General features: G+C 37.6%; 38 protein-coding genes, 2 tRNA genes and 1 pseudogene (1 of these 41 running past the window's edge). 12 read left to right on the top strand and 29 right to left on the bottom strand.

Features of this window, described 5'->3' with window-relative positions; all coding sequences use genetic code 11:
- Positions 1 to 260: 260 nt before the first annotated feature.
- The 11 genes and pseudogenes from PVV66_RS03165 to PVV66_RS03115 all read right to left on the bottom strand — a co-directional run bounded on the left by PVV66_RS03165 (position 261) and on the right by PVV66_RS03115 (position 13,574).
- Positions 261 to 1,623: pseudogene (locus PVV66_RS03165) on the bottom strand (MFS transporter).
- Between the two features lie 637 nt (positions 1,624 to 2,260).
- Positions 2,261 to 3,436: an MFS transporter gene (locus PVV66_RS03160; protein WP_273718887.1), complete on the bottom strand. Its 1,176-nt coding sequence runs from the start codon at positions 3,434 to 3,436 to the stop codon at positions 2,261 to 2,263.
- Positions 3,437 to 4,515: 1,079 nt separating this feature from the next.
- Positions 4,516 to 5,124: a hypothetical protein gene (locus PVV66_RS03155; RefSeq protein ID WP_273718886.1), complete on the bottom strand. Its 609-nt coding sequence runs from the start codon at positions 5,122 to 5,124 to the stop codon at positions 4,516 to 4,518.
- Positions 5,125 to 5,131: 7 nt separating this feature from the next.
- Positions 5,132 to 5,533, bottom strand: a complete 402-nt coding sequence (locus PVV66_RS03150) for a hypothetical protein (RefSeq protein WP_273718885.1) — start codon at positions 5,531 to 5,533, stop codon at positions 5,132 to 5,134.
- Positions 5,521 to 6,699, bottom strand: a complete 1,179-nt coding sequence (locus tag PVV66_RS03145) for an MFS transporter (protein WP_273718884.1) — start codon at positions 6,697 to 6,699, stop codon at positions 5,521 to 5,523. The genes PVV66_RS03150 and PVV66_RS03145 overlap by 13 nt, the downstream gene beginning before the upstream one ends.
- 837 nt (positions 6,700 to 7,536) lie before the next feature.
- Positions 7,537 to 8,790, bottom strand: coding sequence for a DUF2087 domain-containing protein (locus tag PVV66_RS03140; protein ID WP_273718883.1), 1,254 nt, complete (start codon positions 8,788 to 8,790; stop codon positions 7,537 to 7,539).
- A 13-nt stretch (positions 8,791 to 8,803) separates the two neighbouring features.
- The gene (locus PVV66_RS03135; RefSeq protein WP_273718892.1) at positions 8,804 to 9,475 is read right to left on the bottom strand and encodes a hypothetical protein; all 672 of its coding nucleotides are present in this window, start codon (positions 9,473 to 9,475) and stop codon (positions 8,804 to 8,806) included.
- Positions 9,476 to 9,668: 193 nt separating this feature from the next.
- A complete protein-coding gene (locus PVV66_RS03130) occupies positions 9,669 to 10,862 on the bottom strand; it encodes an MFS transporter (protein WP_273718882.1) in 1,194 nt (397 codons plus the stop codon).
- Positions 10,859 to 12,049, bottom strand: coding sequence for a hypothetical protein (locus tag PVV66_RS03125; protein ID WP_273718881.1), 1,191 nt, complete (start codon positions 12,047 to 12,049; stop codon positions 10,859 to 10,861). The genes PVV66_RS03130 and PVV66_RS03125 overlap by 4 nt, the downstream gene beginning before the upstream one ends.
- Positions 12,050 to 12,113: 64 nt before the next feature.
- Positions 12,114 to 12,263: a hypothetical protein gene (locus PVV66_RS03120; RefSeq protein ID WP_273718880.1), complete on the bottom strand. Its 150-nt coding sequence runs from the start codon at positions 12,261 to 12,263 to the stop codon at positions 12,114 to 12,116.
- 222 nt (positions 12,264 to 12,485) lie between these two features.
- A complete protein-coding gene (locus PVV66_RS03115; RefSeq protein ID WP_273718879.1) occupies positions 12,486 to 13,574 on the bottom strand; it encodes a TIGR04086 family membrane protein in 1,089 nt (362 codons plus the stop codon).
- A gap of 1,039 nt (positions 13,575 to 14,613) precedes the next feature.
- Here PVV66_RS03115 and PVV66_RS03110 point away from each other — a divergent pair.
- The 4 genes from PVV66_RS03110 (at position 14,614) to PVV66_RS03095 (ending at position 18,951) form a co-directional block, all read left to right on the top strand.
- Complete coding sequence (locus tag PVV66_RS03110; RefSeq protein ID WP_273718878.1) at positions 14,614 to 15,810, top strand: multidrug effflux MFS transporter; 1,197 nt, start codon at positions 14,614 to 14,616, stop codon at positions 15,808 to 15,810.
- A gap of 263 nt (positions 15,811 to 16,073) precedes the next feature.
- Positions 16,074 to 16,805 (top strand): alpha/beta fold hydrolase, encoded by a 732-nt coding sequence (locus tag PVV66_RS03105; RefSeq protein ID WP_273718877.1) that lies wholly within the window; start codon positions 16,074 to 16,076, stop codon positions 16,803 to 16,805.
- 237 nt (positions 16,806 to 17,042) lie between these two features.
- Positions 17,043 to 17,270 carry a hypothetical protein gene (locus PVV66_RS03100; protein ID WP_273718876.1) on the top strand — a complete coding sequence of 76 codons (228 nt, stop codon included), beginning with the start codon at positions 17,043 to 17,045 and terminating at the stop codon, positions 17,268 to 17,270.
- An 874-nt stretch (positions 17,271 to 18,144) separates the two neighbouring features.
- A complete protein-coding gene (locus tag PVV66_RS03095) occupies positions 18,145 to 18,951 on the top strand; it encodes an N-acetylmuramoyl-L-alanine amidase (protein WP_273718875.1) in 807 nt (268 codons plus the stop codon).
- 1,309 nt (positions 18,952 to 20,260) lie between these two features.
- Here PVV66_RS03095 and PVV66_RS03090 read toward each other — a convergent pair.
- Complete coding sequence (locus PVV66_RS03090) at positions 20,261 to 21,475, bottom strand: porin (protein ID WP_273718874.1); 1,215 nt, start codon at positions 21,473 to 21,475, stop codon at positions 20,261 to 20,263.
- Positions 21,476 to 21,789: 314 nt separating this feature from the next.
- On the opposite strand from PVV66_RS03090, the gene PVV66_RS03085 reads away from it, so the two are divergent.
- Positions 21,790 to 21,880: transfer RNA gene (locus PVV66_RS03085), tRNA-Ser, on the top strand.
- Positions 21,881 to 23,493: 1,613 nt separating this feature from the next.
- Here the strand turns inward: PVV66_RS03085 and PVV66_RS03080 are convergent.
- Entirely contained in the window at positions 23,494 to 24,711 is a 1,218-nt protein-coding gene (locus PVV66_RS03080) for an MFS transporter (RefSeq protein WP_273718873.1), read from the bottom strand.
- A 1,625-nt stretch (positions 24,712 to 26,336) separates the two neighbouring features.
- On the opposite strand from PVV66_RS03080, the gene PVV66_RS03075 reads away from it, so the two are divergent.
- Both PVV66_RS03075 and PVV66_RS03070 read left to right on the top strand, forming a co-directional pair.
- On the top strand, positions 26,337 to 26,927 hold the full coding sequence (locus PVV66_RS03075; protein ID WP_273718872.1) for a hypothetical protein: 591 nt from the start codon (positions 26,337 to 26,339) through the stop codon (positions 26,925 to 26,927).
- Positions 26,928 to 27,625: 698 nt separating this feature from the next.
- The gene (locus tag PVV66_RS03070; protein ID WP_273718871.1) at positions 27,626 to 27,814 is read left to right on the top strand and encodes a hypothetical protein; all 189 of its coding nucleotides are present in this window, start codon (positions 27,626 to 27,628) and stop codon (positions 27,812 to 27,814) included.
- A 982-nt stretch (positions 27,815 to 28,796) separates the two neighbouring features.
- Here PVV66_RS03070 and PVV66_RS03065 read toward each other — a convergent pair.
- The 8 genes from PVV66_RS03065 to rpmH all read right to left on the bottom strand — a co-directional run bounded on the left by PVV66_RS03065 (position 28,797) and on the right by rpmH (position 35,542).
- Positions 28,797 to 28,881: transfer RNA gene (locus PVV66_RS03065), tRNA-Leu, on the bottom strand.
- Positions 28,882 to 28,998: 117 nt separating this feature from the next.
- Complete coding sequence (locus PVV66_RS03060) at positions 28,999 to 29,619, bottom strand: 2,3-bisphosphoglycerate-dependent phosphoglycerate mutase (protein ID WP_273718870.1); 621 nt, start codon at positions 29,617 to 29,619, stop codon at positions 28,999 to 29,001.
- A 34-nt stretch (positions 29,620 to 29,653) separates the two neighbouring features.
- A complete protein-coding gene (gene dapB / locus PVV66_RS03055; RefSeq protein WP_273718869.1) occupies positions 29,654 to 30,460 on the bottom strand; it encodes a 4-hydroxy-tetrahydrodipicolinate reductase in 807 nt (268 codons plus the stop codon).
- A gap of 1,128 nt (positions 30,461 to 31,588) precedes the next feature.
- On the bottom strand, positions 31,589 to 32,281 hold the full coding sequence (locus PVV66_RS03050; RefSeq protein WP_100129369.1) for a glutathione S-transferase family protein: 693 nt from the start codon (positions 32,279 to 32,281) through the stop codon (positions 31,589 to 31,591).
- A 139-nt stretch (positions 32,282 to 32,420) separates the two neighbouring features.
- Positions 32,421 to 33,065 carry a ribosome biogenesis GTP-binding protein YihA/YsxC gene (gene yihA / locus PVV66_RS03045; protein WP_273718868.1) on the bottom strand — a complete coding sequence of 215 codons (645 nt, stop codon included), beginning with the start codon at positions 33,063 to 33,065 and terminating at the stop codon, positions 32,421 to 32,423.
- A complete protein-coding gene (gene yidC / locus PVV66_RS03040) occupies positions 33,062 to 34,906 on the bottom strand; it encodes a membrane protein insertase YidC (protein WP_273718867.1) in 1,845 nt (614 codons plus the stop codon). The genes yihA and yidC overlap by 4 nt, the downstream gene beginning before the upstream one ends.
- Positions 34,896 to 35,288: a ribonuclease P protein component gene (gene rnpA, locus PVV66_RS03035; RefSeq protein WP_273718866.1), complete on the bottom strand. Its 393-nt coding sequence runs from the start codon at positions 35,286 to 35,288 to the stop codon at positions 34,896 to 34,898. The genes yidC and rnpA overlap by 11 nt, the downstream gene beginning before the upstream one ends.
- 119 nt (positions 35,289 to 35,407) lie before the next feature.
- Positions 35,408 to 35,542, bottom strand: coding sequence for a 50S ribosomal protein L34 (rpmH, locus tag PVV66_RS03030; RefSeq protein WP_005864709.1), 135 nt, complete (start codon positions 35,540 to 35,542; stop codon positions 35,408 to 35,410).
- Positions 35,543 to 36,132: 590 nt separating this feature from the next.
- Between rpmH and PVV66_RS03025 the strand changes: the two genes are divergently transcribed.
- Complete coding sequence (locus PVV66_RS03025) at positions 36,133 to 37,194, top strand: Mrp/NBP35 family ATP-binding protein (RefSeq protein WP_273718865.1); 1,062 nt, start codon at positions 36,133 to 36,135, stop codon at positions 37,192 to 37,194.
- An 845-nt stretch (positions 37,195 to 38,039) separates the two neighbouring features.
- Here the strand turns inward: PVV66_RS03025 and PVV66_RS03020 are convergent.
- The 7 genes from PVV66_RS03020 to PVV66_RS02990 all read right to left on the bottom strand — a co-directional run bounded on the left by PVV66_RS03020 (position 38,040) and on the right by PVV66_RS02990 (position 44,198).
- On the bottom strand, positions 38,040 to 38,831 hold the full coding sequence (locus PVV66_RS03020) for a pyrroline-5-carboxylate reductase (protein ID WP_273718864.1): 792 nt from the start codon (positions 38,829 to 38,831) through the stop codon (positions 38,040 to 38,042).
- A gap of 55 nt (positions 38,832 to 38,886) precedes the next feature.
- On the bottom strand, positions 38,887 to 39,132 hold the full coding sequence (locus PVV66_RS03015) for a hypothetical protein (protein ID WP_144753644.1): 246 nt from the start codon (positions 39,130 to 39,132) through the stop codon (positions 38,887 to 38,889).
- A gap of 102 nt (positions 39,133 to 39,234) precedes the next feature.
- A complete protein-coding gene (locus tag PVV66_RS03010; protein ID WP_275064839.1) occupies positions 39,235 to 39,615 on the bottom strand; it encodes a YraN family protein in 381 nt (126 codons plus the stop codon).
- A 4-nt stretch (positions 39,616 to 39,619) separates the two neighbouring features.
- Complete coding sequence (gene rsmI, locus PVV66_RS03005; RefSeq protein ID WP_273718863.1) at positions 39,620 to 40,510, bottom strand: 16S rRNA (cytidine(1402)-2'-O)-methyltransferase; 891 nt, start codon at positions 40,508 to 40,510, stop codon at positions 39,620 to 39,622.
- A 293-nt stretch (positions 40,511 to 40,803) separates the two neighbouring features.
- Positions 40,804 to 42,465 carry an electron transfer flavoprotein-ubiquinone oxidoreductase gene (locus PVV66_RS03000; RefSeq protein ID WP_273718862.1) on the bottom strand — a complete coding sequence of 554 codons (1,662 nt, stop codon included), beginning with the start codon at positions 42,463 to 42,465 and terminating at the stop codon, positions 40,804 to 40,806.
- Positions 42,466 to 42,468: 3 nt separating this feature from the next.
- Positions 42,469 to 43,389: an electron transfer flavoprotein subunit alpha/FixB family protein gene (locus tag PVV66_RS02995; RefSeq protein ID WP_273718861.1), complete on the bottom strand. Its 921-nt coding sequence runs from the start codon at positions 43,387 to 43,389 to the stop codon at positions 42,469 to 42,471.
- 62 nt (positions 43,390 to 43,451) lie between these two features.
- Positions 43,452 to 44,198: an electron transfer flavoprotein subunit beta/FixA family protein gene (locus PVV66_RS02990; protein ID WP_273718860.1), complete on the bottom strand. Its 747-nt coding sequence runs from the start codon at positions 44,196 to 44,198 to the stop codon at positions 43,452 to 43,454.
- 463 nt (positions 44,199 to 44,661) lie between these two features.
- Here PVV66_RS02990 and PVV66_RS02985 point away from each other — a divergent pair, with 463 nt between their 5' ends.
- From PVV66_RS02985 to PVV66_RS02975, 3 genes are all read left to right on the top strand, one after another.
- Complete coding sequence (locus PVV66_RS02985; protein WP_273718859.1) at positions 44,662 to 45,537, top strand: hypothetical protein; 876 nt, start codon at positions 44,662 to 44,664, stop codon at positions 45,535 to 45,537.
- 181 nt (positions 45,538 to 45,718) lie between these two features.
- Positions 45,719 to 46,645: a sulfite exporter TauE/SafE family protein gene (locus tag PVV66_RS02980; RefSeq protein ID WP_273718858.1), complete on the top strand. Its 927-nt coding sequence runs from the start codon at positions 45,719 to 45,721 to the stop codon at positions 46,643 to 46,645.
- A 2-nt stretch (positions 46,646 to 46,647) separates the two neighbouring features.
- Positions 46,648 to 47,457 carry a TIGR02186 family protein gene (locus tag PVV66_RS02975; protein ID WP_273718857.1) on the top strand — a complete coding sequence of 270 codons (810 nt, stop codon included), beginning with the start codon at positions 46,648 to 46,650 and terminating at the stop codon, positions 47,455 to 47,457.
- A gap of 23 nt (positions 47,458 to 47,480) precedes the next feature.
- Here the strand turns inward: PVV66_RS02975 and PVV66_RS02970 are convergent, their stop codons facing one another.
- Complete coding sequence (locus PVV66_RS02970; protein ID WP_012232219.1) at positions 47,481 to 47,762, bottom strand: DUF6460 domain-containing protein; 282 nt, start codon at positions 47,760 to 47,762, stop codon at positions 47,481 to 47,483.
- 1,134 nt (positions 47,763 to 48,896) lie between these two features.
- Between PVV66_RS02970 and PVV66_RS02965 the strand changes: the two genes are divergently transcribed.
- Positions 48,897 to 49,089, top strand: the beginning of a protein-coding gene (locus PVV66_RS02965; RefSeq protein ID WP_273718856.1) for an ABC transporter substrate-binding protein. The gene runs 1,433 nt beyond the window's last position; 193 of the gene's 1,626 nt are visible here — the first part of the coding sequence; the start codon lies at positions 48,897 to 48,899; its stop codon lies beyond the right edge, outside the window.

Here is a 49,089-nt window from a genome sequence, read left to right as displayed (position 1 = left end):
TATTTTAAAAAACGCTAAAATCCCATATTATAATAGGTTTTTAGAAATCTCTAAATCCCACAAAAAAACATAACATGACAAACAGCACAAGTGTTGGAGGGGCGCAATGTTAGAGTGTAAAGAGCCTGTTAGCTTAACATTCTTTTTTAAAATGATGAAGGCTGGAGTAGAGGGGCCAGTATATTGGTATTTTTCCACCATAACAAATGTTCTATAATCTTGTCACCATTGCAAATGTTATGGTGTTCAAACAAAGGATCTCATAGATTTGCGCTCTTTTCTTTGCGTGATAAGAAGAGTGCTAGGCAAAACAGTAAAAATGCAGCGATAGAAAATAGGAAGAATATGAAATATGTTTGGTTGAGGGAGAAGTATCCTTTTGTCAGTGTATGGAGCAAATAGCCAGCAAATACACCGCCCAAAGCACCACCTATTTGCTGTAATATGCGTGTGATCACCGCCGTATCTTTAACGTATAAACTGTTGACATATTGTATGGGGGCGGACAGACATACAATGGTGGTGATGCCAAGCCCTATACCCCTTAGTAAGAATCCCAGCCCATCCATGCTTATCGTATAGCCAAAGCATAATATACCAAAGCTTGATATCAGCAAACCAATTCCGATCATAAAAAAAGGGCGATTTTTCTTTCCATTTCTGGTAAATAAATTTCCTGCCGATCCATGCTCCCACGCCTTGTAGAGCAAGGAGGGCACCGATGAGGAGAAGGCTCTTTTCATGGGGCTCTTCCGCGAGTGCTAAGGGGAAATAAACAAGAAAGCTATAAAAAAGAAAGGAAGCAATAAGCCCCATGATCATGAGCAATGTGTAACGTACATTTGTAAATCCACTAAAGATGATTAATTTGTTTTTTGCTTTCTGATTAGAAACAATGAACAATATGAGAGAGATTACTGCTATCAGTGCTATGATAGAGAGGATGTTGTTGTTATTGATGTTTCTAGCTTCTGTGAGGTAAAAAAACGAAATAAGGGATAGGGAAAAGGTTAAAAATGCCAGTAAGTTAAATTTTGTTTTTTCTGTTTCGTTGGTTTTTAAATGTTTTGCTCCAATGGTGAGAGCCAAGAGAATAAGGGGAATATTGATAAAAAATAACAACCGCCAGGATACATACTGAGCAATTGAAGCGCCCACCAGTGGACCAAAGGCTGGAGCAAAAACCGTTGGTACGGCTATGGTTCCCATGGCTTGGCGCACCCGTGTCTGTCCAAATTGTAAGGCGATAATAGTTTGGCTTAGGGGCAATAAGAGACCTGTTCCAAAACCTTGAATGATACGGGCAGAGATAATGGTTTGAAAATTATAGCTTAATCCTACTCCCAATGATCCAAGCATAAAAATGCAGTTTGCAAGCAGCCAAGTTTTTTTGATTCCTATTCTCCCTTGCATAAAAGCGGCCATCAAAAGTCCGGGCACGGTGGCGAGAAAATAGGAGGTTACAATCCATTGTATATTATTTTCTCCCGCTGAAAAATAATGCGCAAGTCTGGGGAGGATGACATTAACAATGCTTCCATCGAGCAAGGGCAGTATACTGGAAATAATGACGGTATAAATGACATACTTTTCTGATTTGCTATAGGAATCTCTCTTTTGCATTCTTATGCCCCCTGCGGATGTTCTTTAAAATATTGACTCCCCATAAATCATAGGTTTTGAGAATGAACCCCTGTTTGTGAGGACTGTGATATCGGGGTGAATGTGATTGGAAGCGCTGATGATTTACCCAATGCTCCTCTCTCAATATTCTCCTTGCGTATCCCTCTTTCCCTCCCAAATGCAACTATTGTTTAAGCTGATCTTGGTGAGTTTAGCGAGGAGTCTGTTTGCTGTCAATTCTCTCTGCATGGGAGAAAAACAGATGTCTGCTCTGCTCCAAAGGTCAAATGGTTTGTCGTTTTTATTCAGTTTTACGAGCCTGTTTACATTCTGAGGTGAAATTATTGGGATTTACAAAAATATCAGGATTACCGGTCGCTGTTCGAAGTATGCAAAAAAACAGAAAATTAGCCGTCAACGAGAATCTCACCAACTCTATCGTTTGATTGGGGGGGGGACGGTATAAGCTTGAACAAGAGAAGTAAGGTGTAGTATTTCTGAGGTTGCATCACAAGAAATAAACACTTTGTTCTTTTAAATTTTTGAGTTTTTATACATAGTAACAATTGTATAAATGGCTTTAAGCAGTTTATAAGAAAAGTTATATCAAAGAGGCTTAATCAAAGAGAGCATTTTTTCAGGTTTGCTTTTTTTCCTTTTTCATGAAGAGCAGGAGAGAGAGAAGAGCAGCACTGAAAGAGGCAATACTCAACATTTGCCAAGCGGATAAACCAAAAACAGCTTTGTTGTATAAGAGAGAACCGAAGTAACTTCCTGCCATTCCTCCAAAAGCACTTGACAAACTCATGATGCCAAAAGCACTAGCAATAAGGCGTTCATCTATATTTGTGGCATCATAATCGAGGCGTATGCGCATGATGATTTCAGAAAAGGTAAAAAGGATGATTGCTAAGAAGAGGCACAGATAAGAATGATCAAGAGTGTGGAGAATAAAGAATGAGAGCCCAAAAAATACAAAAGATAATATTATAGGCATTTTAGAATTTTTCCTACAAGACCATCTTGAGATAGGTATTTGGAAAAAGATAACAATAAGGGCATTGAGGAGAAAAATGTATGAGGGGGCACTTCTCCCAAAAGTTTGGTCACCAAACAGAGGGATCGTGACTTCGAGTTGTATGTAGAGAAAGGTAAATAAAAACGTAAAAAATGTTACACGAAGCATCATCTTGTTGGTAAGCAGTTTTTGAAAATCAGAAAAATTTATTTTACTGAGTGTGCTGGTACCCGGACTTTCTTTTAATGTGCAGTTGAGAAGAAATAATAAAACAAAAATAAACCCAACGAGGCTAAATAATAGATGAGGATGAATTTTTAAAATGAGCATTCCAAGTAATGGGCCAATGGCTGTCCCTATGTTGGCAAAAATCGCTCTGGTGGCTAAAATATCAACTTTGTCAGCTGTCGAGACGTTTTTTACTAAAAAAGATTTTGCAGCAGGAAAATACATACTGCTTCCTAGTCCGATAAAGATGCAGGAGAGGAGCAGGATATAAAAATTATGCGTAAAACCAATGGTAAGATAACCTGGAATCCGCATTGCTAAACCCAAAAGCATGGTTTTTTTGATATGCACATAATCGGAAAGTATTCCTCCTAAAAGGGAGCCTGCTCTTTGGCACCAAAAAGCTGTTCCCATGATGCTACCTACTTCTATTGCACTGAGGGAATTCAATTTGCTTAAGTAGATCGCCAAAAAAGGAACGACCATAAAGACTCCAACATTGCTCAAAAGAGTGGTGATGAGAACAAGGTGTACGCTTGCCTTGAAACTGAGAATTTTACGTAACATTTAATTTTTCCACCACAATATTTATTTTATTTGCTTTAGAGGGTGTTTTTAATAACGCTGTTTTTGCAGCTATACCAATGGTAAATAAAATCCTGATACAGAGGTTGGTCCCATGAGGCTGAGAATTTTGTTCCTGTAAGATGTGAGGTGAGAGGGGGGCGTGTACTGTATATTTCTAAGTGTATATGCTTAAATGTTCCTGTTGTTTTGGCAGTGAGAAATTTTGACCTCTGTATTTTTTGAGTGCCTATTCTTTGCTAAAGCGTACAGATGGCTTTTCCCTTTTTGGAGATGCACATTCTAAAAATCCTTGGGAGATATTTTAAAAGGGAGATATTTTAAAAGCTTAGCAAAGTGCTTTACCAATTTGTCCTCTTGGCTCGCCTTGGATTTCTTTTAACAACTGCAAACCATACGTTTTGGATCCAATTCCATATGGCTCTTTAAGAAGGACAGGGTAGGAGAGGTCATGTTCTGCTTGGAAAGCGTCACGTTTAATAACAGTTGCTTGTCCTTTTATTGAGATCTTTTTCCAAAAAGATTTTTCTTAGCTGTGTTTTGTCTCTACAGATATTATTTGCATAAGCATTTGGGGTTTTACATTTAAAAGAGCAGAGACTTTGTTGACATTGGCTGCCCACGTATCTGTAAGGTTGATAATTTCCGCATGATTAAATGTATCGCATTCAATAGCAGTAAGATATTTGCTTTTTATATACCTCAGTTCATGAAAATACATCTCTTTATTGAGGGTAAGGAGATGTCATTGAATATCGAAATCTTCTTCTTCGATAAACCTAGCCAAATGTTAATGCTTTAACAAAGAAAAAATCCATTCTTTATTTTATCTTAATGAGAATTATTTTGTAAAAAAAGTTTCAAATACTGTTTATTTTTTATTCCATTCGAAATGCAACCATGGAAATGCACGTTGTACGCGTGCTAAGAAGAAAAAACTATGAAGGAAAGAACAATGAACTATAAGGATTTATCTGTGAAGCTATAATCTTAACTTATTTAATTTCCACTAAATCATCATTAGGGACTATAGGGTATTCAGATGTTTGGACAAAGAGATTTTATTTAGGGGATTTTATTTTTGCAGAGCTTGAAGATTGAATAAATTGAGCTTTACTCATAAAGCAAACATGGAAAAATTGAGATTTATTGATTATATCTTTTATCAGATAAGAGGATGAGAGTGATGATAAAAGGGCGTTTCTTTCAAAATTATAACGTGAATCAATAAACAATAAAACGCCAACACCATTTTCGCATTGATTGACTATAATGAGCTGAATATCCATAGCCGAAATATCGCTGCCTAGAAGATTCAAGGTCTTTGTGAAATCGTGTACAGAAATTGAAGTTCCCATGATATTATAAAAAGATGGTGTTCTTCCTTTGAGGTGTAAGTTATGTCCACGGTAACCACAGTTACATGATTGATGATAGACAATATGAACAACGTCACCTGTGGCGTGTTCAAGTAATGGTACATCATTAGGATAAAAAACGGATACGATTAATTCATCATTTTCAGGATTTGATTTTATTTGAATGTGATCATAAAGATGATAGATGTCACCTCCAAGTCCAGAACACTGGAATCCTATTGGACCAGTTTCTTGAGTGGTAAAGCTAAGAGGTTTTACCCTTAAGTCAGGGATTATATCTTTTATTTTCAAAAAAAATTCACCTTGAAAGGCTTCTTTCAAAATAGAATAGGTTTTTTAGAGATTTAAATTTTTGTTTCCGAGATATCGTAATAAGTTTATCCGCAAAACTTGGCAGGAAAATGATGGTGTCGATAGAAAATTCTTCGATAGCTGAGCTCAAAGTTTCAAGATCAATCATAGAGGCAAATGGATAATATGGTACTTTGAGAAGGCGACAAATTTCATGGGTAAATAAAAATCCCCCCCATAATCCTCCAGCTGTGAGACAATTTGCAACGGCGTTTACAGAGCAATCTTTAAAGACAGTTTCGAGCTTCTTTGCCGCAGAGTGTGTTACAAACTCATAATTGAGCCATTTATGGCGAAGTGTTTTGGGCACCCTTGTTGTGCCCCCAGTAGCAAAAATTATATGTGACATTGAAGTTCCTTATTTTTTTTAGTTTGCATGAGGCAAAGGCAAGAAGCAAAGGCGGAGACACCAACAATCATGCAAAAGGTGAAAGCGATATGCTGGTTGAAATGGCTGATGATCCATCCACTTGTCCATGAGCCGGCGGCTTGGCCAATATTTGAAACAACAAGAATATAACTAAAAAGAACACTGGAAGAGACGGATGCAGTTTTTTTCCCTGCTTGATAGTATATCTCTGGAATTATGACAGATTCATAGACACTGTAGGAAATTAACGCAGTCACAGCGGTAAAGACACTACCCATGAGGAAAAATGCAGCGAAAGTTCCCATAAGCCATAATAGGTAGAAAGTTGATTTATCAGAAAGGCTAAGATGTTTATTGATTATTCCCTGGCAGATACAAATGCTGATGCCAACAATTGAAAAGAAAATCCCACTATAAGGAGCGAGATTACTGTCAAATTTATTGAGGAGTGTTGTGGTGGTGATGAAAATTCCCATGAGGAATGTACAAAGAAAAGCCGTGACCAGCAAATAAGCAATAGAACGATTATGGATTATTGTTTTTAAAGAAGAAAGAAAAGGCTTCTTTGTTTTTTTATCCTTTTCAAGAGATAATGTTTTATGGGGGTAGTGATAAACAATTTGAATGGATAAAACACAAAGATACAAACCAATGAGTGCAAAAAAAGCCATGAGAAAAGCTGATGCGTTGTATTTTATGGCACTCATTGCAACGAGAGGGGCTATAACGACGGCAGCGTTTTGAAAAAAAGAATAGAGAGTTAATGCGCGTTTAAGAGTACTTCCATTGAGATGTTCTGATAAAATTTCTCTCAAAAATGGCTTTGAAATTGCTTTCGAAAAAGCCATTAAGGTAAAAAAGATCAACCATGCAGAAGGTGTAAGCGATAAGATAACGTACAGAAAAGCTATACTCCTTAAAATAAAGGCGGTAGCCATTAAAAGTTTACGCGAAAATCTTTCTAATAAACCCGTTGTGGTTACCATGAGAATGCTTTCAAGGATTACTGATCCAGCGAGATACAATGCAATATTGGCAGCAGTTATGAGAGAAGAGTTTCCAATCAGAGGCAGTACAAAGAAAAAGGAAGATTCAGAAAGAAAAACGGCGCTATAAATGAAACAAGTTATTTTATTTTTGCCCATGGAATTTCCATAGAAGTGTCGTTAAATGATCAAATACATTTTGTTGTATCTTTTTAGGGAGTTTTATGAGCTCTGTTTTTGCTGTACACATTTCGTTGAAATCGTATCCTTCCTGATTTACAAGCCAGTCCACTGCAAGAATATTGTTTTTTCTACGATATTTTTAGAAAGAGTAATCATTTTAGGATAGAATTTTTCCTTACCATAGGTGCTTATAAAAGTTTCTTTTGTCAGAATCGTATTTTTGCTGCCATGTGCAGCATTTCTAATAGTGTCGTTTCCTTGAGGTATGCGGAATTTCATAAAAACTAATTTTCTTGATAGGAATGAAATATGACAGAAGGGGGATCGAGAAAAATAGTGTTTAACTTTAACGCAAGCTGATCAAATAATATACATTTCGCACACGTTTGTGCGGTTGCATATTATACACCAAATCTCTCTACGGAAGACTTTATGGCATCATTTCATACTGGGGGACGTTGTAGCCTCAGATAGGAACATGACATAAAATCAAAAATTTTCCCTGATTGAGCAACAACATTGCGCCCTGATGTTCGCGCAACAATTGGGAAGAGCATTGAGATCTTGATCCCATATCTGCTTCTGATGATTTTGACTGTTCCTAATTTTCTTTGATCATCACTTAATACTCCACGTTTTTGTTTTTTCCCATTGCATTTCTTATGAGGAGTGTGCTCTCATCTTCATAGATTGTCAACATATGAATGAGATGAATGATTTTGTAAGTTTTTCATGAAATTATATTTTTTTAGTGGAAGGTTATGCATTTGCTTGAAGTATAGAAGAAAGACGATTGCATTAATTAATCTTCATTCAATTCTCTTTTGAGAGCATGCGCTGATATTTTCCCCCATGGCGTTGTAAAAATCCTCTCTCAACGAGGGTGCGTCGTAATCTGGCAAAATCTACAGTAAAGAGATTGCATATCTTGGAAACTTCTGTTTCACTATAGATTTTTTCCTTCTGAAAGGCTTCACCAATTTTTGATAGCATCTCTTCTGTTTCTAAATGGCGGTTGCTTAAATTTTCCCTGTTCCGCTCATTTTTACTTTCGAGCATTTTCCACGGTGTCTCTTCCGTTTGAAATCCTGCAGTTGTATTTTGAATAAGACCAAGATTCAAAAGACGATTGATCGATTTGTGAATAGTTTTGGCATCACAATCGACAGTTTTTAGGATATCAGAAAGATTTTTTGCACCAAGGATAATAGCAGCGTAAACAGCGCGCAGTGCTGGTGAAGTCATGGCAGAAATCAGTGAATTGGTCGTGTTGCGTTTGTGAAGTGTTTCTTGTCCCATGGGCAAAAGATCATTGCGAAGGGGCAGTTCATTGATCTCGATGAGTTCTGCTTGGAGCGATTGTGAGCGTACAATTTGCTCAGTAGGGGTGCGTTTGCGAATAATCCCCAGACCATTTTGGCGATATTTGTGATTTTCGGGAAGGGTTAAAGCTTCATAGGAGCCATCAAGGCGGTAGAGAATTTCTTCCCACAAAGGGGTTCTAACGCATCTAACCCGTTGAGCGCCATTAAGAGCAACGGTTGTTGTCATGGTTGGTTCATGCAAACAGAGATAACCACCAGCGGTGATGTGTTCCCAAAGGGTTATAACAAATCGTACATCATCTGCGGGCGTTCCAGCATCAAGCCAAGCAAAATCTATTGGTCCCCAAGATTTGAGAGTGCTTTCATCGAGAGAGAAGAAATTCTCATTCATAAATGTTACCATGTTTTTTTCAATACGCTCGTCTTGGAGTAGTTTTTGCCATGCTTCTTCGGCTGATTGGCCTTCTGCTGAAAAATCATCAATGGTGATAAGTCGAGGTTCGTAATTTTCAGGAATCCCTGAAGGATCAAGTAAAGCTGTACGTTCTTCCCAAGTGGAGGATTCTAAAAGTTTTTTATCTTGTTGCCATGCTTGTTTTGCTTTTTGCAGTGCTTTAGCAATCAAGCGCGTACTATCCCCCGCACCGATTTCAATGACTGTGCGTGGTCTTGCCATTTGAATGAGCGTGTAAAGAAGCTCAATACTGTTTTCTGTTCCCATACCGGGTCTTATCAGAGGCATCTTTTGATCCTTATCATTTTACCAAGCGTAGCATTCCTGCTTTGATGAAAAATGTTGTTGTTTGTTCTATGGGGTGTTGAAGATGTATTTCTGTTGTGGCTTTTTGTAAGAGAGGTTTGGTTTTTTCATTCAGCCGGATTGTGCGTCCATTAAGTTGATTAATGGCAAGGGACCCAAGAGAAGAATTGACAATACGACATGTTGACTCTCGTAAAAGCGCTGTTGCATGATCTTTTGAAAAGGCTTGTTGATCTGTTTGAATGAGACCGTGTCGTAGCAGTGATATCAAAAGATTGTCTGCGTCAAAAAGGCAACCATTGAGTTTGATTTCTTTCAAGGATTGGACAGAACAGCCCTCATGAAGCGCTGTAAAGGTTTCTACATCAAATCCACCAAAAGCTCTGCTTTTGATGGAAACAACGGTGATAGGTTGAAGTTGGCGTTTGCCAATGAGTGCCGGTTTATTTTTTATTATCTGTACATCTTTTTCCCATTGAACGTGTGCTAGGGAGTCTAATTTGCGTGGGTAAACGGTAAAAGAATTGATTGCTATGGGTGGTGTGGTTTTTTGTAAGGCAAGGGTGTGGATGTTTTCATTCAAATCATGTTGCAGGGTTTCTGCTAATTGCCATACATAACCGCCTGTTCCATGGTAAAAATTTAAGCCTATAGGATCTTGTTGCATGATGTTATCGGTTTTTTTTTGCTTTAAAATATCAAGTTTTGGCAATGATTGTTCGCTCCTCCACACGGGAGTGGTTTATTAAAATTATATTGGTTGTTATAAAGACGCATCGGAGATACAACGATTTGATCGGATGATAATTGTCATGTCATTTCTAGGGCATGTTTTTTAAGAGACAAGGTGGTAAAGTTTGTTAAGCATTCTCCCATTCCTTTTTTTGTACGGCACCGTTCACAATAAAACCTAATATGCCTGTGATCATGGTGGTAATGCCGATGATAAGGAGTGTGCTTTGGGTGTGGTGCACTTTTACAAAACCGGCTCCTAGAAAGCCAAGGCATACGGATGTCTGTATGATGAAGATATAGGCAGGCATTTGACTGTTTCGTTGTTCTTTGGGGATGGCTTTCATCATAAAACTTGCCATTAAGGCATTTTGCACACCATTGGCACTCCCAAGGATGAAAAATGATAGCATCATCAGCCATGTGAAGTTTGTTAAGGAAAAACAGAAAATTGCAAAGCCAATGGTTGCGGCAGCTAGTGATGCTCCAGCGGCATTGCCAAAATGGTGGAAAAGATTGGAGAAGCAGAGTGGACCAACCACTAAGCCTAGGCTTAGCATACTTGTGATCACCCCATAGGTTTCAGCACTTAAGTTCAGCTCGGTGCGGATGCGGACAATCGATAAGACGTTGAGGGCAGAGGTGAGGATAATCGTGATGATGAGGGGCGCAAGAGCATAGACGACATCTTTTTTGCGCAAGAGACCCGCTAAATCTAGTCCTTTTTTGGTTTGCTGCGATGTATCTGTCTTTTGTGTATGAATTTTTAAACTTTTAAAACAGAAGAGAGTGATAAATGTGGCAAAAAGAACCATGATTGATAATGCAAAGAGTCCTTTTTGTCCGTTTGATATTCCATACAATACACCTCCTAGCAGTGGTCCGGCAATATAGCCAAGATTACGCACTGTTTGGATAATGCGATTGATACGGTCTAATTGCTGTTCATTTTTTGCGAAGTCAGGTACCGCAACAAGAATAGCAGACCAAAAGATTGAACCAGCACAACCTAGTGCGAAAGAAAGGGCAATATAAAGCCAAAACTGGTTGGCGATTGCAGCTGTGGCTATGAAAAGCGCTTCAAACAATAAAACAACAGTGACTGTGTGTACTGGTTGGAAGTGATGCAAAAGACGTGGTGCAATGGGTCCGGCACAAATTCCTCCTATAAGCCCTGCAAAAAGCAGCATTGAAATGGAGGCTGTACTTTCTGCTAAGTGTAAAGCAAAAGTGACTTGAGCCGTTTCATCGGCAAAGCTGCTAAGAGACAAAACGAACAAAAGTCCCATATGGGCGAAAATTATAGATTTTTTCTTTGTCACAATGCCCCCCAAGATGCTAAAGCTTTTACGGCTTTTAAAATTTCCTCCTGCGCATATCTGTAGGATTTATCATTTAATTTTGCTAGATCTAATTTTTTTCCGGATGAAAGTTGGGAAAGGAAGCTCTCTAAATGAGAGCTATACTCGAAACTGGCACAATGCCCATTTGCCGCGATGAGGAGTTCTTTTGTTTCTAGTAATGGTACCCATTGGAGGGTCGCGAGTGGGTGAAGAGTGATTTCACTTTCAATTTCGGAGACGTCAATAAGGGGACGACCGACACATAAACGCGAACTTGTATCGTTAATTAATTGAAAAACCAGCATATGGCGTTTTAAGGTACCATGTGCGATGGCAGAGTTTAGTGCGGAGTGCTGAAAAGCATTATCAGGGTTTAAATTTGCTCTTCCTGATGTGCGGATATCATGTCGCGTTCGATCATCAAGATGGAGTAAATGCGTGACATAATCTCTATGGTGTTGTGCATCGTGTGCTGTTTCCCAAAAAGCGACATTGATATTTACAGCAATCTTTTCTTCCGTTTCGGCAACATGGAAGGCATCATGGGGAAAATAGGCAACGCGGTCTGTCAGATTTTGCAGCGCAATTGCTGTTGTTTTATGTTGCTCATATTCAGGATATTTTAGCCCTTGGAGGTCTCTTCGTGTGCTAGGCCAAGCAAACATTGTTTTGCCATCCTGTAGCGTAAAACCAAAATTATGGGCGTGATCCACATGGACCCCAACATAGGTAGAAGCATATCGGCCTATGAAGCAGTCAATATCCACGCGTCCACCGGGTCTAAAACCTAAAGAATGTGCTAATTGATCTGCAAACTGTTTTGTTGCATCCCACAGTGCAGGGGTCGCAGCGTATAACCCATAATACATGACCGCCCATTCTTGCCCTTCGGCATATTGGTCAATGCGGGCAGTATATTCTTCTATAGTTCTATCCGTATCTAAAACAAGAAAGTTTGGAAGAGGATGTGGACTCCGTACTCCATTAACCACTGTTACTACTTCGGATTTAGGATTAAGAGCTAAGAGTTTATGAGGATGTAGAGCGTATTGTCTTAAAGCACTCAAAACATCCCTTTCATCGAAAGGGATGTGTGAAATTGATAATTCAGCTGCTTGCTTAGCCCAAATTTTTTGAGAAAAGCTCTCTGAAAATAACTGAAACATGCTATTAAATAAGCTTAATTTTTAAAGTTGGATGTATAAGAAGATTTGCATCAACAATACATCATTAAACTTCCAACAAACCATTCATATCAAGCTCATCTTGATAAACTTGAACATTGCTGCGCTGAGCATATTTACTATTCATCACAATTGGCACAACTTCCTCAGCAGCCAATTCAATAACATCTTCTACTTCATTAAGTGAAATATTCATATATTTCCCCCCTTATAGTTGATAAAAAAATCACTGATAACCAAAATAAAAAGATTACCATTCATTTCACCTTAGCATGGATTTTATTTTTATCAAATACAATGTTGATTGCAAAGAGCATTTTAAATAAGAGGGTTGAATTTTAGAGTGATCAAAAAAGTTTCACAAAAAAGCTGCACTATGCGTGCAGCTTTTTCTCGGTTTGCTTTAGAGGTAAAAGTCTTAAAACTTGAAAGTGTCCTTACGGCTTCTGTAACCATAATAACCACAAATACTGGAAACAAAAGCGCCTATCAGACTGCCTAAAAAGCCCCACCATCCCATCTTTGAGGCTGTGTTCGTCACTTTCGTGGCTGTGTTTTTTGCACCCTTGATCGTATCTTCAAGATTGTCAGAGAGACTTTCAGCTCGTTCTTCCAGCGCTTTTATCGCATTTTGCGTTTTTTCCTCTGCACTTTGATAAATATGAAGGGCACGGTTGGTTGCTGTTTGTGCATCTGCACGGGGCATGCCATCTTTTATGAGAGCATTGATGATATCGCCTCGATCAAACTTTGTCGTGAGATCTTCTACACGATCAGAAAGACGTTCACCAAGATTTTTTAAAGTCTGGCGGTAGTGAGAAGGGTCCTTTTTAAAAGCTGTTATCGCAGAACCAATATCATTGAGTGCTGCTTGATAAGATGTTTTTAAGCGCTCAGGGTTGAGAGCAGGTATATCGCTTTTATGGAGAAGGGTGCGCAATTCATTGCCAAGTTGGTCAAAATTGATGCCACCATCGCTGTTTTTTGTCAAAAACTTTGCAAAATCTTCACTGTTTAATTTTGTAAGCAGGGGGGAAATATTTGTTTTGAAACTGTCTATGGTCTTTTCGATCATGGAGCTGTTTTCTAGGGCTGTTTGAGCTCCTATTTTTGCTGTGCTTGAAACCACATGAATGGCTTGGAGGGTCATAAGAAGTGTTATGAGAGCCCAGGTTAAGAAACCATGAAGAACCCCAGCGGTTTCGGCAAAACGCCCAGCCACAAAGCCTCCCAAAGCAAGACTTATCAGCATAACGATAAGAGAGCCAATGCTAAAGGAGAGGAAAGAGCCTTCAAAAGGGGTTGAAGAGGTAAAATCCATTTGGCTCAATCCTAATGCTCCTACCAAAAAAGAGAGGCAGATTGAGGTTGCAAGAGCCGTTACCAGTCCGGCAAAAATGGCGGACCATGAAATGGGTGTTTGAAAAAAAGGATATTCTGTCTCTAGGGATGTCTGCCCTAGAAAATTCGTATCGAAAGGTGTGTTTTCAGGAATGCGGGTTTCCATGTTTTATCTCCTTGAATATGCTGGAGATACAATGCCTTATTGTCAATTATGTTCCAAAATAGATGGATAGGTGCTGAAAATGAATAGAAAAGGCGCTTTAACGTTTGTGTTATGTGAGGAAAAACGTTGGTATATAGACAATTCAAAAGTTCTAACTTATGCCTAAAGAAAGGCGTGTTTCTCCCTATGGTGTATATTATCATTGCATCTTTTACGGGAGAGAATAAATTTGAAAAATTGAATGCTGTCGTTTATTGGCCTCTAGCTTATAAAGTAAGTAGAATATATGCTTAGAATATTACTGTTTTTATGGGAGGAATGTTTTATAAAACAGAGCTAGAAAGTCAGGCGTTAGGGCAAAAATAGATATCAACTCAGAATATTATAAGAGCTTATGAATTAAGTTAAAGAAGAAAGCGTGTTAACTTTTTGTTCTATAATATTTGTCAATAAATGAGACGGTAATTTTTGTTATGTTTGTCTTAAATAAAAAGTTTTTATGAAATAAGTACAATATATTGGATATTGGGTTTTTTAGTGTTTTGCAGAAGTGTCATTATACTCTATGAGTTGATAGACTTAAACGCTTTACAATAATGATGTATGTTGATAGGGTTCTTTAAGCTATTGTTGTGTTACACGCTGTATTTATACCATAGTTTTTTTGGGGGTAGAGACGTCAGAGATTGTTTTTCTACTTTGCATTTTATCGATCAACTTTGATGAATCGTGTATAGAAAGTGGCATTATTGCTGTGGAGAGAGTGTGTGCTTTTGCTTATGATATTGATGAAAAAAGAAGCGGAAGATTACAGCAAAGTGTATGTTAAAGAAAAGCTTATTCATGGGGTAAATTTTTGCCTGTGAAGCATGTAGAATAAAATTTTATTGATTAAAAAATAATAGAAATTTAATTTGATAAAGTAAAATAATAACACTTTTAATTATGATTATTTATATATATAAGAAAAAGTGTAATTATATCTGTTATTTTTAATTGATTATATTCAATCTATAACTTTAAAAGTGTGACTTTATTTATGAATAGTAAATATACTTTGCAATTTATTATACTTATTGTGTGTTTATCGACAGGGGGATTGATCTCTACCGATATTTTTTTACCAGCACTGGCAGATATGCGTCAGTATTATCAAGTGACACAATCTCAAATTCAAAGTGCGGTGGCCGTTTTTTTGTTTGCATTGGCACTTGGACAGCTTATTTATGGACCGCTGAGTGATAATTTTGGGCGTAAAAAAACACTTCTGTTAGGCTTATTCTTGTGGTTATTTACGACAATTAGCGTAATTTATACAATTCATATTCAGGCTTTTCTTGTCTTACGTTTTTTGCAAGGGCTTGGAGCTTGTGCGGGGATTGTCTTAAGTCGCGCGATTATCAATGATTTATTGGATAAAAAAGCAGCAGGAAAACTTTATTTGATTGTTTTCCCTTTTATTGGAATGTCACCAGCACTTGCACCTTTTATTGGTGGTCTTTTGATACAAGTTTTTCATTGGCAGGCGACTTTTATCTTTTTAAGCTTTTTTATATCCTTGACTATTTTGCTGTGTTGTTTTGTGCTAACCGAAACTCTTCCTCCCCAAAAGAGACAGCCTTTTTCTCCAGTAGGATTTATGAAGGGATATTGGGGCGTTCTTAAAAATAAACAATTTATTTTTTATGCACTTATTCCGTGTTTTTCTTACGCTGCCTATTTTGCTTATATCGTGGAGTCGCCTTTTTTACTCACGACTTTGGGTTTATCGCCAATACATATTAGTTATAGCTATATTGGTGTCTCGTTGCCCTATATTTTAGGGAATTTTTTAGCGCGATGGTTTTTTGAACGCGAGTCTATGGAAAAGACTGTGGGGAGAGGGTATATTATTTTTGTTATAGGCGGTGTGCTTTTTGCTTTGCAAATGTATCTAAGTCCATGGCCTCTTGTGACAAGTTTTATGGCTATTGCTGTTCTTACTTTTGGCAATGGTTTTTTATTGCCGTTAGGGACAGCGCTGGCTATTTCATCGCATCCAAAAGCTGCGGGAGCGGCTTCTGGTGTTATGGGCTCTTTGCAATTAGGAAGTGCGGCACTCAGTGCAGCGGTTATCGGAAAAATCTCTGGTCATAGCCCACGGGCTATGGCAACTTTGTTAGCAGTGTGTTGCATGATTGGTTTTATCATTTATATTCAAAAAGCGCGTCATTTTATGACTTCAGAAGTAAGCTGAGTGAAATGATAGAGAGTATTATGCATAAATATTTCTGATGTTTTACACAAATGGGGACTTTCTCATTGAATGATTTTTTTTATTTAGTTGTTTGATTGAGAGGGGTTAAAATTGGTCATAAGCTTCGTTTGGATTTGACAAATTGGCTGTTATGGGAGGATTTTGTGGGTGTAGCGTTTCAACATACCCGTATTTTCATGACATTTGGGGGACAGCGTGTTGGCTCTAATGTATTTTTTGAAGCAAGGGAAGGAATTGATTAATTGAGTCTTCCTGTTGTTATTCTTTCTCCTGTAATGCCAATTTGGGATGGGGGTGCTTTTTGTTCTCCATTGACAAAGCTATGCGAGACAAAAGGGTTTCAAGTGACGCTGCTGGATACACTCTCGCTTTTTCCTAAGAGTGCTCATTTTCTCAATCATTCTGCTATCGAAACGGTATCTTTTATAATAGAAAAATTGGACAAGTATTTTAAAGAGCCTGCGGTGCTTGTGGGATTTTCGATGGCTGGCATGTTGGTACAAATATTGGTAGCACGGCTTTCCAATGTTCAAGCGGTACTTGCTGTCAATGCACCCGGTTATCCAGATAAGCTTTTGCAACAACGCCTTGGAGATATTTTGATTCACTTAGAAAATAATGATTTGTTGGGTGCTTTGGAAATGCTCAATGGTTTTATGCATCCTTCTGGCGTTGTGAAAAAAAGAGTTGCCTTGGAAATTCCACAAGATCAAAAAGGCCTGGCCATTGAACGAATGACAAGAGGATTTCAACTCTTATTGGCATTGGATGCTAGAGATGAGATTGTTAAGTATAAGGGAAAGTTTTTAGCGTTAGTGGGGGAAAAATCACAACTGGCAACGGTGGATAATCAAACAAAAAGCCAATGTGTTAATCATGAATATCGAATAATTTCTGGGGCTGGTACGCGTTTGTGGGATGATAATCCTGTTATGACGAATGCAATCGTTCGTGAATGGATGGAGGGATTATGAAAAAGAAAGTTCTTGTGTTCTCGAGTGATGGGCTGGGACCAGAAATCCGTGAGGGAGCGCGTTGAAGGTCTTAGAGCCCATGACTGTTGCCCATTGAATTCACTTATGGTGATATGGGGTGGAAATGTTGCAAGCAGGAAGGGGCTTGTCTTCTTCAAGTGGCTTGGTAAAAAACTCCTGAATGCGATGCTCTTTTTCTTGGTGCTGTAACAGATCAAGGAGAGGCAGAAAAAGAACTTGGCTCCTCATTTAAGAGAGCGTCAGTCTTCATATCTTTCTCCTGTTCTTCTCTGGTGCCAAAAGTTAGGTCTGTTTGCGGATAGACGTCCCGTAAGATCCCTCATTGGTTTTCAGCAGCCTTTTATTTTTATATTATCAGCGAAAATACTGAAGGTTTATGCTCGATTGGATTTTCGTGGTAACACTTTTCTAGCGCTCAATGTTGCAATGGATTTTGCTATTTAGAGAAGGATAAGATATATGCATCATACAATGTTGTTTTTGTCTATTATGAGAAGTATTTTTACTTCTTATCTCTAGTGGCTTTTATCTCTATGTTCATTTCTGCTTTTGATGTGCAAATGAATGGCTTTGGTTGATTCAATATAAGAAGATTTAAGATAAAAGAAATTTGACTGTATTTGGCTCTTCCATCTAAGATGAGCAAAAAAGATTAATGGTCGTTATAAATGAATATGTTATCTTTTATTTAAGAGCATATGAAAGTAATCTAGAAACTATGTGTTTCTTAAACTTTGTAAATAATCGATATTCTTTGTAAATTAGAAAGAGTTGTTGTGAAAAGACAAGAAGCAGTGTCATTGATAGAAAAGCTTTGCAAATTTTATTGAAAAATATGTCCGTGAAGCGTTGATTGCAAATCTGTGCCGTTCAGTTATCTGGTCATAAATTGCTGTAAAGAGCTCATAAAGTTTTTCCTTTATGCTTTTGTTTAGATTACACGATAGTTACGTGTTTGCTTCAAGGCGAGATATTTCTCAATTTGATAACAGGAACAGTTCTTTTTTCTGTAAGATGCGAAGATTTAAGAAGTGATCGTTTTGCGCTTTTATTTTCGATTGATCATTATGTGGGAATTTGTGTGGAAAATATTTGATGCGGCGTGTTTTTGGATGTTGTCAAAAACATTTTATGCGTGTGTGAGGAGAAATAAAAATGGGTCTTGATTGTTGATTAAGAGTGTTGATGTTGTGGATGAACAAATTTTTGACGCAATTCTTAGTATCTAAATGGCAAGTTCATTGCATTTTTTCAACGGTTCGCGTCCTATTTGTTGTGATACGAGGTGGTCTTTTAAAGCGAAAAAGGAAGGGCTTTTATGTATCGGATTGATTACAACAGTTATCGTTCTGTCAAGAGTTTTAATCGTCGCGTTCGTTTTCTTGTCATGCATTATACATCTCTTAATTTTAATGCCTCGGTTATGGCCCTTACAGGGGAAAAGGTTAGTGCACACTATCTTGTTCCTGATCCTTCAGAGCAGACATATCGTGAGGCTGGATTTAAGGATATGCGTATTTTTAATCTGGTTGATGAAAATGAGCGTGCTTGGCATGCGGGTGTGAGTTCATGGGCTGGGCACAGTCATCTCAATGATGCATCTATTGGGATTGAAATCGTTAATTTAGCGACCGGTCATTCTGATGCTTCAGAAGAGACCGTTGAGTTAGTGGATCATCATAGCGAGGCGTTTAGCTTTCCCCCTTATAATCCAATACAAATTGATGCCGTTAAAGAGCTTGCATTGAATATTCTTCAACGCTATCCCGATATTATGCCAACGGATGTGGTGGGGCATAGTGATATTGCCATTGGGAGAAAAAGTGATCCGGGAGCAGCTTTTCCATGGAAAGAACTTTATAGGGCAGGTATAGGGGCATGGTATGATGATGAACTAAAGAGCCATTATCAAGAACAATTCTCTAAGAGTTTTCCCTCCAAAGAGGAGGTTTTGGCGAAGCTAAAATGTTATGGCTATGATACTTCAGCTGCATGTACTGAAATAGGATACAAAAATTTGATCCGAGCTTTTCAACTTCATTTTCGTCAAGAAAATTATGATGGGATTCTCGATGTTGAAACAGTGGCAATTCTTTATGCATTGGTTGATAAATATTTTCCGTAAATTCAATGTTTTTTAATTGAAAATATGGTTAGGATTACGTTTGAGCGTTTTTTTTCTTAAGAGAGCTTGCTTTTTGCTGGTTGGCTTTATGTAAAAAAGAGCATTTATTGTTTTAAAATCATAAGGCGTTTTATGGAAATATAACTCTATAGAAAACTTTATGATTTGCAGAGATTAAGCCTTGTTGTTTCTTTGTCTTATATTCTGCTTCCTTTAAAAACGTGCAAAGTTAAGGTGTTGAGTATAATGGAGGCATGCTGCCATGCAAGATAGAATGCCTCAAACAAAATAGACTTTTAGTGTATGTTTACCTGTTCGTTTTAAAAAATATTTTTCAGTGTGTGTCACACGCACAGATTTTACAAGCGCCTTCGTAAAGATTATAAAATTTTTTGTAAAGTGTGTTGTCTCTTGTGCCTCATCATCCTTATGTTTCATAAGAGAGCAAGTCGGCACTGTTATACATTTTGCTTGCTTTCAATATCACACGATAGCCTTTGATACTTGAAATGATTCACCGGCATTTGTTGTTCTTTCTTGTATAACTTTTATCCATATGCCCACCGGCTTGTGATGTGCAAGCAAGTGGTTTTGATTGATTCAACAGAGAGAAAAGTGAAATGAGAAAATCTTACGGTATTAAAGGGTCTCAATCAAGTTGAATAATGATGAATTGTCGTTATGAATCAATATTCTATTTTGTTTCAATGTCTTATTCTATGATGCTGTAAAACACTGTCATTGAAGATGGTGATACATGGACATAAAGAGTACAACATTTAATTTAAGCATTTTAAAAATAGAATGCCAAATATTCAGGGGGGGGATTTGTCTGTAGAGCTTTGTGCAAGTGAATCATAAGTAATCAGCTAAGTGGTCTTCCTAAAGCAATCGGATTGTTTACAAACTAATGCGGTTAGGGATCTTCATTCTTTGAGGGGGATGATGTCCCTTGTTCAGTGCGGTTAAACTGAATATTCAGAGGAGGACTTATCTGAGAGATTATGCCTTAAATTACAAAGGTTAGGTGTTAAATTACAAAAAGAGAGATCAATAGGGTAATAAAGCAAGAGGGCACGCTTTAAAGAGCAGGGAAGAGATTGTTTGAATTGATGGGTAACGCCGTGCGAAGTTGTTTTATCAAGCTCATAAGGTTAACTTTTCTTGAGAATATTTTTGTGAAACTAAGTCGTTTTTGTCAGAAAGATAAGAAAATACGTATCAGAAAAGGCTGCTCATGATATTTGGTTTCAAAAATAAAAACTGGCAACGTATGTTGCCAGTTTTTCAAAGCTGTAGCTGAATAAAATTAGAATGAACGCTGTAAACGGATCATACCTTGGAAAGCACTTTTTCCATTAAAGAAATGTTTTTCATTATCATTTGTATCCTTTATAAGGCGGTCATCGTTCCAAGAAACATAGGTCAACTCAGGGGTAATCACAAGTCCTGGAACCAGCGTGTATGCAATATTGACAGACGTTGCAAAGGTTTTTACAGCACTATAAGAAATTTGAGCATTTAAATCTGCCTTTGGCGTGAGTTTGTAAGTAGCACCCGCCCAAGCAGCCCATTTACCGCCCCAGTTTGCGTAGATCGTTGTGCTTTTTCGTGATAACTCATCATCTGCGTTTACTGTGTAGTAATCAGAACCATTTTTATAGCCAGCCATTACCCATAGGTTGAAACGATCGTTAACATTGAAATCTGCACGTACTTTTCCAGCCCACTTTTTGTAGTAAGCATCATAGGCAGCAACGGCTGAAAAACCACCCCATTTTTGCATAAACTTTATACCCAAAACCACATTGGGGGTGTAATTCTTAATTGCTTTACTTGGACGAGTATCTTTCGTGATAGGAATAAGTTTTCCATCTTTTTCAATATAGTCTCCTTGCAAGTCTCTTTCCTCTGCTACGCCAGGAAGAGGATCTGTATTATTGCCGACTTCAACGCCGATAATAGCGGAAAAACCGGCATCACCATTAAAGGTGTAGGAAATAAAATTGGTGCGAGTTGTGCCGGCAGGCGCTATGCTGTCATCATTGAGAACATTTCCATAACCACCAGTCCAGCTGTTGAAAATGGTATCGTCAAGACCTACACGAAAACCACCCAATTCAATGTACGCGGCTGCAAGTCTTGCACCAGCGTTATCTTTACCATTACTCCAGTTTGAATAAATTCTTGCATATGAGCGAAGGGTTCCCATTTCTGTTTCAGAAGCGGCTTGAAAAACAAGGGTAAGCCGTGATGACGAGCCATAGGTCTTTCTTTTATTTTTTAGTTCAGTTTCGGTGGTTGCATCGATATTATCACCGCCGATAAAATCAGCACGGACATTTCCTGACAAACGCATGCAGGTTTCTGTTCCAGGGATATAGAAATATCCTTTTCCGTAGGCATCACAAACGCGAATATATTCTACAGGCTCAGGTTCAGCAACAACTGTTGAAGCAGCATGTGCTCCAGAAATTGCTAAAAAAGCTGCTGTAGAGCTTAAAAAGAGGGATTTAATATTCATATGGGATCTCCGAGGTCCGTTTAATCTTCTTCTAAGAAATATCACTTGCCTAATGCGTCAAAGACAAAGACATAAGTAAAATACGCGGTACTTATCATTCTAGCTATACTAATCTTTTTAGAGTTTCAAATATGAAATGAACTTTTTGTAATGTATCCATGTACTATTCGAGAAGATGTGGTAAAAAAGACACGGTTTTTGTTTTATTAACTTTTGGTTCCTATGGAGTCAATAAAGGAAAAAAATTTCAGATATTTGGGAAAAAAATCGAAAATGTCTTGAACTTTCTATTGATACCCTTTATGCAATTCCTTGGAGAGGTGGCCGAGTGGTCGAAGGCGCTCCCCTGCTAAGGGAGTAGGGCTCAAAAGGCTCTCGAGAGTTCGAATCTCTTCCTCTCCGCCATTATTCAATAAAATTAGTGTATTATATAAAAGTTCGGGAATTTTAAGTCCTTTGATTCTTTTAACTTGTTTTTCTATCTATCTTCTCTCAATTTTTTATCGTTTTTTGGTTAGCTTTTATTGCTAGATGCTTTCTATCCGCTGTTTTGGTGTAAAATGATGCTATTTTATCTTCAGTTCAGCCAAACAGTGCTTTTATACGCAAAATCTTAGCGCTTACATTAGCAGCGCGTATTGATGCTCATTTTCTTAATCCTTGTTTCTTAATCTTTGTGTTGATTTTTTTATACCTGTTGCCTTCCATATTTTATGAAACAAGTGACAGAAACTTCTTTGTAATGTTGGAAATTAAAGCAAAACCAATAGGGGGTGTTTCAAACGCAATCGGTTTTATGAAAATCGCTATGCCAATTTATATTAATGGGCGTTTGTCCGGTTGTGAAAAAAATGTTGCAAGAAAGTCAAAGGGCTTATTTCAAAATTTTGAATGCTTTTGTTGATAAAGGAAGGCGAAGCTTTGTTGTTGCATTGATGTTTCATATTTTTAAACGAAGGATTGTTTACGGATTTTTATGAATATAGGAAGCTGCACGAACACTTATAAGAATAAGTAGGCGTAAAGTTAGATGTGTTAGGGATGTTGTTTCACAAAGTGTTTTATATCCCTATATTTTCCCAATCTATTGAAGGCATATTTGTTGTTTTATGACGTTGTTTGCTAAGCTTTTGCTTTTTCTATGGCGTGTCAATCAATATCGACTTCTAACACAGCAGTATATGTAAGCTAAATATTTAAGACGGTTTACTGCTTTAACCATTGTATCGGCTTTTGTAAGTCAAATAGGGGAGAAAATATTGTAACTTGTTAGAGAATGATTTCTAAAAATGGGAGGATTATTTCATTTAAAAAAAATATCAAAGCGAAAAAGATAGAAATCAGTTCCCATTTTATCATCACTCATCACCTTATGAATTCAGCTTTACAGCTTTCACAAATCTTTAGCAGTTGAGTCTGTTAAATAATGGAGATTATGGGGCTCATACTTTTGTCTATCCCGTTTGGGATTACGTCCTTAATGTAAAAAAGAATGTTCTAAACAGAATATACGCGTGTTGCCAATTTATGCGCTGGTTTTAAAGAAATATCTTTCAACACTCCCAAGCTTATTTTGCAATGGTGTTCGTGAATGGTATAAAATGCAAAAGCTCCTGTGAATAATATAAAGCTTACAGAGCACATCATTTTTATGCTTATGAAAAAGCAAGGCGGCATATTAAAGGCGGCATATTATATACTTGTTTCTATGTTGTAATAGCCCTTGACTATGAACGTTCATAAGAGGCTTCTTTCCTTTCTAAAGCGGTTTTACTCATATGGCTCTTTCCACTTATGGCGTGCAAGCAAATGATTTTGATCGATTCAAAATGAAACAGATTTTAAAAAATCTGACGATATTCGGGTTTTGTGAGTTATTATTATAAATTATTGCTTTATGGATACGTTGTCTGTTGAAAGCGAGATGTTTCAAGAGTCTAAAGAAGCCCAGATCTCTTTTAGGACAAAATCTTTGAGAAAAAAGATTTGCATGTGATAATTTTATCGTTTTTCTCTTATCAAGATTTTTGAGAGTGTTTCATCCATCTCATGATGACCAAACCACACATGAAAAAAGTAAGGGTTGGTAAGATGAGGTAATAAGAGGGTGGAACTTTTGCAGGAAGAAAAGAAATAATACTTAATACGGTAATTGAAAATATTCTTCCGCTAAAAGATACAGCACCGACAACACCGGAAATATGTTGTGTTTGTGTTTGGTTTAGTTCTGAGAAAAATAAGCTTTTTGCCCCTATGGGTACAGTGCAAATAAATCCATGGATTAAAGAGAAGGCAATGACGGAGGCAGCCGTTTGATTGTTATGGACTAAAAAATAGAGCGCTATGCACATCAGCGCAGAAAAGAAAGAGAAGTACTTTATAGAATTCTTATATTTTTTATCAAGAACATGATATTTCGACATCAGTAAATTTGAAAAATATTGCGCTGAAAAAGCTCCAATATGACAGCACATCAAAACGAACATTTGTGAACCGTTGAGGTGATCGATTTTTCCACCTGAAAGTATGATCGGTTGCCAGAAATGATAAATAATCTGAATACCCGCGCTAAAAAGACACATGAGGAAAATAAACCATGCTCCGCCTACAGTGTTTTGAAAGATCCAGAGTGTTTCCTTAGCATTTTGCAAGATTGTCTTTGTTTTGTGTGTTTCAATCACCGATTTCTTTTCTTCCGGAACAATAAGGAAGACCAAGAAAATAAATCCCATCATGAGGCATGAAATGATATATCCCATAAAATATTGCCCAGAGTAATAAATCGTTCCAATGCCTACAATTCCACTGAGAATACTTCCGAAAGAATTAACTTGGTGATAAAGATGCGCATAATGCGAAAAGTGATCGTGTTTATCGCCAAGAGAATGGTAAATCCATCCATCAATGGCGCTGACAATGATGCAAATGCCTGCTGCATAAAGAATTTCTGCAATAATAAGTGCTGTCATATTGGGGGCTTTAAGGCAGAGAAGATAAAACACTCCCGTCATAAAGACGCCAGCTATAACGGAATATTTACGCCGATATCTGTCCGCTAAAACAGCGCAAGGAAAATCAAGCAGCAGAATAGTTGTGGAAAAGACAACCTGAAGTAGCGCTAATTGCGCGAGACTAACCCCCATAGACATTAAAAAAATCGCATTGTAGACACCAATGAGCATGCGTACTGCATTATAAGCGCCATAGGTAAAAGCAAGGGTGCGTGGTCTGTTCATTGTGTTGTTCCATAGACTGTACAATGAGAATTTGCACTGAAGAGAACATTTTTCTGTGAAAAGGTAGCGGTTTCATATCCCCATTCAGAGATCCGTGGAAAGTTGTTTTTTATAACCACTCCAAAATTTAAAAGGCACCTTGGTCCATATGGGGACTCAAAGCGTATTAATGAGAGGGAATGATGCGACTTTAAAGTGGTTATGAAGATCAACATAAGCCTCATAAATGAGATCATCATTTTTTGAGAGAAATGGCTTGTGGGTTTGTTGCTTCCATAGCAACCATTTTGTCTAGATCTGTAAAATAAATCCAGGATGGTAAGATCATTGACACAATCAGAATTTATAGAGGTCTGTTTATTTTTTACACACCATTCACTGATCCATTCTCTTTGCTGATCCGGTGAAAGAGCAGAAATGATCCATAAATCGGTTTTGGGTAATTTTTTGCTCTCTTTTTTTATAATCATCAACATTTGTAATCCCCCCATTTCTCTCTGTCGGCTTCTCTGTATCAATTTACGTCTAAAAAGTTGTTTTGAGACCTCATCTTTACTTTATTTATTAAAAATTATCTTGCAAGGTTCGTTATTTTGATCACATCATTACGATTAAGAATTAAATTTCTGATATAAGAGGAGGGGGCATGATGCATCGTCACTCAATACATAAATCTCACTCTATCCTGAAATGACGATTTCCTTTTGCAAAACATATTTTGAATGGAAGTTCGATAAGTATTCCTTCGATCATAGCGCCCTAAAAGAGTGCTTATTGAAGATATTCTTTAGATATTACAGACAGGACAAGAAAATAGTTCAAAACAAAAAAATCAGATGTGCGATTAAAGTTTTCATCTAATGGTGAATTTTAAACTTTATCTATTATCTTTTTTGTGATCCCCTGCGCTGTAGAAAGATCAAATTTCCTCAATCTATGTCTCTAATTTATCTCATTGATCATAAACATTTTTTAGCTGCTCCAAAACGGCATTTTTTTTACGAATAATAATATATACTGTCTCTTAAATTATAACCTTGCTCATTATTTGTCCCCGCTGATTAAATCAATTTTTCTCTAAAAACGCCGCTTGAGAAAAATGCATCCTATCAGTTTAATATTCTATGATATTTTTAAGGAAGATAACATAAAATAGACTCTAAAAAATCAATAAATTTAAATTTTTGTAAAAAACACAATTTTTGCGGCTGCTGATAAAAAACAAATTTCTATTAAAAGTAACTTTTATATCATTCAATATCATTGATTGTTTTTATCCGTTTTTGTGTATGCCTCATTTCATGAGGAGGAGCATACTTATTAATCAAAATATTATTTTTGATTGTCTTTCAATAGTATATTAAATTCTTTTTAATTCACGTATAAAGTCATTAATTTTCTCCCATAAAGATGTAAAGCTAAACAGAAAAGTTTACAACTAATACATTGAATAAATTAATTTTTATAGCTTTATTCTGTCTGTAGAATGTTTCATTAGTGTATAATCTATCCCTTTTTATTTTTATCGTAGATTATCCTAAATGGATTGAATAAATTTCAAGACGAATCTTTTGATGAGAATTTAGGTATTTATTTTAAGGTATTTTGTACGAGAAAATAGAAAAATGTTTACAAAAAAAATTCTGTTGAGAGAAGGCTTATTGCTTATCATATTTTTGCACGCCTATCTTGTGTCTGCCTCATATGGCTATACGGGTGTGGAGAAATTATTCTGCTCTAAAGTGGTTAAGGAACGGGATGATGCTGTTCAGATGTTGGATTCAGTCGAGTTTGAAAAAGCTAATGCCGAACGGGGATGGAACGATACAATGAAGTTATTAGGGGTAGCGGTAGAGGATTTGGAGAGAATAGCTTTTGAACAGCAGGAACTCTATTTGTCATTGATGAAAAATATGCCAAACAACAAACAACTTAATTCTAAATATGAGATAACTCAAAAGCGAAACGCTGCAGTTTTTGAGCGGATCGGGACATTTTTTACGCTATTTGAACATGTTAAGAAAAGAACAGAAGCCTTTCGAGAGTTAGACAAAGCCAATAAGCTTAAAGATCAGTCTCAGTCATTACATATTTTAGAAGTAATTTCTAAACATCAGGGACATGTTGATGGACTCAATAAAGAACTTGAAAGGCTCAATCACGAAGTTGATCGTTTAAATAACAGGCTTCAAAATCTGAAGAAAATATCGCGATAAAGAAACAGAAAGTTGTTCATTGATGCAAACGGGGAGAAATGCATGAGATAATGAATAACGATTTCATTGAAAAAGGAGCGAACGGTGGGATTTGCAATCGTACTCATTATATCCGTTACGGTTATTATAGGGACTCTTTGTTTTTTGTGTAACAGGAACTGTGAAAGAGCGGAAAGAGAGAGATGGAAAAGAGATGAAAACGCGCGAGAAATACGCTTTGAAAATGAAGAATAAAATGAGACCAGTATGACAATACAAGAAACACAACCATTGCATGAGACACTTTAAAAACAAGATAATAAGATTTCGGAAGTTTCTTCAGCATCTGACAAAGAATCTAAAGTTTTAGCGTTTAAAGAAGCTATGGTGCTTTCATCGAAGGACTATAAGATAATCTTCTGCATATTTATTATCAGTTTGGCAGTGGACTCTGTTATCCAAACGTTAGATGAGGTTATTACCCAAATATTGGATGAGTCCCTTATCCAAGTATTGGATGGGGTCAGAGAGTTTGATATTCTTACTTTTATCTGTATCTTGAGCCTATTTATGTTGATCTTTTGTTGTATAGCTATTCCGATTATTTTAATTTTACACATACGATTGACGAAGAAATTGAAAAAAGCACTTCAGCAATTAGAAGACACTTTTCAGCAGCGAGATAAAGCTTTTGCAGCACAAAAATGGAGAGCAAAATAATGACTCTTATGATATTGTTTGTTTTCATAAGTACAATTATTAGTTGTCTTTTTCATATAGCAATCATTATGCTTGGTTATTCTTATACGAAGCGTTCGAAATTGTATAAAAAGGTCGTTGCAGAATTAGAAAAAGTAATTAAAGAACGAGATGCGGCAATCGAGGGGTTATTGGAGAAAGAACAATAAAAGCGGCATAATGCTTTGAATTTTTTATGGTACTCGTTTTAAAACATGGAGATGTGTCATACTGATGATTAAATAGATTGTTTCATGTTTTAGATAAAACAAAAAAAGAAGGTTCAAAAAACAGAACTTAGATGTGTGATTAAAAATTTTTTATGACGGATGAGAGTGTACTCTATATTTTTGCGTTTTTTTTGATTCATGGTGGTGTAAAAAATAAACTCTCCTCATATCATTAGGAATAAATTATTTTGAGTTTGCTACTAAAGAACATTTTTTACGCGTAAACATGTATGTGTATATATTTTTTAAATGTATTTCCGCTCTATTCTCTTCTGCTTTCTCATTGAATATTTTTTGAAAAGTGATTTCAGGGAAGAGAAATTTTCTTGTTCGTTATTGTCTCATATAATCCATTTTCTTTTAACTTTTATGGTGCAGCATTTTGTGCTGATTTTCCAATTTGATTGGATTTGAGATTTAATGCGTTGGGGTATTTTTTTGAATGATAAATAACAGAGCGTAAAAAAATTTTTCTCTCATAAATCATGATATTGATTATAAACTCTAATACATGAGCACATTGAAGGATTGTCTCTTTGTTGGGAGGAGCGAGATAATGATCATTAGACTTTATGATCGAGAGGCTTTTGTCTTGATTTAATAGGTTTTGTAAGGAAGTTAAATTTTTCCTTATGATTTGAGGGATAGTTTTTTCAACATTCAAAGTTCATTTTATTTTGAGGCTGAATGCCTATTGGGGGGCTGAATGATTGTCATGAGAGAGATTTTTTAAAATTTTGACTTTTTAAAAGTGGAGCCCCTTTGGGCATTAAGGATGGCAAAAAACATTTTGAAAAGAAGTGCTGATTCACAATAATTGAGCGGCATGTTGGAAAATCATATCTCCTTATGTTTATTTGCATAGCCCTCATATGAAAAAACGTGTGTAAAACAAAGAAGTTACTGTTGATATAAAGCTGAATGGTGCCCGGAAGAGGACTCGAACCTCCACGCCTTGCGGCACAGGTACCTGAAACCTGCGCGTCTACCAATTCCGCCATCTGGGCTTATAAAAATCATCTAAGCGTGTGAAGCAATTCTGTCAATAAAATTATAGAATTTATTTTCTCTGTTTAAAACGATTGAATTAAATTTGGGGGGGGGAGCGTCATGGTGTTAAAAGTTTAAGGTGTGATGATTGTCTTTGATGAAATGGTTGAATCGGGATTAAAGGTGTAAATAATAGGAATACCGGTCGCTAATTCTTGAGATATAATTTCTTCGCCGTTTAGACCTTCAAGCGCCATCATAAGAGCACGAAGAGAGTTTCCATGTGCTGCGATCAAAACAGTTTGAGAGCGCAAAATATGAGGTTGGATATGGTAAAGATAATAAGGCCAAATGCGTGCACCGGTATCGCGTAGGCTTTCTCCATTAGGCGGTGCAATCGTATAGGAACGGCGCCACATTTGCACTTGTTCTTCTCCCCATTGTTGGCGCACTTCATCTTTATTTAAACCAGAAAGATCACCATAATTACGTTCATTCAAGGCGGAAGTTTTGATCACTTCTAAATTTGATTGTCCCATTTGCTCTAAAATGTGCTGAGCCGTTTTTTGGGCACGCTGTAAGGCAGATGTATAAGCGATATCAAACTTCAAACCAGTTTCTTTCAGTTTTTTCCCTGCTGCTATCGCTTCCCCATGACCTTTTTCTGTTAAATCAGGGTCTTTCCAACCCGTGAAAAGGTTTTTGAGATTCCATTCGCTTTGTCCGTGACGGATGAGTACAAGTGTGCGTCCCATTATGAATTGCCTCTATTTTATTGGTTGTTTAGAATTAATCGTTTAATCCCAAGACATCAAGCATTGAATAAAGACCATTTTTATGATTTTTGGCCCACAAAGCTGCTTTTAATGCGCCATTGGCAAAGATGGAGCGTTCTTGCGCTGTGTGTGAAAGAACAATTCGCTCATGGGAGCCGGCAAAAATAACACTGTGTTCGCCAATAACCGTTCCACCCCGTGAACAAGAAAAGCCAATGGAGCCTTTTTCGCGTTTCCCTGTATGGCCATTACGTTCGTTGATGCGAACATCTTGTAGCATAACATTGCGACCTTCAGCCGCTGCTTGCCCGAGAAGAAGAGCTGTTCCAGAAGGGGCATCAACTTTGTTTGCGTGATGCATTTCATAAATTTCGATATCAAAATCATCGGCTTCTAATGCTTTGGCCGCTTTCTTTACAAGGTTGGCTAAAAGATTTATGCCAAGGCTCATATTTCCGGATTTGACAATTGTTGTATATTTCGCAAAATCTGCAATTTTTTCTTCTTCTGTTTTGCTAAAGCCTGTGGTGCCGATAATATGGACAAGGCTTTTTTGAGCAGCATAGTGAGCATAAAAAAGACTGGCTTGGGGTTGTGAAAAATCGACAATACCTTCTGTGTTTGAAAAGGCATTTTCAGGATCGTCTGTGATGCGAATTCCAAGAGAGTCTGAGCCAATTAATACACTGGCATCTTTTCCTATAAAAGGTGAGCCTTTGCGCACAAGAACAGCACAAAGCTCTACATCTTTCCTTTGCCGGATTGCTGTAATGAGTTCACGTCCCATTCTCCCATTTGCACCAACAACTGTAAGGCGCATTTTTATCTCCTTATAATACTTTACACCCCCGTAGTATAGGCAAATTCTTGCCTTCTTTCCAACCGTTCTTTTTCCTTTATAGAAAAAAATTTCTACTTTAATTTATCCTTTTATACTGTAAAGTTCTATCATTGAGGGTAAGTGATCGTAAGATTAAAAAATTTACAGAGAGATGTTTTTTGTTAAAGTGTGTGATGAATAGGGCGAGCCTTGTTTGTAATGCCTCATGGAGATTGCACATTGCTGTGACGCTTTTATCTCTCCCGTTCTTGAATAGGTCACGTTTCTTATGTGAGCCCTTCAAACAAAATACGCTTATGTTGCCAATTCACGCACTCATCTTAAAGAAATATGTTTCAATGCTCCTAAGCTCATTTCATGATAGTTCTTGCGGATGGTATAACGAGAAAATCTCCAATGAAGCATATAAAATCTATTCTGCAGCGCTATGCTTCATAAAAGCGCAAATTGGCACCATCATACACTTTGTCAGTCTTTGCAGCCTTTGCTTTGGTATTTGAAATGATTCATAGGGATTTTATTCTTTTCTTATACAATTTTTTCATACACCAATCCCGTTTATGACGTAGTAAGAAAAAGATTTTAATTGATTTAAGTGAGGAGGATTATGCGTGAAAAGTATTTGAATTCATGGTTCAATTTAAAAATTTATCATTTTTGAATCAATGTGTTATCTATGAATAAAAACACATAAAAGAAGTCAGAAACAGGAAAATGCTTGAAAAGTTGAATTGTTGATACACGAGCGCTGGTTGGATTCTTTATCTTTTAGGAAGGCCCGTTGAAAAAATTGTTATTTTTTAAAAACGCATGATAGAGTTTTTTTCTATTAAGGGTAAATAATTATGCATGTTATGAAATGCGTTTTTTCATATATCGGGAAGAATGGAGGATAACATGCGCTAAGTATGATTATTTTATTCGCTTAGCTTTCAATGGGGCTACAGCTCTTGTCTTTAAAAAGAGATTTTAAAACCCTTTGTTAAATATCTTTATCTCTATATTGATCTTTTTGTGATACGGCAAAAAAGATTTTTTAGGTGCATATATAAGAGGGCTTGAAATAAGAAATGATGATGGGGTCTTATTTTTGTTTGTAAGAGAAAGCTAGAAATCAAGATCAGCATAGTGAGCGCTGGCAACAATTCCACGGACACGATCTGTTAAAAGAGAACGAAAAGAAGGTCGTGATTTAATCCGCATATACCAGTCTTTGGCTGCAGGGGATTGTTCCCAGTCAATTTCCCCTAGAAAGTCAAGGACGGAAACAGCAGCAGCTGCTGCTAGGTCAGCATAGGACAAGGTAGAACCCACTAAGCTATCGCGAGAGGCACAAAGCCAATTGAGATAGTTCATATGGGGTGGAATATTGGCTCGTGCATTGCGTAAAATTTGTGAATTGGGCGCTCCACCGCCAATGGCAAGGGGCATTTCACGTTTATGGATTCGTTCTCGTACAATATGGCGCGTTGCTTCATTTTCAAATTTATTTAAAAACCAGTCATTGAGGCGGCGTACCTCCGCACGGTCTAAAGGATTTTCCGGAAAGAGTTTATTTTCTTGTCGTAAACTTCCATGGGTTTCATCTAAATATTCGCAGATAACAAAGGGACCGGATAATGGAACTTCGTGTTCATCAAGAAAAACAGGAACATGACCGGCGGGATTGAGCGCGAGAAATTCGTGTCTTCTAGCCCATTCATATTCTTCAATCAGTTGAGTGGCTACACCATATTCCCCAAGAATGAGGCGTATGAAGCGCGACGCAGTGGATAGGGGAGAGTGAAAAAGTGTCAGCATAATTTACACTATTAAATAGAGTTGATAAGAATTCTTTCAAGTCATCTTTTTTATAAAGATGCTTGACTAGAAGTACAAGATCATTAGCAGCGGCTAGCAATTATGCTTAATAAATTGTTAATAATATGAATGCGTTTTCTTATGCAATGGTTTGCAAAATGGCAGCACGTAATTCTTCCAAACCGTATGATTTTTCTGAAGAAGTTGCAAGGATCTCAGGATAAGCTGCTGGATGTTTGAGAAGTTTTGTTTGTGTGGTCATCATTAATTCTTCCAAAGCATTTGATTTGACTTTATCGCTTTTTGTCAAAACAATTTGGTAAGAAACAGCTGCTTTATCAAGGAGTGCAAGAACATCTTCATCATTATTTTTGATTCCGTGCCGTGAATCAATCAAGAGATATACACGTTTTAGTGTTGTGCGTCCCCGTAAATAGCTAAAAATCAAATTTGTCCAAGCATCAACCAGATTTTTAGGAGCAGCAGCGAAACCATAACCCGGCATATCTACGAATGCGAAAGGAGGAAGATCTCCTTGTTGCCCACTGAAGCCATCGGGGACAAAATAATTAAGCTCTTGAGTCCGTCCTGGTGTATTTGAGGTCCGTGCTAAGCCTTTTTGCTGGACAAGTGCGTTGATTAAAGATGATTTTCCAACATTGGAACGTCCTGCAAATGCAATTTCTGGTGGTCCTTCAGGGGGGAGAAAGCGTATTGCGGGAACACCACGAATAAAAACCCAATTGCGAGAAAAAATTCCAGAAAGGAAAGAATCTCTTGTCATTTCTGCTCTTCTTTTTTGGGTGATTTTCTCCACAAGACTTTTAAATTATCAAAAAGCTCAATTTTGGCTCCTTGGCGCTTCATCATGATACCTTGCTGAATGATCGACAATATATTGTTCCATGCCCAATAGATGACAAGACCAACAGGGAAAGAGGCAAGCATAAAAGTAAAGACGACTGGCATCCATGTGAAGATCATCGCTTGGGTTTGGTCTTGAGGAGCAGGATTCATACGCATTTGTAAAAACATTGTTATCCCCATAATCAAAGGCCATGCACCAATCATAAGAAATGCTGGTGTCGTGTATGGCAAGAGACCAAACAAGTTGAAAAGAGACGTCGGATCAGGGGCAGCTAAATCTTGAACCCAGCCAAAGAAAGGTGCATGGCGCATTTCAATGGTGATATAGAGAACTTTATAAAGTGCAAAGAATATTGGAAATTGAACCAACATTGGCCAACACCCTGCAAGGGGATTAATTTTTTCGGTTTTATACAGTTCTATGATTGCTTGTTGTTGTTTGTTTTTGTCATCGGGATATTTTTCTTTTATCTCTAGCAACCGCGGTTGTAGCAGCTTCATGCGCGCCATAGATTGATAAGACTTATTGGCGAGAGGGAAAAGAAGTGTTTTTAAGAGAACTGTGACAAGAAGGATGGCAATACCAAAATTTCCTGTTTGCTTATAAAGAATGTCAATGAGGGCAAACATGGGTTTTGTGATGAAATCAAACCAACCCCAATCAATTAAGAGAGCAAACTTGTTGATTTTTAGATCGTTTTGATAGTGATTAATGATTTCAACTTGTTTTGCACCAGCGAAAAGACGATTTGTAACGGTTTTTGTTTCATTAGGGGCAATCGTTAAAGGCGATCCTAGCAAGTCAGATTGATAATGGGTTTGTAAACGATCAAAATAAATAAAACGGCTTGTATATTCTTTATCTTGCGGAGGAATAACCGCTACAGCCCAATATTTATCGGTAATGCCAATCCAGCCTCCTGTCACTTTGGAAAAAGCCATGCTCTTTTGTCCATTAGCAGGATTTGGATCAAGCTCTGCTAGGGTTTTATATTTTTCAGTTTTGAGCGAATCCCCTGCAATACCGATCATCCCCTCATGAAGCAAATAGGTTGCATTTGTATGTTCTGGTGGTGCTGCACGGGCAACGCGGGCATAGGATGAGAGATATATTGGTTGATCACTTTCATTGCTGATAGAATCCTCAATGGTAAACATGTAATGATCATCAACAGAAAGGGTGCGGCGGAAGATTTGTCCTTGTCCATTATTATAAATCAAAGTGATGGGAGTTGAAGGGGTTAGGGTCGTATTGTTTCCCTCTATTTGCCATTGTGTATCGGATTGTGGCAAGGCTTTTGCTGGCAAAGATGCACTTGCAAAACCAAATTCAGCAAGGTAAGTCGTTTTGAATCCTTTAGGATTGAGCAAATCGATTTCCGGTGATTTTTTATCGACTGTTACACGATATTTCTTAAGGCGAAGATCATCAAATTGTGCACCAACAAGATTAATAGAGCCTTCCAGTTCATTGGTTTTGATCGCAACACGCTCTGTTTTGGCTAATACAGCTTTCCGGATTTCGGGAGTCATTGGCTGTTCGATGATTGATGTTGCTTGATGCGTTGCGGTATCGTCAGAAGAATTCACTGTGGCAGTAGAAAGGGCTGATTGTTGTTTTGACAATTGCTGTTGCTGTGTGATGGCTTGTTGTTTTTGTAATTTTGCTTGTTTGGGAGCAACATGAAGAAATTGCCATGCGATGAGCACTAGGAAAGATAAGCCAATAGCGATAAAGAAATTGCGGTTATATTCCATTCGTACACCCTTGTTGTCGTTGCTGATGTTTTGTTTTTGGTTTTATTCGCCGATTTAATTCACTAATCAAAGATGTGAAAGGCGCATGTAACGCATCGCGATACGCTACAATAACATAGTCTGTTCCTGCTTCCATGTGGTTTGTTACACCAACGCGTACGGCTTCACGCAAGCGTCTTTTGATACGATTACGTTTCACAGCATTACCATTTTTACGGGTAACAGTGAAGCCCACACGCGCAACAAGAGAAGATTTTCTTTCTGTTGTTTGTTCACGAGATTTTACTTCGAGTAAAAATAAAGGCCCCCGTCGTTTTTCTCCTGTACGGACAGCCAAAAAGTCTGCTCTTTTGCGAATGCGGCAGGGATGTTTTTTCTTCATAAAAGAACATTTCGCAATTTCACTAAATGCTTGGCTGACCAAGCATTAGAAGTTCATAACAAAAGTTTCACAACGAAGAAATGATGAGCAATCCTCAACGGTTGTGAAAATTTAAAGGGTTAAGCAGAGAGTCGCTTACGTCCACGAGCACGTCTTGCAGCAATGACTTTACGTCCTCCAGCTGTAGCCATGCGTGCACGAAACCCATGGCGGCGTTTACGGACAAGTTTAGAGGGTTGGTACGTACGTTTCATTTATTTAAATACCGCGGAGTGCGGCCCTTCTTAGTTTTCGTTTCATCAGCAGTTATGCGCGAGATAAACAATTTTATCCTATCAGACGGCTGTTAACCCATAAGAAAAAATGTAAAAAAAGTCAATCTTAGATTGTTTTTCTTACGCTTGAAAAAATATAAAGCACTTTCATAACTGTTTGTGACACTTTTTTATGATACATTTGAAAATGTCAGAAAATAGCGATTGAGTCTACAGAAAATAAATGACGAGAGCGTTAAAGACTTAAAAAAGTGTGACAGATTATTGTATGCTCAATTTAAAAAATACTTTGATATTAAGAGTTTTTCTCAGTTTTGTGTTTTACAAAACCCTTATCAGAATATTCATTAAAGTGTTGGCACACAAACGTGTTTGATAAGCTTTTATAGCAGATTTTGTGCTTGAGTTTCTTTATTTAAGGGTGGTTTCGTGTTTTTAAAAAGAGATAAAATATAAGTCATTTATACTTTATAATCCTTAAGTAAAGTAGAGATTTTAGGGTGATGAACCTGTCAGTATTTTTCGTTCTTATGCTTGTATTTGTTGGTATTTTATAGAGAGGAAAGAGCGTGGATCCTATCACAAGTGAGACTGTCCGCAACGTATTACGTAAAATCAAAGGACCAGATCTTGAAAGCGATATTGTATCGTTGGGGCTTCTTTCAGAAATATTAATTGCTGATGGCAAGGTTTTCTTTTCCATTACAGTTCCTGATGGACGTGTGCAAGAATGGGAATCATTGCGCCGTTCTGCTGAAGAGTTGGTATGTGCTTTGGAGGGCGTGGAATCTGTTGTCGTCACGCTTACAGCAGAAAAAACAACAAAGGGAGCACCTAGACGCAGAGCAAATCTCTTGCCTGTAAAAATGCCTATAGAAGGTGTGCGCCATGTCATTGCTGTTGCTTCTGGAAAAGGAGGGGTGGGAAAATCGACGATGGCGATCAATATCGCCTTAGCTTTACAAGATGCAGGTTTCAAAACAGGGGTGATGGATGCAGATATCTATGGTCCGTCTTTGCCACGTTTGACAGGACTTGTTAACCAAAAACCACAACTAATGGGCGGAAAAAAGATTCAACCTCTTGAAAAATTCGATCTTAAATTGATGTCGATGGGATTTTTGGTGGAGGAAGAAAAGCCGGTGGTATGGCGTGGTCCTATGGTGATGGCCGCTGTAACGCAATTGTTACGAGATGTTGTATGGGGGCCTTTGGACGTTTTAGTCGTGGATATGCCGCCGGGTACAGGGGATGCACAATTGACGCTTGCGCAACAAGTACGATTAACGGGGGCGTTGGTTGTTTCTACGCCTCAGGATCTTGCTTTAATTGATGCACGTAAAGCGATAGAAATGTTCATGAAAGTCAATGTTCCTATTTTAGGACTGATTGAGAATATGAGTTATTTTATCGCTCCTGATACAGGAAAACGCTACGATATTTTTGGCCATGGTGGGGCGCGGGGTGAAGCAGAACGTCGAGAGGTCCCGTTCTTAGCAGAAATACCACTTGATGCAGCCTTACGATTTTCTTCCGATGAGGGGAACCCTATTTTTGTTGCTCAGCCTGATGGCGAACATGCGCAACTGTATCGTACAATTGTTGATCAAATAAAAAATAAACTCTTTTGAACATATGTTTGTTTAAGAGAGTTTGCTAAAATACACTTATGAAAGATATAAAAATAGTTGCCCTTTTGTAAGGGAAAATGAATTTTAATCCGGAGAAAATAATTTTTTATCATCATCTTTTCATTCGGTCTTTCTACGTTCAAAAGCATCGAAAAAAAGATCTTTAAAAAAGTGGAGATGATGCATTCTCTCATGTTTTCATTGTCCGCGGTTTTTATCGGGATAAGCTTTTTATGCAACAACAAAATTCTCAAGAATATATTTATGTTTATTATGCAAGTGCTTGTTTGAAAAGAGAATATTTCTTAATGTGTTTCATTCATTTCACGAGAGTGCTTGTGAATGATAGAACGTAAAAAATTCTGTGAACTGTAGAGATCCCATAGCATTTCTCCTTAAATAAAAAGAGAGAAGTCATATCCATTATGTTCTTTGCATCCTTAAAGTTTTCCTCTATTTTTGCATAAAGTTGGCAAGTTTATTTACGTTCTTTTTAAACGATTTTATCGAAATGTTGCTTCCTTTTTTAAGAGACAAACAAACATTTTTTATTTTATGACAAGAGAACGTACAATGGGAAAAGATTTTGTCACTATTCTCATTTCAAATATTAAAGTATTAAAGGACGAATTTTCTTCTTATAAGTGATTTTGTGCTCTAAAAATATCTTGAGGATTAATTAAAAGTTTTATTTTTATTGATGTAAATTAAAGGAATAGGTAGTTAAAAAATCTGTTTTTCCTACTCTTGAAAGACCTATCGCAGACAATTTTATTAATTCATGTTCACAAAGAGCCCAATCAATAGATCCATAATTCTCATATTTGAGATGAGAAAAAGGTTGGTTAAGTCTTTTTAGAAGCATTCATTTTTTGTAAAGTCGCCTCAAGAGCCGTTGTTAGAGCACTTTTCCCCCCTTGATGAGAAAAATAATTTGACAAAAATTCATTTGTTCCCCCCTTTGTCGAAAACTCTTTTTCAAGCAGTGCAAAATTAAGAGAGCTAGAATGATCCGTTGCTATAATTTTACGCATTTCATCTGTAAGATTTCCAAACATCATGGCAAGGAACTCTGCTGATTGTTGTTTGTTTAACCCTTGTGTTATAAACCATTGATGGGCTGTTTCTATAAAATTAAAATATACGCCCATAAGAGAACCCGCTGTCATAAAAAGATTAAACTGCTCTTCTTTATCGAGCACCAATGTGCCCCCCAATGCATCAAATAAAGTGCGTAAAAAGGGATGATCGGGATAAATGGGTGTTAAATTTTTGCACTCTGCGACAAAAGGTAACGGAACAGCACGATAAACTTTATGGTTGATCCACGCTTCCACTTCTGCGGTTTTTGCCATAGCAAGAACGGAGATAACCAGCTGTTCTGGATGAAAATGAAGGGAGCGCAAAACGCCTTCTGCAATTTGATTGGGTAAACAAAGAAAAACACAATCACTCATATCAAGTAATGCTTGGTTATTTTCAGCAATCATCACCTTATCATAAGTGCGTGAAAGACGCTCTGCTGTCTGTGCATTGCGCGGTGAAACAATCATGGAGGAAACATTAAAGGCGCTTCTCATGAGGCCATCCACCATGGAAGCGCTGATTGTGCCTGTTCCCAAAAAGCCAAGTTTCATTTTTATTTCTCAATTTTATATTTTAAAAGGAATCTCAATCAACATTTCAGGTGTTTTAACTCACATAAATGCTAATTGAGGAAGCAACACAGAGCATTGCAAGAATAATCAAGCCCAAATAGATTTTTGGTTTGTCAAATAGAACGGCAAAAGCAGAAAACCAACCAACAACAGCTGCGGCTAATGCAAATAAAAAACCTGGTTTATTCATCAGTACAATATGCATTGCCATTAAACCACCAATAATCAGCGCTCCAAAAACAATGAGCAAACCTGTTGCAAACTTTTCATAATCATCCATATTTTGCTCCTTATAGCGCTTAAATTGTTATAGACTTTTTAACGCATATACACATAAAGGCGAAATGTTTTTTATTGAGCATGGTTAAAACGGGGACTCCTCTTATCGATCAGATGTAAAAAATGCGGGGATATGCTTTGGCCAACGCCAAGGTAAAATTGCAATCAAATCAAAGCGTACAGACAAAAGGGCATAATCTTTTTGCCGTGCGAGCCAAATATCAGCTGCTGCCTCAATTCGCTTTTCATTCATTCGGGAAACCGCTTCCATTGCTTCCATCAACGTTGAACGTGCTTTGACTTCAACAATTAATACTAAATTTCCACGTCGTGCAATTAAATCAATTTCCCCACACTTTGTTTTAAAACGCATTTCAGCTATGTGAAATCCTTTGAAACGCAGCCACCAAGCAGCCAATTTTTCTGCACGAACCCCTCGATAAAAAGACTTTTTTCTCTGTTTTTTTGGTATCGTCTTATGCATTATTTTACGTATTTTTTAAAGAAATTAATCGCTGGAAAAGTTCCTGCTTTTTCAAACCGGTCTTTTTTGCAACCAAAGCTGCTGTTTGAGCAGCAGAATGTGTCCGAGCGCCTTCTAATAACATTTCATCAACTTCTTGATCACTGATTACATTTAAGCAAGAAGATGATGATTCTCCAACAAGCACAACAATTTCTCCTCGAATCTGTGTCTGTTTTCTATAGTTTTCCAACAAACTTCCCAAATTAGAAACATCTACGGTTTCAAATTTTTTTGTTAATTCACGACAAATGGCGGCCGGTCGATCTGCCGAAAAAAAAGTGACCATATCCTGTAAAGTTTCAACAAGACGATGTGGTGATTCATAAAAAATCAAAGTTGCTGGAATCTCTTTTAATTGTTCTAATCGTTTTTGACGCTGCGCTTTGCGTGCACTTAAAAAACCTGCAAAGAAAAAGCTATCGGTCGGAAGCCCTGTTGGTATCAGAGCTGCTAAAAGAGCTGATGCTCCAGGGATCGGAATAATTTTATGACCCGCCTTACGGGCTTCTTCGACTAATCGAAATCCAGGGTCAGAAATAAGCGGTGTTCCCGCATCTGAAACAAGCGCTACCGTTTTGTTTTCTGCTAAAGCCGCTAAGAGCTTTGGACCTGCTTTTTGCGCATTATATTCATGATAGAGAAAAGTTTTTTTTCGAATACTGTAACGTTCCAACAAAACACGTGTTACCCGCGTATCCTCACACGCTAAAATATCAACGCCTGCCAACACTTGCAAAGCACGAAGCGTAATATCTGCAAGATTCCCGATCGGTGTTGCCACAAGATAAAGCCCTGGCTCTATGAGGGGGGCCGAATAAGCATGCGCACCTATAAAATATGCGTTCTCACACATGCCTTTTTCTCTTCATTAAATTCCCTTGACCCCAAGATCTTATCAAAATTTTATCCATACTCATAAGCTATTTTTTCTTAATTTTTATCAGGACATTTTTATCATGACAACGGCTTATTTACTCGGGTTGATTTGCTTAAATCGTTGGTTACTTTACAATAGGATAACTTTTTATATCGTGAAAGAGCCTATGTATGAAGGTGATTGATAGATTTCTCATCTGAAAAAATATTTTTATCGATTGTGTTTTGTATATTGCAATTTTAGCAGAACAAACAATGATGAGGTCGAGGTTACATATTGGGATAGAAGGGGCCCTCGTTGCCTTGCGGACAGATCCAAGTGATGTTTTGGTTGGGATCTTTAATGTCGCACGTTTTACAATGTATGCAATTTGAAGCGTTGATCATATAAGTGAGATGATCCTTATGCTCTAGCCATTCGTAGACAGCGGCGGGGCAATAGCGTGTGGAAGGTCCTCCATAGACGGCATATTCGGAGTCCTTTTGCTTTTCTAATGAGGCTATTTTTAAATGACAAGGTTGATTTTCTTCATGGTGCGTATTGGAAAGGGCAACACTTGTAAGGCGGTCAAACGTTACAACACCATCGGGTTTTGGATAAGCTATGGGTTGAAATTTTTCTGCTGGTTCAAGACAAGCATAATCTTCCTTGACATGGGGGAGTGTTTTAAATAAGGAAAATCCGAACAGTTGTTGCCACCACATATCAAAACCGGCAAGTTTAATTCCATATTTTGTCCCATATTTTTCCCAAAGCGGTTTGGCATTTCGCACTTTATAAAGATCTTTGCCAATGGGTCCTTTTCGCCATTGTTCTTCGATTTCTTTGACCTCATCATGGGTACGTCCTTGCGCAAGAGCGGTAGCAATTTTATCGGCGGCTAAGATGCCAGATAAGATGGCATTGTGTGATCCTTTGATGCGAGGAACATTAACAAAGCCAGCAGAACAGCCAATAAGCGCGCCACCAGGAAAGGTGAGCTTTGGTACAGATTGCCACCCTCCTTCACTGATAACACGGGCACCATAGGAAAGACGCTTTGCACCTTTGAAGGTTTCATAGAGTTTTGGATGTGTTTTAAAACGTTGAAATTCTTCAAAAGGAGAAAGATAAGGATTTTTGTAATCTAAGTGTACAACAAAACCGACAGAAATGACATTGTTTTCTTGATGATAAAGAAAACCACCACCGCCGGTATTATTGTCTAAGGGCCAACCGGCAAAATGTTGCACTAAACCGCGTTGGTGTTTTTGTGGTTCAATTTCCCAGAGTTCTTTAAGACCTAGGCCAAATTTTTGGGGTTCACGATTTTTACTAAGGTTGAAAGTTTGTATCAGTTGTTTTGCAATTGAGCCGCGTGCTCCTTCCGCAATCAGAGTATATTTTGCCAATAATGCTATACCAGGTATATAATTTTTTCCAGGGGTTCCATCTTTGTTAAGTCCCATATCACTGGTGAGAACACCAATGATGGCTCCATTCTCATTCTGGATGGGTTCTGTTGCGGCAAAACCGGGATAAATTTCAACACCGAGCGCCGCGGCTTTTTTGCTTAGCCAGCGGCAAACGCTTCCAAGTGAAACGATATAACACCCGTCATTAGATAAGATTTTGGGGTGCAAGATATTGGGCAACCGTGTTGCTTTGTGAGGCTTTAGAAAAAAAAACTGGTCACGGGTAACAGGGGTTTTAAAGGGGTGGTCGTGGTCACTTCTCCATTCCGGTAAGAGTGTATCGATACCGATGGGGTCAACAACGGCGCCAGAGAGAATATGAGCCCCAACTTCGGTTCCTTTTTCAACAATTGTGACAGAAAGATCGGGATTAATTTGTTTTAGACGAATGGCAGCAGAAAGTCCTGCGGGTCCTGCTCCAACAATGACGATGTCAAACGCCATACTTTCACGCTGATCATGCAGAGCTGCTTTCATGGCTTATAAAGCTTTCTCCAATTCTGGAATAATTTGATGGAGATCACCGACAAGGGCGTAATCGGCAATTTGCATGATGGGTGCTTCTTCATCTTTATTAATGGCAACAATAATTTGAGAATCCATTATACCGGCTAAATGTTGGATTGCACCGGAAATGCCAACGGCGATATAGAGTTTAGGGGCAACGACTTTTCCTGTTTGTCCAATTTGCCAATCATTGGGCGCATAGCCTGCGTCAACTGCTGCGCGGCTAGCCCCTAAAGCCGCATTTAATTTGTTTGCAAGAGGAAGAAGAAGGGCCATAAATTGTTCTTGTGAACCAAGACCACGCCCGCCTGATATAATAACACGTGCAGAAGTGAGATCAGGGTGATCACTTGTGTTGGTTTCTGCTTTTACGAAAGAAGAAAGATTGGGGTTGGGCGCTGGTGTTATTGTTTTAATGGGCGCAGAATTATTTTGGGAAGGCGTTGGTGTGAAAGAAGCTGTGCGAACGGTTATAATCTTTTTGGTGTCATTGCTGCGGACAGTTTCAAGGGCATTGCCTGCATAAATGGGTCGTTTAAAGGTATCGGGAGAAAGAACGGCGGTAATATCTGAAATTTGCATAAGATCAAGAAGAGCCGCTACGCGCGGCATTACATTTTTTCCAGTGCTGCTGGATGGGGCCATGATCACATCATAATCATTTGCGAGTGAGATGATTGTATCGGCGATAGGTTCTGCGAGTTGATGGGCTAAATAGTCTGCCTCAGCAATAAGAACTTGCCGCACACCATTAAGTTTAGCACTCTTTTCTGCTATCGTTTGAATGTCTTCTCCGCAAACCAAAATATCGATATCGCTCTTGAGTGCGTGTGCTGCGGTGAGCGCTTTTGCGGTTTCTTCTGTCTGATGTTCGGCTAATAAAAGAATTGCCATAAATTTTTACCCTTTGATATGCGTATTGCTTTTACTCTAGTACTCTAGTACTCTAGAGAATATTAAATGCAGTTTTTTTGTTTTAGTGCACCGACAAGCTCTGCTACATTAGCAACTTTAATTCCAGATTGACGGGGGGTGGGCTCTTCAACACTTAAAATTGTGAGCCGTGCTTTCGTATCAATACCAAGATCAGCTAGAGCTTTTTGTTCAATAATTTTCTTTTTTGCTTTCATAATATTGGGTAGAGAAGTATAACGCGGTTCATTGAGCCGGAGATCGGCAGTCATAACCATGGGAAGGGGAAGACGAAGGGTTTGTGTTCCATTATCGACCTCACGGGTAACTGTAGCATGTCCATTTTCTATGTTAAGATGTGAGGCAAAAGTTGCCTGCCCCCAACCAAGAAGAGCGGCGAGCATTTGTCCTGTTTGATTATTATCGTCATCAATCGCTTGTTTTCCTAAAAAGACCATATCGGGTTTTTCTTCATCAACAATGGCTTTGATAACCTTAGCGATGCTTAAGGGTTCAAGTGTTTGATCCGTTGTAACAAGAAGAGCGCGATCAGCTCCCATGGCAAGCCCTGTTCGTAAAGTTTCTTGAGCGGCTTCTGGTCCAATCGAAACAAGAACAACTTCTGAAATTTTACCAGATTCTTTCTGACGAATTGCCTCTTCAACGGCTATCTCGTCAAAAGGATTCATAGACATTTTTACGTGAGACAGATCAACGCCTGTGCTATCGGGCTTGACGCGTATCTTGATGTTATAATCAACAACACGTTTGACAGCGACAATTATCTTCATGATGATCCTCTTTGTTTGTATGGTCACAAGTTTATAGCAATACGCATAAGAAACCAAATTGTTTAAAATGAAGTCTTATTTATAACTTGTGTTTTCTTTCATATAAGCTTTTTTCATGTTTACTTGTACTTTCTTGTCGTCATTTTCAATCTTCATCTCTTCGTTCATTGCCATAATTGCCTTATTTGCTTGAATAAAAAGTAAAAAAATCAATCTGTCTTATGAGAATATTCTTTATTTCGTTTCATATGCTCTGTTTATGATGGCGCAAGAGGGGCTTTATGCACTGAAAAATTAAGTAAAAAAAATAAAAATGGGGCAAATATTTTAGATGAATAGTAGGAGAATATTTCTAACAAGAAAGTTTTTGGGCGTTCTTAAAGCTCTATTTACTAAAATAGAGTACACTTTCTTATCATTTCTTACGATTCTTTTCAAAAAGGTTAATGAGGGGTAGGCGTTTGTGAATACGAAGGGTCATACGATCGACCAGGCAACCAATCAGGTTCGGGGTGATCAATTTTCTTCTTTTATTGAGCAAAAGGAGAGAATAGAGGCGCCTGTGGAAGTAACAATGTCAGACATTGCTCAAAATTTACGCACTGTTTATGCTCAAATGAAAATGAAGCATTTGCCCCATTCTTTGAATCAGCAGGGGGGGGGCGAAGAGCATTTTAAATCTTATTTAGATGATATTAGTCGGGCCATTTTGGCTGAACATTATATCCGTCGTCAAAGGGAAAAAAGGCTTTTTGAGTCTTTAGAGCAGATTAAAACACTTGTTCAAAGTTTGCAGAGTGAGAAAAAAAACTTAAAAGAAGCAGAGGCAACACGACGAGTGTCTCATTCAAAATTATCTGATTCCGTTGTGCAAAAACTTGCTCATATGGAATGTGAGGGAAATCAAGAACGCTTATTCCTTCAAAAGGTGCAAAATTTTTCAAGACAAAACAGTATAACGCCACTCCAAACAAATGTTGAAAATGCGTTGCAGCAAGAAAATAAAAGCTCTTTGCCCAGTGATACACTTTTGCCCAAGGATACACTTTTGCCAAGTGATGATGCTTTGAAGTCTTCTTTTCAAAAGACTGAAGGAGCAGTGGAGTGTCCTGTGGTAGAAGAAAAGGGGATGGGGGGAACAGCTTCTCACCATTGTCCAGTATCTCATCATTGCATTGAGGATGATTTTTCTCCTGCTTTAAAGGCACAGTCTCAAAGACATGCCTCGTTTTTATCTTATTTTGTAAAAAGAAGTCTTCTTTGTTTTTTAACCGTTGCATTTATGGTCGCGATAACGTTATGTTTTTATAGCTTTTTAAAAGGAGCGCGTTTTTTTTAAGTTTTTATGATGTGGATGTTGATAGATGTGAAATGTCTTGCGCATTCGTCATTGTGCGAAAGCGGTAGCAATTAAAATCGTCCTTTAAAATACGCAACAGAGATTATTGGACAAAGAGGATAAGTTGGAGAAAGATTCTCCAATTGTTTAAAAGCCTCAAATTATCTTAAAGGTTTTGTCAGTGAGTATTTATTTACCAATTGCTGAAATGTCACTCAATATGCTGATCTTGATTGGTATGGGAGTCGTTGCTGGTTTTTTTTCTGGTCTTTTTGGCATTGGTGGTGGTTTTCTCATTACGCCTTTGTTGATTTTTTATAATATTCCTCCTGCTATTGCTGTTGGAACAGGTGCTAACCAGATGATTGCATCATCTGTAACGGGGGCAATTACACATTTTAGACGACGTACGCTTGATATCAAACTTGGTATTCTTTTGGCGATTGGAGGAGGGGTTGGTTCGTTAATCGGGATTCAGATTTTTTCTGTTTTGAAAAAGTTAGGTCAATTAGACTTAATGATTTCGCTTCTTTATGTGATTCTTCTTGGAAGTATAGGAAGCTTGATGATTGTTGAAAGCTGGTATGATATGATGCGCAAGCGTAGGTTAGGAAAAGCCAATGTCCGTCTTGCAGGTCGACATCGCCATAACTGGATTCATCACTTACCGTTAAAAATGCGTTTCCGAGCATCTATGATCTATGTCAGCATTATTCCAGTGTTAGGGATTGGTCTCATTGTGGGGTTGCTGTCTTCTATTATGGGGATAGGTGGGGGCTTCTTTATGATCCCCGCATTGATTTATCTGCTGCGTGTTCCAACCAGTGTCGTGATAGGGACTTCACTTTTTCAGATTACATTTGTATCTTCTTTCACGACAGTTTTGCAAAGTATGACCCATCAGTCCGTTGATATTGTCTTGGCTTTTTTGTTAATGCTCGGAGGAAGTATTGGCGCACAATATGGAACACGAGCTGGACGGAAGTTAAAGGCTGAACAATTGCGTATGGCACTTGCATGTTTGGTGTTGATTGTGTGTATGCGCCTTGCTTTTCAATTATTTGTACGCCCTGATAATCTTTTCTCTTTGGATATTCTTATGAGATAAAAATGGGTAGATTATTTTCTTTATGCATCATAGCAGGTTGCTTTTATTTTGTTTCTTTTTCTACATGGTCACATGTTGGGACAACAGCAACATTCATTGATCAAGTTGATCACGAAACTGTCCAAATTATTGTCACAACGAATACGATTACCGTGGATGCAAATTTTGCTGGTCGTGATTTTTATATTGCTGGTGTCTTGGAAAATATTGATCCATTATATTCTCGACAGAACCGTTATGATGTTGTTGTCAGCTTGGAAGGACAAAGCCGGACAATGGTCATGCGGGAAAAAAAACGTAATGCTGGTGTATGGGTTAATACGGATTCCCTTATTTTTAAAAATGTTCCTCTTTTTTACTCTATGGTTACAACGCGTGAAATCGATGATATTACCAGCATTGAAGATTATAAACATTTGGGGTTAGGGTTACTCTATTTGCCATTACAGACAGATGAGAAAGATCAAAAAAAAATACAAATCTTTCATGATGAACTTATAAAACTGCAAAAAGCTAAAAGTCTTTATTATGAAGAAGTAGGTGGTGTGCGTTTTGGTTCTGATACACTTTTTACAGCACATTTTCGTTTACCAGCCAACATTCCTGTCGGACATTATAAGGCTCGTGCTTATCTTTTTCGTGATGGGCTGTTTATTGATAGTGCAACAACGACTCTTGAAATTGTTAAAGCACATATCGCTTATACAATTTTCTATGCAGCGCATAAGTATCGTTTCCTATACGGTATTGTTGCGGTGATTATCGCTGTGAGCACAGGGTTTTTATGTCGTTTGATTTTTCGAAAAGACTAGCGCAAGAAAAATATTTAAAGCGTTTATTTTTTATGAAAAATGCGTGAGATAAGAAAAATAGGCACAACAATAATAGCGCCCATCATGGTTATATGGAAGAAGTTTGTAAGCGTTATAAATCCTCTTTCCCATAAAGATTGAAGGAAATCTATTATTTTCTGTGTGAGGTTTCGAGGTGTCCACCCAAAAAACTTCATCACGATGCCAATGAAGAATGAAAGGATCAGTAATTTTAGACTGACACGGCTGAATGTTCCGCCAAGAAATGCATGAAAAGAATTTGACAATTTTTTCTTTCTGTTCATTTAAATATACTTTCGAATCTTTTGTGTTTTTTTTGCATTATCATCATACAGTGATTTTATTATCATAAAGGAAAAATATTTTCTTATTTTTTCACGAGTTTTTTATTGATGTAATATCAGTGCTGGTTGTTGAAATATACGCATGTTCTATTGTATTTTTTGCGATATTTTCATGGCACTTATTTTTATTTAAGTGAAGAAAATTCCTTTTGTTTTTAAGAATTTGTAAGGGAATTTTATAATGTTTTGATATTTTTCATCAGGGTAAACGTTCTCATCCGTTAAGGCTTTTGTAACGGACTTATTATTAGTCCGTGTATAGAAATAATATTTCAAGGCAGTTTACTTAAAAAAAAGACTATCTATTCTGATAAGGGTATGCTTATATAAGTATTATATTTAGATATTTCAACCTTAGTGAATTGAAAAGATATTTTTTTCTGAAAAATGCAAGCAATGAATTGAGTGTTGTTAAAGGAGCAAAGATATTAAAATAGAACGTTGAAAAAGTTTTGTTTTGTACGAGTGCGTGAGTGAATATTAGGGGGCGTGGTGCCCATGCTCTTTTTGTTTTGAATAAGATATTTTATTTTGAAATAATATATAATGAGGAGCTTATTATTTAGCGGGGAAGTATAGAAAAATTCAAAACTCCTCTTGCAAAAAGGGGGAGAGGTGGTTGATGTTGAAAAATGGGTGAATGTTCTTGTTTTGTTGAAAGATCAATTTTGTTGAAAGTTCAAATTGTTGTTAAGGCTTTTTATTATTAAGGGTTATTAAGGTGTTTGCGCTAAGAGGGGGCCTTTGATAATGTAAAAAACGCTAGAGGAAAAAAGGGGCAAGCTTACTCGACAAAAGAGAAATAATCTTTGTCTTATAGTCTTCAATAGTAGACGTTGTGATATCACAAGTAGATTTTGTTATCGGTTATACCATTTATTGTATATTAAATTGTTTTTCGGTGCATATTGGAGGGGGAGCTTATAAGTATGGTAGGAGGAGTGGTTGGTAAGGAGTGTTGTTTGAAAGTTGTAAACCTTTGTCTTTCAGAGCCTATGGTTCGTCTAAACTTGTTATTTTGCACGTTCTTATTGCGTGGGGAATTTATACAATAAACGTTAAAAGGAAAAGTCTATGAACTTGAAAAGAAAAATATTGAAAAGTAGCGGCTCTCTTGTTTCTGTTCTTATGGCATTGGGAATGGTTGTACAACAGGCTTCAGCAAAAACACCGGCTAATACTCTTGTGATGGCTTGGAATATTGACGCAATCAGTACATTTGATCCTGCGCAACTTACCGATGTTTATGGAAGTGAAATTGTTCGCA

The sequence above is a fragment of the Bartonella sp. AU16XJBT genome (assembly GCF_028618665.1).
Lineage (GTDB): Bacteria > Pseudomonadota > Alphaproteobacteria > Rhizobiales > Rhizobiaceae > Bartonella.
Note: the sequence above shows the minus strand (reverse complement) of the source record. Positions and strands in the feature narration are given on the sequence as shown.

Excerpts from the sequence above, each read along its gene's own strand:
- PVV66_RS03125 (WP_273718881.1), bottom strand. The coding sequence starts at position 12,049 with ATGTTTCAGTTATTTTCAGAGAGCTTTTCTCAAAAAATTTGGGCTAAG.
- yidC (WP_273718867.1), bottom strand. The coding sequence starts at position 34,906 with ATGGAATATAACCGCAATTTCTTTATCGCTATTGGCTTATCTTTCCTA.
- PVV66_RS03050 (WP_100129369.1), bottom strand. The coding sequence starts at position 32,281 with ATGCTGACACTTTTTCACTCTCCCCTATCCACTGCGTCGCGCTTCATA.
- PVV66_RS03140 (WP_273718883.1), bottom strand. The coding sequence starts at position 8,790 with ATGCCTCTGATAAGACCCGGTATGGGAACAGAAAACAGTATTGAGCTT.
- PVV66_RS03000 (WP_273718862.1), bottom strand. The coding sequence starts at position 42,465 with ATGAAAGCAGCTCTGCATGATCAGCGTGAAAGTATGGCGTTTGACATC.
- PVV66_RS03120 (WP_273718880.1), bottom strand. The coding sequence starts at position 12,263 with ATGAATATTTCACTTAATGAAGTAGAAGATGTTATTGAATTGGCTGCT.
- PVV66_RS02995 (WP_273718861.1), bottom strand. The coding sequence starts at position 43,389 with ATGGCAATTCTTTTATTAGCCGAACATCAGACAGAAGAAACCGCAAAA.
- PVV66_RS02970 (WP_012232219.1), bottom strand. The coding sequence starts at position 47,762 with ATGAACAGAAAGAAAAAATTGTCAAATTCTTTTCATGCATTTCTTGGC.
- PVV66_RS03150 (WP_273718885.1), bottom strand. The coding sequence starts at position 5,533 with ATGTCACATATAATTTTTGCTACTGGGGGCACAACAAGGGTGCCCAAA.
- PVV66_RS03020 (WP_273718864.1), bottom strand. The coding sequence starts at position 38,831 with ATGAAACTTGGCTTTTTGGGAACAGGCACAATCAGCGCTTCCATGGTG.
- PVV66_RS03095 (WP_273718875.1), top strand. The coding sequence starts at position 18,145 with ATGTATCGGATTGATTACAACAGTTATCGTTCTGTCAAGAGTTTTAAT.
- PVV66_RS03115 (WP_273718879.1), bottom strand. The coding sequence starts at position 13,574 with ATGGAAACCCGCATTCCTGAAAACACACCTTTCGATACGAATTTTCTA.
- rpmH (WP_005864709.1), bottom strand. The coding sequence starts at position 35,542 with ATGAAACGTACGTACCAACCCTCTAAACTTGTCCGTAAACGCCGCCAT.
- yihA (WP_273718868.1), bottom strand. The coding sequence starts at position 33,065 with ATGACAAGAGATTCTTTCCTTTCTGGAATTTTTTCTCGCAATTGGGTT.
- PVV66_RS03145 (WP_273718884.1), bottom strand. The coding sequence starts at position 6,699 with ATGGGCAAAAATAAAATAACTTGTTTCATTTATAGCGCCGTTTTTCTT.
- PVV66_RS03110 (WP_273718878.1), top strand. The coding sequence starts at position 14,614 with ATGAATAGTAAATATACTTTGCAATTTATTATACTTATTGTGTGTTTA.
- PVV66_RS03080 (WP_273718873.1), bottom strand. The coding sequence starts at position 24,711 with ATGAACAGACCACGCACCCTTGCTTTTACCTATGGCGCTTATAATGCA.
- PVV66_RS03075 (WP_273718872.1), top strand. The coding sequence starts at position 26,337 with ATGTTTACAAAAAAAATTCTGTTGAGAGAAGGCTTATTGCTTATCATA.
- PVV66_RS03135 (WP_273718892.1), bottom strand. The coding sequence starts at position 9,475 with ATGCAACAAGATCCTATAGGCTTAAATTTTTACCATGGAACAGGCGGT.
- PVV66_RS02990 (WP_273718860.1), bottom strand. The coding sequence starts at position 44,198 with ATGAAGATAATTGTCGCTGTCAAACGTGTTGTTGATTATAACATCAAG.
- PVV66_RS03060 (WP_273718870.1), bottom strand. The coding sequence starts at position 29,619 with ATGGGACGCACACTTGTACTCATCCGTCACGGACAAAGCGAATGGAAT.
- PVV66_RS03010 (WP_275064839.1), bottom strand. The coding sequence starts at position 39,615 with ATGCATAAGACGATACCAAAAAAACAGAGAAAAAAGTCTTTTTATCGA.
- PVV66_RS03070 (WP_273718871.1), top strand. The coding sequence starts at position 27,626 with ATGACTCTTATGATATTGTTTGTTTTCATAAGTACAATTATTAGTTGT.
- dapB (WP_273718869.1), bottom strand. The coding sequence starts at position 30,460 with ATGCGCCTTACAGTTGTTGGTGCAAATGGGAGAATGGGACGTGAACTC.
- rnpA (WP_273718866.1), bottom strand. The coding sequence starts at position 35,288 with ATGAAGAAAAAACATCCCTGCCGCATTCGCAAAAGAGCAGACTTTTTG.
- rsmI (WP_273718863.1), bottom strand. The coding sequence starts at position 40,510 with ATGTGTGAGAACGCATATTTTATAGGTGCGCATGCTTATTCGGCCCCC.
- PVV66_RS03090 (WP_273718874.1), bottom strand. The coding sequence starts at position 21,475 with ATGAATATTAAATCCCTCTTTTTAAGCTCTACAGCAGCTTTTTTAGCA.
- PVV66_RS02975 (WP_273718857.1), top strand. The coding sequence starts at position 46,648 with ATGGGTAGATTATTTTCTTTATGCATCATAGCAGGTTGCTTTTATTTT.
- PVV66_RS03015 (WP_144753644.1), bottom strand. The coding sequence starts at position 39,132 with ATGGATGATTATGAAAAGTTTGCAACAGGTTTGCTCATTGTTTTTGGA.
- PVV66_RS03160 (WP_273718887.1), bottom strand. The coding sequence starts at position 3,436 with ATGTTACGTAAAATTCTCAGTTTCAAGGCAAGCGTACACCTTGTTCTC.